Source organism: Amycolatopsis sp. NPDC028719 (assembly GCF_055565395.1).
This window is the reverse complement of record NZ_JBVHUL010000004.1, coordinates 770820-826445: the sequence shown is the minus strand read 5'-3', so window position 1 is coordinate 826445 and position 55626 is coordinate 770820. Positions and strand designations below refer to the sequence as shown.

General features: G+C 71.0%; 54 protein-coding genes and 1 pseudogene (2 of these 55 running past the window's edge). 22 read left to right on the top strand and 33 right to left on the bottom strand.

The window, feature by feature from the left end:
• Positions 1 to 1080, top strand: the final stretch of a protein-coding gene (locus ACZ4TR_RS22530; protein ID WP_465288844.1) for a 3-hydroxyacyl-CoA dehydrogenase NAD-binding domain-containing protein. Its footprint begins 1092 nt before the window's first position; 1080 of the gene's 2172 nt are visible here — the last part of the coding sequence; its start codon lies off the left edge, out of view; its stop codon occupies positions 1078 to 1080.
• A gap of 108 nt (positions 1081 to 1188) precedes the next feature.
• A complete protein-coding gene (locus tag ACZ4TR_RS22525) occupies positions 1189 to 3522 on the top strand; it encodes a GH92 family glycosyl hydrolase (protein ID WP_465288843.1) in 2334 nt (777 codons plus the stop codon).
• Here the strand turns inward: ACZ4TR_RS22525 and ACZ4TR_RS22520 are convergent.
• The 3 genes from ACZ4TR_RS22520 to ACZ4TR_RS22510 all read right to left on the bottom strand — a co-directional run bounded on the left by ACZ4TR_RS22520 (position 3519) and on the right by ACZ4TR_RS22510 (position 7424).
• The gene (locus tag ACZ4TR_RS22520; RefSeq protein ID WP_465288842.1) at positions 3519 to 5570 is read right to left on the bottom strand and encodes an MMPL family transporter; all 2052 of its coding nucleotides are present in this window, start codon (positions 5568 to 5570) and stop codon (positions 3519 to 3521) included. The two genes, ACZ4TR_RS22525 and ACZ4TR_RS22520, sit on opposite strands and share 4 nt — an antisense overlap.
• Positions 5571 to 5683: 113 nt before the next feature.
• The gene (locus ACZ4TR_RS22515; RefSeq protein WP_364519312.1) at positions 5684 to 6352 is read right to left on the bottom strand and encodes a response regulator transcription factor; all 669 of its coding nucleotides are present in this window, start codon (positions 6350 to 6352) and stop codon (positions 5684 to 5686) included.
• Between the two features lie 7 nt (positions 6353 to 6359).
• Positions 6360 to 7424: a sensor histidine kinase gene (locus ACZ4TR_RS22510; protein WP_465288841.1), complete on the bottom strand. Its 1065-nt coding sequence runs from the start codon at positions 7422 to 7424 to the stop codon at positions 6360 to 6362.
• Positions 7425 to 7503: 79 nt separating this feature from the next.
• On the opposite strand from ACZ4TR_RS22510, the gene ACZ4TR_RS22505 reads away from it, so the two are divergent.
• Together ACZ4TR_RS22505 and ACZ4TR_RS22500 are read left to right on the top strand one after the other, a co-directional pair.
• Positions 7504 to 7962, top strand: coding sequence for a DUF3761 domain-containing protein (locus tag ACZ4TR_RS22505; protein ID WP_465288840.1), 459 nt, complete (start codon positions 7504 to 7506; stop codon positions 7960 to 7962).
• A gap of 86 nt (positions 7963 to 8048) precedes the next feature.
• The gene (locus tag ACZ4TR_RS22500) at positions 8049 to 9464 is read left to right on the top strand and encodes an MFS transporter (protein WP_465288839.1); all 1416 of its coding nucleotides are present in this window, start codon (positions 8049 to 8051) and stop codon (positions 9462 to 9464) included.
• On the opposite strand, the gene ACZ4TR_RS22495 is transcribed toward ACZ4TR_RS22500, so the two are convergent.
• From ACZ4TR_RS22495 to ACZ4TR_RS22475, 5 genes are all read right to left on the bottom strand, one after another.
• Entirely contained in the window at positions 9461 to 10267 is an 807-nt protein-coding gene (locus ACZ4TR_RS22495) for an SAM-dependent methyltransferase (RefSeq protein ID WP_465288838.1), read from the bottom strand. The two genes, ACZ4TR_RS22500 and ACZ4TR_RS22495, sit on opposite strands and share 4 nt — an antisense overlap.
• 65 nt (positions 10268 to 10332) lie before the next feature.
• A complete protein-coding gene (locus ACZ4TR_RS22490; RefSeq protein WP_465288837.1) occupies positions 10333 to 11136 on the bottom strand; it encodes an SAM-dependent methyltransferase in 804 nt (267 codons plus the stop codon).
• The gene (locus ACZ4TR_RS22485; protein WP_465288836.1) at positions 11133 to 11930 is read right to left on the bottom strand and encodes an SAM-dependent methyltransferase; all 798 of its coding nucleotides are present in this window, start codon (positions 11928 to 11930) and stop codon (positions 11133 to 11135) included. Before ACZ4TR_RS22485 ends, ACZ4TR_RS22490 begins: the two co-directional genes overlap by 4 nt.
• 43 nt (positions 11931 to 11973) lie before the next feature.
• Positions 11974 to 13536, bottom strand: coding sequence for an acetolactate synthase large subunit (locus tag ACZ4TR_RS22480; protein WP_465288835.1), 1563 nt, complete (start codon positions 13534 to 13536; stop codon positions 11974 to 11976).
• Positions 13533 to 14918, bottom strand: a complete 1386-nt coding sequence (locus ACZ4TR_RS22475) for an FAD-binding oxidoreductase (RefSeq protein ID WP_465288834.1) — start codon at positions 14916 to 14918, stop codon at positions 13533 to 13535. The genes ACZ4TR_RS22480 and ACZ4TR_RS22475 overlap by 4 nt, the downstream gene beginning before the upstream one ends.
• Positions 14919 to 15098: 180 nt before the next feature.
• On the opposite strand from ACZ4TR_RS22475, the gene ACZ4TR_RS22470 reads away from it, so the two are divergent.
• Positions 15099 to 15920 (top strand): aldo/keto reductase, encoded by an 822-nt coding sequence (locus ACZ4TR_RS22470; protein ID WP_465288833.1) that lies wholly within the window; start codon positions 15099 to 15101, stop codon positions 15918 to 15920.
• Between the two features lie 542 nt (positions 15921 to 16462).
• On the opposite strand, the gene ACZ4TR_RS22465 is transcribed toward ACZ4TR_RS22470, so the two are convergent.
• Together ACZ4TR_RS22465 and ACZ4TR_RS22460 are read right to left on the bottom strand one after the other, a co-directional pair.
• Positions 16463 to 16960, bottom strand: a complete 498-nt coding sequence (locus tag ACZ4TR_RS22465; RefSeq protein ID WP_465288832.1) for a DUF3830 family protein — start codon at positions 16958 to 16960, stop codon at positions 16463 to 16465.
• A gap of 2 nt (positions 16961 to 16962) precedes the next feature.
• A complete protein-coding gene (locus tag ACZ4TR_RS22460; RefSeq protein ID WP_465288831.1) occupies positions 16963 to 18219 on the bottom strand; it encodes an aspartate aminotransferase family protein in 1257 nt (418 codons plus the stop codon).
• 92 nt (positions 18220 to 18311) lie between these two features.
• On the opposite strand from ACZ4TR_RS22460, the gene ACZ4TR_RS22455 reads away from it, so the two are divergent.
• Genes ACZ4TR_RS22455 through ACZ4TR_RS22445 form a run of 3 tightly spaced genes read left to right on the top strand, consistent with a single transcriptional unit; the run spans position 18312 to position 21355 of the window.
• Entirely contained in the window at positions 18312 to 19775 is a 1464-nt protein-coding gene (locus ACZ4TR_RS22455; RefSeq protein ID WP_465288830.1) for an NAD-dependent succinate-semialdehyde dehydrogenase, read from the top strand.
• Positions 19772 to 20830 (top strand): tartrate dehydrogenase, encoded by a 1059-nt coding sequence (locus ACZ4TR_RS22450; protein WP_465288829.1) that lies wholly within the window; start codon positions 19772 to 19774, stop codon positions 20828 to 20830. Before ACZ4TR_RS22455 ends, ACZ4TR_RS22450 begins: the two co-directional genes overlap by 4 nt.
• A gap of 60 nt (positions 20831 to 20890) precedes the next feature.
• The gene (locus tag ACZ4TR_RS22445) at positions 20891 to 21355 is read left to right on the top strand and encodes a DUF4262 domain-containing protein (protein WP_465288828.1); all 465 of its coding nucleotides are present in this window, start codon (positions 20891 to 20893) and stop codon (positions 21353 to 21355) included.
• Positions 21356 to 21539: 184 nt separating this feature from the next.
• On the opposite strand, the gene ACZ4TR_RS22440 is transcribed toward ACZ4TR_RS22445, so the two are convergent.
• From ACZ4TR_RS22440 to ACZ4TR_RS22430, 3 genes are read right to left on the bottom strand one after another with little or no spacing between them, the layout of a single operon-like run.
• Entirely contained in the window at positions 21540 to 22259 is a 720-nt protein-coding gene (locus ACZ4TR_RS22440) for a GntR family transcriptional regulator (protein WP_465288982.1), read from the bottom strand.
• A gap of 1 nt (position 22260) precedes the next feature.
• Positions 22261 to 23007, bottom strand: coding sequence for a maleate cis-trans isomerase family protein (locus tag ACZ4TR_RS22435; RefSeq protein WP_465288827.1), 747 nt, complete (start codon positions 23005 to 23007; stop codon positions 22261 to 22263).
• A gap of 60 nt (positions 23008 to 23067) precedes the next feature.
• On the bottom strand, positions 23068 to 23808 hold the full coding sequence (locus ACZ4TR_RS22430) for a maleate cis-trans isomerase family protein (protein ID WP_465288826.1): 741 nt from the start codon (positions 23806 to 23808) through the stop codon (positions 23068 to 23070).
• Between the two features lie 103 nt (positions 23809 to 23911).
• On the opposite strand from ACZ4TR_RS22430, the gene ACZ4TR_RS22425 reads away from it, so the two are divergent.
• Genes ACZ4TR_RS22425 through ACZ4TR_RS22415 form a run of 3 tightly spaced genes read left to right on the top strand, consistent with a single transcriptional unit; the run spans position 23912 to position 26601 of the window.
• Positions 23912 to 24910 (top strand): D-2-hydroxyacid dehydrogenase, encoded by a 999-nt coding sequence (locus tag ACZ4TR_RS22425; protein WP_465288825.1) that lies wholly within the window; start codon positions 23912 to 23914, stop codon positions 24908 to 24910.
• Positions 24907 to 26289 carry an amidase gene (locus ACZ4TR_RS22420; RefSeq protein WP_465288824.1) on the top strand — a complete coding sequence of 461 codons (1383 nt, stop codon included), beginning with the start codon at positions 24907 to 24909 and terminating at the stop codon, positions 26287 to 26289. The genes ACZ4TR_RS22425 and ACZ4TR_RS22420 overlap by 4 nt, the downstream gene beginning before the upstream one ends.
• 54 nt (positions 26290 to 26343) lie before the next feature.
• Entirely contained in the window at positions 26344 to 26601 is a 258-nt protein-coding gene (locus ACZ4TR_RS22415; RefSeq protein WP_465288823.1) for a hypothetical protein, read from the top strand.
• A 35-nt stretch (positions 26602 to 26636) separates the two neighbouring features.
• Here the strand turns inward: ACZ4TR_RS22415 and ACZ4TR_RS22410 are convergent, their stop codons facing one another.
• From ACZ4TR_RS22410 to ACZ4TR_RS22375, 8 genes are all read right to left on the bottom strand, one after another.
• Positions 26637 to 27869, bottom strand: a complete 1233-nt coding sequence (locus ACZ4TR_RS22410) for an MFS transporter (RefSeq protein ID WP_465288822.1) — start codon at positions 27867 to 27869, stop codon at positions 26637 to 26639.
• Positions 27870 to 28148: 279 nt separating this feature from the next.
• On the bottom strand, positions 28149 to 28673 hold the full coding sequence (locus tag ACZ4TR_RS22405) for an ArsR/SmtB family transcription factor (RefSeq protein WP_465288821.1): 525 nt from the start codon (positions 28671 to 28673) through the stop codon (positions 28149 to 28151).
• Positions 28674 to 28736: 63 nt separating this feature from the next.
• Positions 28737 to 29564: a pyrroloquinoline quinone biosynthesis protein PqqB gene (pqqB, locus tag ACZ4TR_RS22400; protein WP_465288820.1), complete on the bottom strand. Its 828-nt coding sequence runs from the start codon at positions 29562 to 29564 to the stop codon at positions 28737 to 28739.
• Positions 29561 to 30625, bottom strand: a complete 1065-nt coding sequence (gene pqqE, locus ACZ4TR_RS22395) for a pyrroloquinoline quinone biosynthesis protein PqqE (protein WP_465288819.1) — start codon at positions 30623 to 30625, stop codon at positions 29561 to 29563. The genes pqqB and pqqE overlap by 4 nt, the downstream gene beginning before the upstream one ends.
• A complete protein-coding gene (gene pqqD / locus ACZ4TR_RS22390; protein ID WP_465288818.1) occupies positions 30616 to 30882 on the bottom strand; it encodes a pyrroloquinoline quinone biosynthesis peptide chaperone PqqD in 267 nt (88 codons plus the stop codon). The genes pqqE and pqqD overlap by 10 nt, the downstream gene beginning before the upstream one ends.
• On the bottom strand, positions 30879 to 31562 hold the full coding sequence (gene pqqC / locus ACZ4TR_RS22385; RefSeq protein ID WP_465288817.1) for a pyrroloquinoline-quinone synthase PqqC: 684 nt from the start codon (positions 31560 to 31562) through the stop codon (positions 30879 to 30881). Before pqqC ends, pqqD begins: the two co-directional genes overlap by 4 nt.
• A gap of 3 nt (positions 31563 to 31565) precedes the next feature.
• Positions 31566 to 31661, bottom strand: coding sequence for a pyrroloquinoline quinone precursor peptide PqqA (gene pqqA, locus ACZ4TR_RS22380; RefSeq protein ID WP_465288816.1), 96 nt, complete (start codon positions 31659 to 31661; stop codon positions 31566 to 31568).
• Positions 31662 to 31776: 115 nt separating this feature from the next.
• The gene (locus ACZ4TR_RS22375) at positions 31777 to 33141 is read right to left on the bottom strand and encodes a WS/DGAT/MGAT family O-acyltransferase (RefSeq protein ID WP_364519365.1); all 1365 of its coding nucleotides are present in this window, start codon (positions 33139 to 33141) and stop codon (positions 31777 to 31779) included.
• A gap of 80 nt (positions 33142 to 33221) precedes the next feature.
• On the opposite strand from ACZ4TR_RS22375, the gene ACZ4TR_RS22370 reads away from it, so the two are divergent.
• From ACZ4TR_RS22370 to ACZ4TR_RS22345, 6 genes are all read left to right on the top strand, one after another.
• Entirely contained in the window at positions 33222 to 34400 is a 1179-nt protein-coding gene (locus ACZ4TR_RS22370; protein ID WP_465288815.1) for an NAD(P)/FAD-dependent oxidoreductase, read from the top strand.
• A 71-nt stretch (positions 34401 to 34471) separates the two neighbouring features.
• Complete coding sequence (locus tag ACZ4TR_RS22365) at positions 34472 to 36067, top strand: thiamine pyrophosphate-binding protein (RefSeq protein WP_465288980.1); 1596 nt, start codon at positions 34472 to 34474, stop codon at positions 36065 to 36067.
• Complete coding sequence (locus ACZ4TR_RS22360) at positions 36064 to 38094, top strand: hydantoinase/oxoprolinase family protein (RefSeq protein WP_465288814.1); 2031 nt, start codon at positions 36064 to 36066, stop codon at positions 38092 to 38094. Before ACZ4TR_RS22365 ends, ACZ4TR_RS22360 begins: the two co-directional genes overlap by 4 nt.
• Positions 38091 to 39830: a hydantoinase B/oxoprolinase family protein gene (locus ACZ4TR_RS22355; RefSeq protein ID WP_465288813.1), complete on the top strand. Its 1740-nt coding sequence runs from the start codon at positions 38091 to 38093 to the stop codon at positions 39828 to 39830. The genes ACZ4TR_RS22360 and ACZ4TR_RS22355 overlap by 4 nt, the downstream gene beginning before the upstream one ends.
• A gap of 2 nt (positions 39831 to 39832) precedes the next feature.
• Positions 39833 to 40618: an SDR family NAD(P)-dependent oxidoreductase gene (locus ACZ4TR_RS22350; RefSeq protein ID WP_364519374.1), complete on the top strand. Its 786-nt coding sequence runs from the start codon at positions 39833 to 39835 to the stop codon at positions 40616 to 40618.
• Between the two features lie 4 nt (positions 40619 to 40622).
• Positions 40623 to 41309: a GntR family transcriptional regulator gene (locus tag ACZ4TR_RS22345; RefSeq protein ID WP_465288812.1), complete on the top strand. Its 687-nt coding sequence runs from the start codon at positions 40623 to 40625 to the stop codon at positions 41307 to 41309.
• Here the strand turns inward: ACZ4TR_RS22345 and ACZ4TR_RS22340 are convergent.
• A complete protein-coding gene (locus tag ACZ4TR_RS22340; protein WP_465288811.1) occupies positions 41255 to 41509 on the bottom strand; it encodes a hypothetical protein in 255 nt (84 codons plus the stop codon). The two genes, ACZ4TR_RS22345 and ACZ4TR_RS22340, sit on opposite strands and share 55 nt — an antisense overlap.
• 86 nt (positions 41510 to 41595) lie before the next feature.
• On the opposite strand from ACZ4TR_RS22340, the gene ACZ4TR_RS22335 reads away from it, so the two are divergent.
• Entirely contained in the window at positions 41596 to 42573 is a 978-nt protein-coding gene (locus tag ACZ4TR_RS22335) for an ArsR/SmtB family transcription factor (RefSeq protein WP_465288810.1), read from the top strand.
• Between the two features lie 90 nt (positions 42574 to 42663).
• Here the strand turns inward: ACZ4TR_RS22335 and ACZ4TR_RS22330 are convergent.
• Positions 42664 to 42783 (bottom strand): annotated as a pseudogene (locus tag ACZ4TR_RS22330) (glycoside hydrolase family 27 protein); the annotation flags it as partial.
• Between the two features lie 85 nt (positions 42784 to 42868).
• The gene (locus ACZ4TR_RS22325; RefSeq protein ID WP_465288809.1) at positions 42869 to 44827 is read right to left on the bottom strand and encodes an NPCBM/NEW2 domain-containing protein; all 1959 of its coding nucleotides are present in this window, start codon (positions 44825 to 44827) and stop codon (positions 42869 to 42871) included.
• Positions 44828 to 44962: 135 nt separating this feature from the next.
• On the opposite strand from ACZ4TR_RS22325, the gene ACZ4TR_RS22320 reads away from it, so the two are divergent.
• The gene (locus ACZ4TR_RS22320; protein ID WP_465288808.1) at positions 44963 to 46159 is read left to right on the top strand and encodes a CaiB/BaiF CoA transferase family protein; all 1197 of its coding nucleotides are present in this window, start codon (positions 44963 to 44965) and stop codon (positions 46157 to 46159) included.
• A 93-nt stretch (positions 46160 to 46252) separates the two neighbouring features.
• The gene (locus ACZ4TR_RS22315) at positions 46253 to 47521 is read left to right on the top strand and encodes an aminotransferase family protein (RefSeq protein ID WP_465288807.1); all 1269 of its coding nucleotides are present in this window, start codon (positions 46253 to 46255) and stop codon (positions 47519 to 47521) included.
• Between the two features lie 75 nt (positions 47522 to 47596).
• On the opposite strand, the gene ACZ4TR_RS22310 is transcribed toward ACZ4TR_RS22315, so the two are convergent.
• From ACZ4TR_RS22310 to ACZ4TR_RS22285, 6 genes are all read right to left on the bottom strand, one after another.
• A complete protein-coding gene (locus ACZ4TR_RS22310; protein ID WP_465288806.1) occupies positions 47597 to 48034 on the bottom strand; it encodes a VOC family protein in 438 nt (145 codons plus the stop codon).
• A complete protein-coding gene (locus ACZ4TR_RS22305) occupies positions 48013 to 48210 on the bottom strand; it encodes a hypothetical protein (RefSeq protein ID WP_004561810.1) in 198 nt (65 codons plus the stop codon). The genes ACZ4TR_RS22310 and ACZ4TR_RS22305 overlap by 22 nt, the downstream gene beginning before the upstream one ends.
• Positions 48211 to 48332: 122 nt before the next feature.
• Positions 48333 to 48836, bottom strand: a complete 504-nt coding sequence (locus ACZ4TR_RS22300; protein WP_465288805.1) for a GNAT family N-acetyltransferase — start codon at positions 48834 to 48836, stop codon at positions 48333 to 48335.
• A gap of 31 nt (positions 48837 to 48867) precedes the next feature.
• Positions 48868 to 49662 carry an IclR family transcriptional regulator gene (locus tag ACZ4TR_RS22295; protein ID WP_465288979.1) on the bottom strand — a complete coding sequence of 265 codons (795 nt, stop codon included), beginning with the start codon at positions 49660 to 49662 and terminating at the stop codon, positions 48868 to 48870.
• 127 nt (positions 49663 to 49789) lie between these two features.
• Positions 49790 to 51343 (bottom strand): PH domain-containing protein, encoded by a 1554-nt coding sequence (locus tag ACZ4TR_RS22290; protein ID WP_465288804.1) that lies wholly within the window; start codon positions 51341 to 51343, stop codon positions 49790 to 49792.
• Complete coding sequence (locus ACZ4TR_RS22285) at positions 51340 to 51852, bottom strand: PH domain-containing protein (RefSeq protein WP_364519396.1); 513 nt, start codon at positions 51850 to 51852, stop codon at positions 51340 to 51342. Before ACZ4TR_RS22285 ends, ACZ4TR_RS22290 begins: the two co-directional genes overlap by 4 nt.
• 185 nt (positions 51853 to 52037) lie before the next feature.
• Here ACZ4TR_RS22285 and ACZ4TR_RS22280 point away from each other — a divergent pair, with 185 nt between their 5' ends.
• Both ACZ4TR_RS22280 and ACZ4TR_RS22275 read left to right on the top strand, forming a co-directional pair.
• Positions 52038 to 52955 (top strand): proteasome assembly chaperone family protein, encoded by a 918-nt coding sequence (locus tag ACZ4TR_RS22280; protein ID WP_364519398.1) that lies wholly within the window; start codon positions 52038 to 52040, stop codon positions 52953 to 52955.
• The gene (locus ACZ4TR_RS22275) at positions 52955 to 53686 is read left to right on the top strand and encodes a class I SAM-dependent methyltransferase (protein WP_465288803.1); all 732 of its coding nucleotides are present in this window, start codon (positions 52955 to 52957) and stop codon (positions 53684 to 53686) included. The genes ACZ4TR_RS22280 and ACZ4TR_RS22275 overlap by 1 nt, the downstream gene beginning before the upstream one ends.
• An 18-nt stretch (positions 53687 to 53704) precedes the next feature.
• On the opposite strand, the gene ACZ4TR_RS22270 is transcribed toward ACZ4TR_RS22275, so the two are convergent.
• The 3 genes from ACZ4TR_RS22270 to ACZ4TR_RS22260 all read right to left on the bottom strand — a co-directional run.
• Positions 53705 to 54055, bottom strand: a complete 351-nt coding sequence (locus tag ACZ4TR_RS22270; RefSeq protein WP_465288802.1) for a YciI family protein — start codon at positions 54053 to 54055, stop codon at positions 53705 to 53707.
• A 22-nt stretch (positions 54056 to 54077) separates the two neighbouring features.
• Entirely contained in the window at positions 54078 to 55064 is a 987-nt protein-coding gene (locus tag ACZ4TR_RS22265; RefSeq protein ID WP_465288801.1) for an MCE family protein, read from the bottom strand.
• A 69-nt stretch (positions 55065 to 55133) separates the two neighbouring features.
• A protein-coding gene (locus tag ACZ4TR_RS22260) for an FAD-dependent monooxygenase (RefSeq protein ID WP_465288800.1) crosses the window boundary here: on the bottom strand, positions 55134 to 55626 show its final stretch. 698 nt of this gene lie beyond the right edge of the window; 493 of the gene's 1191 nt are visible here — the last part of the coding sequence; the start codon falls outside the window, past its right edge; the stop codon is at positions 55134 to 55136.

Here is a 55626-nt window from a genome sequence, read left to right as displayed (position 1 = left end):
GCCAAGATCGAGCAGAAGGCCCTCTCGCGCGGCAAGACCACGCAGGAGAAGTCGGACGCGCTGCTGGCGAAGATCAAGCCGACCGCCGACCCGGCCGACTTCGCGGGTGTCGACTTCGTGATCGAGGCCGTGTTCGAGAGCGTCGAGCTTAAGCACAAGGTGTTCGGCGAGATCGAGAACGTCGTCAACGCCGACGCGGTGCTGGGCTCCAACACCTCGACCCTGCCGATCACCACCCTCGCCGAGGGCGTGCAGCGGACCGAGGACTTCATCGGGATCCACTTCTTCTCGCCGGTGGACAAGATGCCGCTGGTCGAGATCATCTGCGGCGAGAAGACGTCGCCGGCGACGCTGGCGAAGGTCTTCGACTACACGCTGCAGATCAAGAAGACCCCGATCGTCGTCAACGACAGCCGCGGCTTCTTCACCTCGCGCGTCATCGGCACGTTCATCAACGAGGCCGTCGCCGCGCTGGGCGAGGGTGTCGAGCCGGCGTCGATCGAGCAGGCCGGCGCGCAGGCGGGCTATCCCGCGCCGCCGCTGCAGCTGATGGACGAGCTGACGCTGACGCTGCCGCGCAAGATCCGCAAGGAGACCCGCGAGGCCGTCGAGGCCGCGGGTGGCACGTGGAAGTCGCACGCGTCCGAGGCCGTGATCGACCGGATGGTCGAGGAGTTCGACCGCAAGGGCCGTTCCACCGGTGCGGGCTTCTACGAGTACGACTCGGAGGGCAAGCGAGCCGGGCTGTGGCCGGGCCTGCGTGACGCGTTCAAGTCCGGCTCGGCCGAGGTCCCGTTCGAGGACCTCAAGGAGCGGATGCTGTTCGCCGAGGCGCTCGAGACGGTGAAGTGCTTCGACGAAGGCGTGCTGACGTCGGTGGCGGACGCCAACATCGGCTCGATCTTCGGCATCGGCTTCCCGGCGTGGACCGGCGGTGTCATCCAGTACATCAACCAGTACGAGGGTGGCCTGCAGGGCTTCGTCGACCGGTCGCGCGAGCTCGCCGCCCGGTACGGCGACCACTTCGAGCCGCCGGCTTCGCTCGTGGAAAAGGCCGCCAAGGGCGAGATCTACGAATAAGGGCTTGAACGTCGGAGGCCGTCACTTCGGTGGCGGCCTTCGTCGTGTCCGCCTGTTTGTCCGCTGCCGTTCGCCCAAAAGCCACCGGACGCGGGTTAATCTCCGCCCATGCGCCGTCCCGTCACGGTGGCTCTGGCCGCCGCCCTGCTCGCCTCGACGCTGACAACGATGTCGGCCGCTGCTGACCTGAGCCCCGCCGACTTCGTCGATCCGCTGATCGGTTCCGCCGGGGACGGCAACACCTACCCGGGGGCGACCGCACCGTTCGGGATGCTCTCCTGGAGCCCGACCAGCACGCGCGGCGACCAGACGTCGACCGGCGCCGCCAACGGGTACCAGTACGACGCCACCCGCCTCCGCGGCTTCGCGTTAACGCACGTTAACGGCGCCGGCTGCAACCCCGGTGCCGCGGGGGACGTGCCGATCCTGCCGTTCGCCGGTGACGTCACCTCCTCGCCGACCGCCGACACCGCCGACGCGGTCTACGCGAGCAACTTCAGCCACGCCGACGAAGCGGCAACGCCGGGACGGTACCGGCTCGGCCTGCAGAACGGCGTCACCACCGACGTCGCCGCCACCGAACGGACCGCGATCGGCACCCTCGCCTACCCCGCGGGCAAGCCCGCCAGCCTGCTCTTCCGCACGTCGAACTCCCTCAACGGCAGCGAGGACGCCGAGACCCACCTCGACGCGGCGAACCGCACGGTCACCGGGTCCGTGCTCACCGGCGCCTTCTGCGGCCGCCGCGCGAACGGCGGCGTCAACAACCGCAAGTCCTACTACCGCCTGTACTTCACGGCGCAGTTCGACCAGCCCGTCACCGGGACCGGGACGTGGAAGGACGCGACGCTGCAGCCCGGCGGCACCGACCAGACCGGCGGCGAGGGCTACGCGACGGGCAAGGACCGCGCCGGACGCGGTTCCGGCGGCTACGTCACCTTCGCGCCCGGCAGCAAAGTGACCATGCGGATCGCGATCTCCTACGTCTCGCTCGAAGGCGCGGAACGCAACCTCCGGGCCGAACTGCCCAAGAAGTCCACCGTGGACAGCATCGCGCAACGCACCAAGCAATCCTGGAACGCCGAGCTGAGCCGCATCGACGTCCAGGGCGGCACCGCCAACCAGCGCGTCGTCTTCACCACCGCGCTCTACCACGGCCTGCAGCAGCCCAACCTCGTCAGCGACGTCGACGGCCAGTACCCGGGCATGGACGGGAAGCCCCACCGCGTCGAACGAGGACAGGACGCGCAGTACTCCAACTTCTCCGGCTGGGACCAGTACCGCGCGCAGATCCAGCTGCTGGCCCTGCTCGAGCCGCGCGTCGCCGGGAACTTCGCGCAGTCGCTCTACAACTACGCGAAGCAGAACGACGGCGTCTGGGACCGCTGGGTGCACGTCAACGGCGCGACGCACGTCATGACCGGCGACCCGTCGGCGGCGACGCTCGCGACCTTCTACGCCATGGGCGTCCGCAACTTCGACTACCGCGGCGCGTTCGACTCGCTGTACCGGCAGGCGACGGTCCCGCGGCCCGAAGGCCTGCAGGACGGCGGCTGCCCCGGCCAGTGCGTCGGCCAGCGGCCCAACCTCGCGCAGTACCTGACGTCCCACTACGCGCCCAACGACGTCTGCCACTGCTGGGGCGGCGCCGCCGAGACGCTGGAAGACGCGGTCGCCGACTCGGCAATCGGACATTTCGCAGAACAACTCGGCCGCACTCGCGAAGCTGCGGAGCTGCGCGCCCGGGGGGCTTACTGGCTGAACGTATTCAACCCGGAGACCGGATACATGCAGGCCCGCAACGTCGACGGCAGCTGGGTGACGCCGTTCGACCCGGCGAGCGACCGCGGCTTCGCGCAGGGCAGCGCGGCCGCCTACACCTGGATGGTCCCGCAGGACGTCTCCGGCCTCGCCGGCGCGCTGGGCGGCAAAGCCACCGCCATCACCCGGCTCGACGGCTTCTTCCACGACGCCGCCGGCAACTGGCAGCTCAAGGGCGGCGGCCCGCTCAAGTACGACCCGACCAACGAGCCCGGCATCCACGCGCCGTGGCTGTACAACGAGCTCGGGCAGCCGTGGAAGACGCAGGAAACCGTCCGGCAGCTGGTGAACTCCGTCTACACGACCGGGCCGTCCGGCCTGCCCGGCAACGACGACCTCGGCACGATGTCCGCCTGGTACGTCTTCGCGGCGCTCGGCGTCTACCCGCGGACGCCGGGCTCGGGAGAGCTGCTGCTGTCGAGCCCGCTGTTCCCTCGCGTGGTGATCCGGCCGGCGGGCGGCGCGCCGATCCGGATCACGACGTCGGGGAGCGGGAAGTACGTGGCCGACGTCCGCCGCGGAACCAAGCCGCAGCGCGACTGGAAGGTCGACGCCTCGTTCCTGCACGGCGGAAGCCTGGACGTCCGGCTGTCCGAGACGCCGACCGGCTGGGGGACTTAGGGCTCCAGCGCGACGTGCGGCAGCTTGCGGTCCAGCCACCGCGGCAGCCACCACGCGCGTTCCCCGAGCAGCCGCATGATCGCCGGGACGAGCAGGCAGCGGATCACCAGCGCGTCCAGCAGCACCGCGACCGCCAGGCCGAGGCCGAACTGCGCGAGCATCCGCGACGGGTCGAGCAGGAACGCGCCGAACACCAGCACCATGATCGCGCCGGCCGCGGTGATCACACCGCCGGTCGAGGCGAGGCCCTCGCGCACCGCGAGCCGCGCGTCGCCGGTGCGCCGCCACTCCTCGTGCATGCGCGACACCAGGAATACCTCGTAGTCCATCGACAGGCCGAACACGATCGCGAAGATCATCACCGGCACGAACGCCTCGATCGGCCCGGGCTGCGCGCCGAACCAGCCGTCGCCGAACACCAGCGTCATGACACCCAGCGAGGCGCCGATGCTCAGCAGGTTCAGCAGCGCCGCCTTGAGCGGGATGAGGATCGACCGGAAGACGACCATCAGCAGCAGCGCGGACAGCCCGACGACGACCAGCACGAACAGCGGCAGCCGGTCGGCGACGGCGTCGGCGAAGTCCGTCGTGGCCGCGACCGAACCGCCGACCAGGTAGTGCCCGGGCAGCGCCGGCAGGACGTCGGTCCGCAGGCGTGTCACCAGCTCGGCCGTCGCCGCGTCCTGGGGTGACGTCGTCGGGAACACGAGGACAGTCTGGTTAACCGGCGTTAACGCGCGCGCGATTCCGGGTGTCGCGGCGAGCGTCTGCTGCAGCGCGACGGGGTCGCCGTCTTCCGTGACAATCGCGAGCGGACCGCTGAAGCCCGGCCCGAAGCCCTCGGCCAGCAGGTCGTACGCCTGCCGCGTCGTCGAGCCCGGCGGGTCGGTGCTCGCGTCGGCGAACCCGAGCCGCATCCCCGCGGCCGGGATGGACAGCCCGATGAGGACGGCCAGGCCGATCGCGAGCGGCGCCACCGGACGTCGCTGGACGCCGTCGGCGAGCCGTCGCCACGCCTTGCCGTGGTCACGCCGTGCGGCGTGCCGGCGGATGCCGCGTTCGAGGCGCTTGCCGAACAGCGACAGCAGCGCGGGCAGCAGCGTCACCGACGCGAGCATGGTCATCAGCACGGTGAGCGCGACGGCCAGCGCCACTCCGCGCAGCCCGCCGAGCCCGAGTGCGAGCAGGCCGAGCAGCGCGATGATCACCGTCGTCCCGGCGAACAGCACCGAGCGCCCGGCCGTGTCGAGCGCCCGGCGCGCGGCCGCGTCGCGGTCGTAGCCGGCGAGGATCTCGCCGCGGTAGCGCGAGAAGATCAGCAACGCGTAGTCGACGCCGACGCCGAACCCGACGAGCATCATCAACGGTGCGGTGTAGCTCGCGATGTCGACGAAGTGCGAGACGACCGTGATCAAGCCCAGGGTGCTGCCGACGGCGAACACCGCGGTGAGCACCGGCAGGCCGGCCGCGAGCAGCGAGCGGAACAGGAACACGAGGATGACCAGCGCGGCGAGCAGGCCGACGCCTTCCGCGGGACCACCGCCTTCCGAGATGCGCTCGATCGGGTCGCCGGCCAAAGCCACTTCGACCGGGCCGGCCTGTCTCGCGGTGTCGGCGAACTTCACGATGTCGTCGTAGGGGAGGTCGGCCGACGTCGCGTCGAAGGTGACGGTCGCGTAGCCGATCCGCCCGTCGGGCGACAGCGTCTCGAACGGCCCGGTCACCGACCGCACGTGCGGTTGCAATCGGACATTTCCCAGAGTGTTTTCGACCGCGGCACGCTCGGTCGCGAGGCCGTCGTCGGCCTTGAACACGATCTGCGCGCTCGCGCCGGACTGTGCGGTGTTCTTCAGGAGGTCGACGACCTGCTGGGACTCGGTGCCGGGCAGCGAGTTGTCGTCGTGGAACGCGCTGCCGGTGAGGCGGGAGGTGAACGTGACGCCGATGAGAACCAGCGCCCAGAGTGCGACGGCGAGCCACCGGTGGTGCTGCGCCCAGCCGGCCAGCCGGGCCAGCCGTCCCCCGGTGGGGCGAGTGATGGTGTCCATGGGGGACAAGGATTCGCCGGGAGGGCACTACTGCGCGTCGCGCAGCGGAGGACACTTGACGTGCTCCCGCCGGTGTCCCTTAGGGCGCTTCCCGTACTCCCGGGGGAGTACGGCTAAGGGGTGAGCCAGCGCGGCGTCACCGCGCCGGACTCGTACGCGAGGACGACGAGCTGCGCGCGGTCGCGCATGCCGGTCTTCGTCATGATGCGGCTGACGTGTGTCTTCGCCGTCGCCGGGCTGAGCGTGAGCTCGCGCGCGATCTCGTCGTTCGACAAGCCCGCCGCGACCAGGGAAAGCACTTCGCGTTCGCGGTCGGTGAGCCGGTCGAGCGCAGGAGCCGCCGACGGGCGCGTGACGCGCGCGGCGAACTCCGAGATCAGCCGCCGGGTGATCGACGGCGCCAGCAGCGCGTCGCCGCGGGCGACCACGCGCACGGCGTGGATCAGCTCTTCGGGCTCGGTGTCCTTGACCAGGAACCCGCTCGCACCCGCGCGCAGGGCGCCGTAGACGTCTTCGTCGAGGTCGAATGTCGTGAGGATGACGACCTTCGTGCCGTTCAGCGAAGGGTCTTCGAGGAGGTGCCGGGTCGCGGCGAGGCCGTCGAGCACCGGCATCCGGATGTCCATCAGCACGACGTCCGGGCGGTGGTCGTGCGCGGCCTGCAGGGCTTCGCGGCCGTCGGCGGCTTCGGCGACGACGTCGATGTCGTCCTCGCCGTCCAAAATGGACCGGAAGCCGGCGCGCACCAGCCGCTGGTCGTCGACGAGCAGGACCCGGATCATCGGCTCATCATCGCACCGGCAGCCGCGCGCGTACCCGGTAGCCGCCGCCCTCGCGCGGTGCCGCGGTCAGCTCGCCGCCGAGCGCCCGTGCGCGTTCGGCCATGCCGCGGATGCCGGTGCCCGGCGGGGCGTCGCCACCGCGCCCGTCGTCGTCGACCTGCACGGACAGCGCGTCGGCGCCGTAGCCGAGCCGGACGACGACGGTCTTCGCGCCGGCGTGCTTCGCGACGTTCGTCAGTGCTTCCTGCACCACGCGGAACGCGGCGTGCTCGACGTCCGGCGGCAGGTCGCGGGCGACGCCGTCGATCTCGGTGCGCACGGTCAGCCCGGACGCGCCGACGGACTCGGCCAGTTCCGCGACCCGCGAGAGCGAGGGCTCGGTCTGGCGGAGCATGCCGAGCGTCGCGCGCAACTCCTGGAGCGCGGTCTTGCTGGCGTCCTTGATGGTGCCGAGGGCCTCTTCGGCCTGGCCGGGATCACGGCGGTGCAGCGCGGCGCCGGCCTGGACGTTGATCAGCGCGAGGTGGTGGCCCAGGACGTCGTGCAGCTCGCGGGCGATGCGCAGCCGTTCGTCGGTGGCGCGTGCCCGGGCCTCGGCCTCCTTGGTGCGCTCGGCCTCGGCGCGGTAGTGCGTGACGGCACCCCCGGCGACGAGCGCGACGAACCAGCCGGTCATCAGGAAGAAGGCGAAGTTGTCGACGTGCCGGCCGCTCCGTGAGCTGACCTCCCCGGCGGCGACGCCCGCCATCGCGGCCACCACGAGCAGCGCGGCTCCACGGATCCGTCCGGCCGCGGCGGCGTTGTAGAGGGTGTAGGCGAAGGCCAGCAGGATCAGGCCGTCGGGATCGGTGAGCGGGTAGTAGACGGCGCAGCAAACGAGCGTTAACCCGGCGACACTCAGCGGGTACTTCCGGCGGAAGAAGACCGCGGCGCAGCCGAGCACGGTGAGGACCCAGCCGAGTGCGGCGTGATGGGCGGGCTCGACGCCGTCGTTCAGGACGGTGAACAGCGAACCGGCGAGCACCGCGGTGGTGACCGCGAGTTCGGGTGCCCATCGCCGCAACCAGGACATGCGCCGAGTCTAGGCGGCGTAACAAACGCTCCGGGGCGAGCGACTTCGCGGCATTGGTTGGCATTGCTGAGGAGTCGTCGTGAGAAAAAACCTGGGGTGGATCCTGGCCGCGGGCCTGCTGGTCGCGGGCTGTGGTGCCGGCGCTGTGCCGCCGAAGGACACCGGGAGCGTCGGGGTTCTCGACACTCCGACGTCGACCTATTCGACCCCCGCGTATTCCGTTCCGGTCACGACCGGAACACCCTCTCCGACGTCCGAAGCGCCGGTGGTCACGACCGCGCCGACCCAGGCGCAGGCCGTCGCACCGAAGACGGCCGCCGCCAAGCCCAAGGCGGCGCCGAAAACCACCGCGCAGGCCGCGCCGAAGCCGGCCGAGTGCGGTGCCGACTACTACGTGAACTCTTCCGGCAACTGCGTCCACCGGCCCAGTGACAACCCGTCCGGAGCGACCGCCCTCTGCAAGGACGGCTCCTACAGTTACAGCCAGCACCGTTCCGGCACGTGCTCCGGCCACGGAGGCGTGCGCACCTGGCTGTGACGAGAGCACCAATCGAGCGGAAATCGCCCGGCGCGTAGGTACAGTGCATGAAGTTGCATGATGTGTACTAACTACACACCGGGGGTGTGCTGGTGTCCCGACCCGGAGGGTCCGGCCGCGCGATCGTCGTGGTGCTCGCCTCGTGCGGACTGGTCGCGTCGTTCATGCAGACGCTGGTCGTGCCGCTCATCCCGGTGTTCCCGCGGCTGCTGAACGCCTCGGCGGCCGACGCGTCCTGGGTCGTCACCGTGACGCTGCTGGCCGCGGCCGTCATCACGCCGGTCAGCGGCCGGCTCGGCGACCTCTACGGCAAGCGGCGGATGATCCTCGTCAGCCTCGCGCTGCTCATCGCCGGTTCGATCGTCTCCGCCACGACGAGCGAACTCGCGTTCCACATCATCGGCCGCGGGCTGCAGGGCTGCGCGATGGGCGTCATCCCGCTCGGCATCAGCATCATGCGCGACGAGCTCCCGCCGGAACGCGTCGGCGGCGCGATCTCCCTGATGAGCGCGACGCTCGGGGTGGGCGGCGCGATCGGGCTGCCGGTCGCGGCCATCGTCGCCGAGAACGCCGACTGGCACGCGCTCTTCTGGATGTCCGCCGGGCTCGGGCTGCTCTTCGCGCTGCTGATCGTCAGGTTCGTGCCGGAGTCTCCGGTGCGGACCCCCGCGCCGTTCGACTACTTCGGCGCGCTCGGGCTGGCCGCCGGCCTGGTCTGCCTGCTGCTGCCGGTGGTCAAGGGAGCCACGTGGGGCTGGACCAGCGTGCCGACGCTGGGGTTCGCCGCGGCGGCCGTCGTCGTCCTGACCGGCTGGGGTGCTTACCAGCTGCGGCGCCGCGACCCGCTGGTCGACCTGCGTGTATCCGCCCGCCGACCGGTGCTGTTCACGAACCTGGCGTCGATCATGGTCGGGTTCTCGATGTACGCCATGGCGCTGTCGTTCCCGCAGTTGCTGCAGGCGTCGGCGTCGACCGGGTACGGGCTGGGCCAGACAATGGTGGAGTCCGGGCTGTCCCTGGCGCCGAACGGTCTCGTGATGATGCTGCTCTCGCCGGTTTCGGCGCGGCTCATCACCCGGTTCGGCCCGCGCCCGACGCTGATGACCGGCGCGCTGGTGATCGCCGCCGGGTACCTGTTCGCGATCGTGCTGATGGACAACGCCGCCGAGCTGATCACGGCGTCGGTGATCATCGGCGCGGGCGTCGGGATCGCGTACGCGGCGATGCCGGCGTCGATTATGGGCTCGGTCCCGGTCACCGAAACGGCGTCCGCGAACGGCCTGAACTCCCTGATGCGGTCGGTCGGCACGGCGGTTTCGAGCGCGGTGATGGCGGCGATGCTGGCCCAGCTGACGATCACCGTCGGCGGCCTGTCCGTGCCGTCGCTGTTCGGCTTCCGCGCGACGTTCGCCGTGGCTGCGTTCGCCGCGCTGGCGGGCGTGCTGCTGGCTGGGCTGGTGCCGAAGAAGCCGGTGGCGCCGGAGCTGGTCGGCGTCCGTTAGTCCTTGCGCGCCACCAGGGCCAGCCCGCCGCACTCGGCCGGGTTCGCCGGCACGTCGGCCGGGTCGTCCGGCCGCCACTGCGGGATGAAGACGATGCCCGGGTCGAGGATCTCGAAGCCGTCCACGAGGGCGCGCAGCTCGTCGGCCGTGCGAGGTGTCACCGGGTTCGCGCTCTTCTGGTACATCGCGACGGCACGAGCGGTGCCGTCGCTCTGCTGCTCCGGCGTCGCCGACGACAGCGCCAGGTAGCTGCCGGGCGCGAGCGCGTCGCGGTAGGCGGCGACCAGCCGGGCCGGGTCGCGCTCGTCCGGGATGAAGTGCACGAACAGCGCCATCACGACCATCACCGGCTGGTCGAGGTCGAGCATCATCTCGGTGGTCTCGTGCTCGAGGACGTCGTCCGGGAACTCGGCGTCGGCGTGCACCATCACCGCGTTCTCGTTGTCCTCCAGCACGATCTCGCTGTGCGCCACGGCGACGGGCTCGTTGTCGACGTAGACGACGCGCGCGGTCGGGTCGATCGCGTGCGCGACTTCGTGGACGTGCCCGACGGTCGGCATGCCCGAGCCGATGTCGAGGAACTGCCGGATGCCCTGGTCCATCCCGAACCGGATGGCCCGGCGCAGCCACTGCCGGTTCAGCTGCGCGCGCTCCCGCGCGTTCGGCTGGGCGGCCAGCACCTGGTCGGCGAACATCCGGTCGACCGCGTAGTTGAGCCGGCCACCGAGGATGTAGTCGTACACGCGCGCGGGGTTCGGCTTGTCGAGGTCGATACCGCGCCGCGCGTACTCGTCTTCACTCATGGCCGCTCCAAGATCCGTGTGACGCGAGAATAGCCGGACACGCTGCGCAGCCGGGGCCTCACCGGCTAGTCCTTGCGCGCCACCAGGGCGAGCTGGCTCGCCAGCTCCGGGTGCTCGCCCACGTCGGCGGGGTCGTCCGGCCGCCACTCCGGCGTGAACACGATCCCCGGCGGCAGGATCTCGAAGCCGTCCAGCAGCGCGCGCAGTTCGTCGCGCGAGCGCGCCACGACGTTCGTGCCGCTCTTCTGGTACATCTCCGCCGCGCGGCGGACCTCTTCGCCCTGGCCTTCGAACGTGCCCGACGACAGCGCCAGGTAGCTGCCCGGCGCGAGCGCGTCGCGGTAGGCCGCGATCAGCCCCGCCGGGTCGCGCTCGTCCGGGATGAAGTGCACGAACGCGGCCATGATCAGCATGACCGGCTGGTCGAAGTCCAGCAGCATCTCGGTGGTCTCGTGCTCGAGGACGTCCGCCGGGATTTCGGCGTCGGCCTGCACCATCTCGGCGTTCTCGTTGTCCTTGAGAACGATCTCGCTGTGCGCGACGGCGACCGGCTCGTTGTCCACGTACACCACGCGCGACGCGGGGTCGATCGCCTGGACGACCTCGTGCACGTGCCCGACGGTCGGCATGCCCGAGCCGATGTCCAGGAACTGGCGGATGCCCTGCTCGGCGCCGAAGCGGACGGCCCGGCGCAGCCAGCGCCGGTTCATCAGGGCCAGCTCCTTGGACTCCGGCCGCACCGCCAGGAGCTGCTCGGCGAACATCCGGTCGATGGCGTAGTTGAGCTTGCCGCCGATCAGGTAGTCGTACACGCGCGCCGCGTTCGGCTTGTCGAAGTCGATCTCGCGCTTCGCGTGTTCGTCGGTCATCGCCGTGCCACGAGTGCCAGTCCGCCCGCCTGCTCCGGCGGGTCCTCGAGCGGCCCGTCCGGACGCCACTCGGGCGTGAACACCACGCCCGGCGGCAGGATCTCGAAGCCCTTGACCAGCGCCCGCAGCTCGTCGGGCGAACGCAGCGTCAGGGGCGTGCCGCTCTTCTCGTACAGCGAAACCGAGCGCTGGGACTCCTCGCCCTGCCCCTCCCACGTGCCCGACGACAGCGCGAGGTAGCTGCCCGGCGCGAGAACGTCGCGGTAGGTGGCGATCAGACCGGCCGGGTCGCGCTCGTCCGGGATGAAGTGGACGAAGGCCGCCATGATCACCATCACCGGCTCGCTGAAGTCGAGCATCGCTTCGACGGTCGAGTGCTCCAGCACCTCGTCCGGGTTCTCCGCGTCGGCCTGGACCATCGCGGCGTTGTCGTTGCCCTCCAGCACGATCTCGCTGTGCGCGACCGCGATCGGCTCGTTGTCGACGTACACGACCTGCGACGTGGGGTCGATCGCCTGGACAACCTCGTGCACGTGCCCGACCGTCGGCATCCCCGAGCCGATGTCGAGGAACTGCCGGACACCCTGCTCCGCCGCGAACCGCGCCGCGCGGCGCAGCCACGCCCGGTTGACCTGCGCCATGTGCCGCGCGTTCGGCAGCACGCTCAGGATCCGGTCGGCGAACATCCGGTCGACGGCGTAGTTCAGCTGGCCGCCGATCATGTAGTCGTACACGCGCGCCGCGTTCGGTCTTTCGAGGTCGATGCCCCGCCTCGCGTGTTCGTCTTCGCTCATCCGCCGCTCCCGGGGCTCAGGTGTGACGGCGAGGATAGCCGGGTCAGAGCAGCGGCGGCACCGCCGCGTCGATGAGGTGCGGACCCGGTTCCGCGAAGGCGCGCTGCAGCTGCTCGGCGAGCTCTTCGGCGGTCGTCGCCCGCGTCGCCGGCACGCCCATGCCCTCCGCGATCTTCACGAAGTCCATGTCCGGCCGCGACAGGTCGAGCAGGTCGTTCGCCTTCGGGCCGCCCGACGCGGCGCCGACGCGCTGCAGTTCCATCCGCAGGATCGCGTACGCGCGGTTGTTGAGCAGCACCGTCGTGACGTTGAGGTTCTCCCGCGCCTGCGTCCACAACGCCGAGATCGTGTACAGCGCGCTGCCGTCCGATTGCAGGTTCAGGACGGGGCGGTCGCGTCCCGCCACGGCCGCGCCGGTGGCCACCGGCATGCCGTAGCCGATCGCGCCGCCGGTCAGCGTCAGCACGTCGTGCCGCGGCGCGCCGGCTGTCGCCGTCGGGAGCAGCAGGCCGGACGTGTTGGCTTCGTCGGCGATGATCGCGTTCTCCGGCAGCAGCGCGCCGATGACGTCGACCCAGTTCTGCGGGGTCAGCGGCCCGCTCGGGAGCGCGGGCCGGGACGGCTGCTGCAGCACCGGCTCGGTGTCCGCGGCGACGAGGTCCGCGACCTCGTTCAACGCGCGCGTGACGTCCTGGCCGACGGACGCGAGCGTGTGCACCTGCGCGCCTTCGGGCACCAGGTCGCTCGGCTTGCCGGGGTAGGCGAAGAACGAAACCGGCGCCTTCGTACCCGCGACGACGAGGTGCTTGACCCCGTCGAGCTGGTAGGTGACCTGCTCGGCGAGGTACCCGAGCCGCTCGATCGTCGGCAGGCCCGCGCCGCGCTCGAGACGGGACGGGAACGTCTCGACGAAAACCTTCGCGCCGGTCGCGGCGCCGATCCGGCTCGCCGCGCGCAGGCCTTCCTCGCGGCACGCGGCCCCGCCGATGAGCAGCGCCACCGTTTCGCCGGTGCCGAACACCGCGGCGACGTCCTTGACGGTGGTCGCGTCGACAGCCTGCGGAACGCGCGGCGGAACCGGCGCGCACGTTTCGCCGCCGTCACCCCACGAAGCGTCGGCGGGCAGGATCAGCGTCGCGACGCGACCGGGCGCGTCCTGCGCGGCGGCGACCGCGGCGGCGGCGTCCGCCCCGACGTCTTTGGTGTGCTCCGAACGCCGCACCCAACCTTCCAGCGAGCCCGCGACGGCTTCGATGTCCGATTCCAGCGGCGCGTCGTACTGCTTGTGGTAGGTCGCGTGGTCGCCGACGACGTTGACGATCGGCGTGTGCGCGCGCCGCGCGTTGTGCAGGTTCGCGAGGCCGTTGCCCAGGCCGGGGCCGAGGTGCAGCAGCGTCGCGGCGGGCTTGTCCGCGATGCGCGCGTACCCGTCGGCGGCACCGGTGACGACACCCTCGAACAGCGCGAGCACGCCCCGCATCTCGGGCACGGTGTCGAGCGCGGCGACGAAGTGCATCTCCGACGTGCCGGGGTTCGCGAAGCACACCTCGACACCGGCGTCGACCAGCGTGCGGATCAGGGACTGGGCGCCGTTCAGCTCACTCATGCGGTTCCTTCGGGGAAGAGAACGCCGGGGTTGAGGATCCCGGCGGGGTCGAAGCTCTGCTTGATCCGGCGCATCAGCTCGATCTTCGCCGGGTCTTCGAGTTCCTGGTGGTAGTGCGCCTTGGTGCGGCCGAGGCCGTGCTCGCCGGAGATCGCGCCACCGAGTTCCATGGCGTACGCGAAGATGTCGGTTAACAGTCGTTTACGCTTGTCGGCGTCCTTGCAGAAGATCCCGAAGTGGACGTTGCCGTCGCCGGCGTGGCCGCAGCCGAGCGCGCCGCCGCCCGCGGCCATCGCGAGCTCGCGCGACTTGGCAATGAACTCCGGCATCGCGGTCCGCGGCACGACAACGTCGATGATGTCGTCGGCGCCGGCCGCCTTCGCGGTCCAAAAGGCCTTCTCGCGCGCTTCGATCAGCTTGCGCGCGGCGGGGCCTTCGAGGACGTAGACGTCGGTGGCGCCGAGTTCCCCGAGCAGCTCGCCGACCGTCTCGACGTCCTCGTGCAGCCGCCCGCTCTCGCGGTTCTCCAGCGCGACGACGAGGTAGGCCTCGCTGGTCTCGCGGATCTTGTCCGGGACGCCGAGCTCTAGCTTCTCGTTGTAGACGATGGCGGCCATCGTCAGGTTGTCGATGTACTCGAGGATGTGCGGCGCGAGCCCGCTGGAGAGGATCGCCGGCACGGCGGCCATCACCTGGGCGAGGTCGCCGAACGGGGCAAGCACCGTGGCGCCGTGGGACAGCCGCGGGTGCAGCTTGACGGTGATCTCGGTGGCCAGCGCGAGGGTGCCTTCGGAGCCGATGATCAGCTGCGTGAGGTCGTAGCCGGTGGAGATCTTCGACGTCTTGCCGCCGGTGCGGAGGATCTCGCCGGTCGGCAGGACGGCCTGCAGGCCGAGAACGTTGTGGCGGGTGACGCCGTACTTGACGGCGCGCATGCCGCCGGCGTTCGTCCCGACGTTCCCGCCGACGCTCGCACTCAGCTCGCCGGGGTAGACGGTGTAGCTGAGCCCGGCTTCGGCGGTCTTGACGTCGAGCTCGGCGAGCGTGACACCGGGCTGCACGACGGCGACGTGGTTCCCGGTGTCGACCTCGAGGACCTGGTTCATCCGCTCGAAGGAGAGCACGAGCCCGCCTTCGCGCGGCCGCGCGGCACCGGAGAGTCCGCTGCCGGAGCCTCGCGCGGTGACGGGGACGTTGTGTTCTGTCGCGGCCTTCAGCAGCTCCGCGACTTCTTCCGCGGTTGCCGGCTTCGCGACGTACGCGGGCTTCTGCGGCTCCGCGGTCAGCGCTTCGTCGTGCGCGTAGTCCTCGGAGATCTCCTCGCCGGTCAGCAGATTCTTGTCCCCGACGATCTCGGCCAGCCGTGCCGCCACGTCGCCCATCGACAGTCTCTCCTCGCGCCGTTGCTGTGGTTACCGCAGCGTAGTACGTACCGCCGGTACGCCGCTATGAAGGTTTTTCACGTTAGCGTGCCGACGGCTGTGATCGACTGGTTACAAAGCAGGATTTAGCTCAAGCTAAATCTCTGGTGGGTGACTGCGCGCCGGGCAAAGCTTCCCGGCATGACATCGACGTACACCTTCGAAGACGGCGTTACCGTGCGGCGGCTCGGTTTCGGGGCGATGCGGCTCACCGAGTGGGACCACGTCCGCGACGGCGCCGCCGCGGTCGCGCGCCGGGCGGCCGAGCTCGGCGTGACGTTCTTCGACACCGCCGACGCCTACGACCTGGGGCTGAACGAGGAACTGCTCGCCGACGCGCTGCACCCGTACGACGGGCTGTTCATCGCGACGAAGTGCGGCCACGCGCGCCCGAGCCGGGGCGAGTGGGTGCCGCTCGGGCGCCCCGAATACCTGCGGCAGCAGGCGGAACTCTCCTTGCGGCGCCTGCGCGTCGAGCGCCTCGACCTGCTGCAGCTGCACCGGCTCGACCCGCAGGTGCCGCTCGCCGACCAGATCGGCGCGCTCGCGCGGCTGCGGGACGAAGGCAAAATCGCGCGGATCGGGTTGTCCGAGGTCAGCGTCGCGCAGCTGGCCGAAGCGCGGGCCATCGCGCCGATCGCGAGCGTCCAGAACCGGTACAACCTGACCGATCGTGCGTCCGATGACGTCCTCGGCTACTGCGAGCGCGAAGGAATCGCGTTCGTGCCCTGGCTGCCGATCGCACGCGGTGACCACGCGAGGGCGGGCGGAGTGCTCGGAAAGGTGGCGGCCGGCCTCGGCGCGACACCCGCTCAGGTGTCGCTCGCCTGGTTGCTGCGCCGGTCGCCGGTGGTGATCCCGATTCCCGGCACGTCGTCGGTCACGCACCTCGAAGAAAACTGCGGCGCGACCGGAATCACCTTTTCCGACGACGATTTCGCGCGGCTGGACGTACTGGGGTGAAACGGCCTGGCCGCGGTCTCCCGCGGCCAGGCTCCGGTGTTCCGCCTGGGTCAGACGAGCCAGCCGAGAACGTGCGCCAGGTGCGCCAGCGCGCCGGTGAGGATGTCGTGGCAGTAGTGGGCGTGCTGGGCGAACATCTGCATCGAATGACTCCTTGATGAATAACTCAGTGACTTCCCTGGAGTGCTCCCGGTGGGGAGCGAAAGCAGGTTTTCACCGCGTCGGCGAGCTGTCAAAAAGCCATTTCCGGAAGACTGCGACGCCGTGGAATCTTCCCATGCTAAACACGTAATCCCTTCGTGTTTGATGCCGGGGTGCCCCTTTCGGCGGTCAGCCACTCTGGGTAACAGTCGGCGGCAATCTCACTGTCGGTAATTCCGGCCTTGATCCGGCATCCCGGGCAGCCGGGTAGCTCGATCCGGTGATCACCGGCCACGAAAGGTGAGCTCGTGATGATCACTCTTTCGAGTGGCCGGACGCAGTGAAAAGGGGACGCCGGGTGCGGTGACCGCACTCGGCGTCCCCCTTGTCGGGTAAGGGATTCAGGCTCGCGCGAACGAAAGCGTCTCGCCTTCGACCCCCCGCAACCAGAGGTCCTGTGCGGCCGCCGCCATCTCGGCGAGGCCCTCCTCGATCGTGGCGAACACGTTGCCGGGCACCCAGCCCGCGTCGCCGTTGATCAGCAGGTTGTTGCGTCCGTAGAAGATCGCGAGGTCGGTCGCGCCCTGGTCGCCGTGCGCCTCGCTGTCCTCTTCGTAGCCGTACGCGGGGTTGCCGATCTCCCAGGCTTCGAACCCGAAGTACACGACGTCGCCGGGAATCGGCGTGATCGTCGGGTTCTCCCGCCCGGGCTTCGGCTCCGCGAAGGGCGGCACGAGCGTGTAGACCTCGTTGCGCGCGTACTTCGCGTGGTAAGCCGAACCGCTCTGCGGCAGCGCGTCCCACACCGCCCTGCACGTCCGCGGTGCCTCGTCGTCGAGCAACCGCGCCCGGCAGGAGATCCCGCGCTTGTCGAGGGTGATCGTGATGTACCGGGCCATGCTCAGCTCCCCGTGACGGACGCGACGACCTCGCCCCAGATGCGCAGCGCGTCGTCGACCTGCTCGGCGTTGACGACCAGCGGCGGCACCATGCGGACGACGTTCATGTACGGCCCGCACGTGAGCAGCAGCAGGCCGTTCTTGGCGGCCGCCTGCTGCGCCGCTGCCGCGGTGGCGGCGTCGGGCTCGCCGTCGGCGGTGGTGAACTCCGAGCCGACCAGCAGCCCGAGTCCGCGCACTTCGCCGATCGCCGGCGTCTTGTCCGCGATCACCCGCGCGCCTTCGAGCAGCTGGCGCCCGCGCTCGGCGGCGTTCTCGACCAGGTTCTCCCGCTGGATGACCTCGAGCGTCGCGATCGCGGCGGCGCACGAGACGGCGTTGCCGCCGTACGTGCCACCCTGCGAACCCGGGAGCGCCTTCGCCATCAGCTCCTGCGAAGCGGCGATGCCCGACAACGGGAAGCCGCTGGCCAGGCCCTTCGCGATGAGCACGATGTCGGGGGAGACGTCGAAGTGGTCGTGTCCCCAGAACTTGCCGGTGCGGCCGAAGCCGGTCTGGATCTCGTCGAGGACGAGCAGGATGCCGTGCCGGTCCGCGCGCTCGCGCAGGCCCGCCATGAACTCCGTGTTCGCCGGGACGTAGCCGCCCTCGCCGAGCACGGGCTCGACGAAGATCGCGGCGGTCTCGTTCGGGGCGCTGACCGTCTGGAACAGGTAGTCCAGCTCGCGCAGCGCGAACTTCGTCGCGGTCTGCTCGTCCCAGCCGTAGTGGTAGGCGTAGGGGAACGGCGCGACGTGCACCCCCGCCATCAGCGGGCCGATGCCGGCGCTGAACCGCGTCCCGGATGTCGTCATGCTCGCCGCGGCGACGGTCCGGCCGTGGAAGCCGCCCTGCATGACGATGACGTTCGGGCGCTTCGTCGCCTGCCGCGCGAGCCGCAAGGCCGCTTCGACGGCTTCGCTGCCCGAGTTCGCGTAGAAGAGCGAGTCGAGCCCCCTGGGCAGAACCTCGCCCAGGCGCTTGGTCAGCTCGAGCAGGGGCCGGTGCATCACCGTCGTGTACTGCCCGTGGACGAGCTTGCCGATCTGCTCCTGCGCCGCGCGCACGACGTGCGGGTGGCAGTGCCCGGTGCTCGTGACGCCGATGCCGGCGGTGAAGTCGAGGTGCCGTTTGCCGTCGACGTCGTAGAGGTAAACCCCTTCACCGTGGTCGACCACGACGGGCGTTGCCTGCTTGAGCAGCGGAGATAGCTGGGCCATGGCAGCGTGCTCCTTGGTCGGTTGAGCGGGTTGTCGATTGTTGACAATATCCATAGCATGGCTCTCGGGACAACACGTGAGGAGCAGTCGGGATGAGCGCGAGCACCGAGTCCGGCGTCGTCGAGGCGGTCGGCAAGGAACTGTTCATCGGCGGCAAGTGGGTCGCCGCCGAGTCGGGGAAGACGTTCCCGGTGGTGGACCCGGCCACCGGCAAGGAGCTGTGCCAGGTCGCCGACGCCTCGCCGGCGGACGGCGTCGCCGCACTGGACGCCGCCGTCGCCGCGCAGGCGGACTTCGCGAAGATGGCGCCGCGCGAACGCGGCGAGATCCTGCGCCGGGCCTACGAGCTGCTGATGAAGCGCCAGGACGAGCTCGCCCTGCTCATGACCCTGGAGATGGGCAAGCCACTCGCCGAGTCGAAGGGTGAGATCGCCTACGCCGCCGAGTTCTTCCGCTGGTTCGCCGAGGAGGCCGTCCGGATCGACGGCGGCTTCGCGACCGCACCGAACGGCGCGGGCCGGTTCCTCATCACCAAGCAGCCGGTCGGCCCGACGCTGCTGATCACGCCGTGGAACTTCCCCATGGCGATGGGCACGCGCAAGATCGGCCCGGCCATCGCCGCGGGCTGCACGTCGGTGATCAAGCCGGCCGCGCAGACGCCGCTGTCGATGCTCGCGCTGGCCGGCATCCTCGCCGAGGCCGGGCTGCCCGAAGGCGTGCTCAACGTCATCACGACCAGCGACTCCGGCGGCGTGATGGAGCCGCTGATCCGCGACGGCCGGGCCCGCAAGCTCTCCTTCACCGGTTCCACCGGCGTCGGCCGGAAGCTGCTGGAGCAGTGCGCCGACAAGATCCTCCGCACGTCGATGGAGCTGGGCGGCAACGCGCCGTTCCTGGTGTTCGACGACGCCGACATGGACGCGGCGATCGAAGGCGCGATGCAGGCGAAGATGCGCAACATCGGCGAAGCGTGCACCGCGGCGAACCGGTTCTACGTGCAGCGCGGTGTCGTCGAGGAGTTCTCGCGGCGGCTGACCGAGCGGATGCAGGCGCTGCCGATGGGCCGCGGCACAGAGAAGGACGTCGTGGTCGGCCCGTTGATCGACGACAAGGCCGTCGACAAGGTGACGGAGCTGGTCAAGGACGCCACCGATCGCGGCGCCCGGGTGCTCACCGGCGGCTCCGGCGTCGACGGGCCGGGCCACTTCTACCAGGCCACCGTGCTCACCGACGTCCCGCAGGAGGCGCGCCTGACGCACGAGGAGATCTTCGGGCCGGTCGCCCCGATCACGCCGTTCGACACCGAAGAAGAAGCGGTCGCGAGGGCCAACGACACGGAGTTCGGCCTCGTTTCCTACGTCTTCACCAGCGACCTCAAGCGGGCACTGCGCGTCTCCGAAGCTCTGGAAGCCGGGATGATCGGGCTCAACCAGGGCATCGTGTCGAACCCGGCGGCGCCGTTCGGCGGGATCAAGCAGTCCGGCCTCGGTCGCGAGGGCGGTTCCGTCGGCATCGACGAGTTCCTCGAGACCAAGTACATCGCGGTGGCCCTGTGACGGCCTACTGCATCGCGAGCATCCCCGGCGACGGGATCGGCGTGGACGTCACGGTCGAGGCCCGCAAGGTCCTCGACCGGGCTTCTTCGCGGTTCGGCTTCTCGCTGGAGTGGACGGAGTTCGACTGGAGCTGCGAGCGCTACGCGAAGGCCGGGGCGATGATGCCGGACGACGGCGTCGCGCAGCTCTCGGCGTTCGACGGGATCCTGCTCGGTGCGGTCGGCTTCCCCGGCGTCCCGGACCACGTTTCGTTGTGGGGCTTGCTGATCCCGCTGCGGCGCGCGTTCCAGCAGTACGTCAACCTGCGCCCGGTGCGGCTCCTGCCGGGCACGACGTCCGTGCTGGCCGGGCGGAAGGCCGAGGAGCTGGAGCTGGTCATCGTCCGGGAGAACTCCGAAGGCGAATATTCCGCGATCGGCGGCCGGCACAACGCCGGGCGGCCGGACGAGTTCGTGCTGCAGGAGTCGGTCTTCACCCGCGTCGGCGTTTCGCGGATCATCCGGTACGCGTTCGAGCTGGCGCGGACGCGGTCTTCGCGCGTGTGCTCGGCGACGAAGTCCAACGGGCTGATCCACTCGATGCCCTTCTGGGACGAGATCTTCGCCGAGATCGCCGCCGAGTACCCCGACGTCCACAGTGAACAGATGCACGTGGACGCGTTGGCGGCGCGCATGGTCCAGGCACCGGACCGCCTCGACGTCATCGTGGGGTCGAACCTCTTCGGCGACATCCTGAGCGACCTCGCGGCCGCGATCACCGGCGGTCTCGGCATGGCACCGTCCGGCAACATCAACCCATCGGGTGAACATCCGTCGATGTTCGAGGCGGTTCACGGGAGCGCTCCGGACATCGCCGGGCAGGGGATCGCGAACCCCGTAGCGCAGATCCTGGCGGCCGCGATGCTGGTCGAACACCTGGGTGAAACCGTTGCCGCGCAAGCGATCCGCGCCGCGGTGGACCGCGTGCTCGACGAGGGCCGGGTGCGAACTCCGGACCTCGGCGGCACGGATACCACAGAACGGCTCGGCACGGCGGTGGCCGAAGTGCTGGGCTGAGTTTTTGTCGGTGCCCTCCGGCACGGTGGTCACAAGTCCACCGAGGGGGAGGAGTCACCGATGTGCTTCGAATGTGAGAACCCGGACAGATCCGGTTACCTGGAACGGCTTCGCGAAGGCGTGGCCGACCGGGGCTGGCTCGTACAGGGAGTCGAGGGCAGCGGGTCGTACCCGCCGTGGGCCTACACGGTGGGCCTGAGCGGGTACGGCCTGCCCGAGCTGGTCGTGACGGGCCTGCCGCTGCTGGAGGCCGCGGAGCTGCTGAACGACCTGGCCGCACACTCGCTGCACGGGTCGCCACCCACACCGGGCGAGCGCGTCCCCTTGCGGGGCGGCCCGGTGATCGAAGCGGTCCGGCTGGCGGAGCCGTCGGTGCACCTGTTGTTCGCGGTGGCGTTGTACGGCCCGGAAATCCGTGCGCTGCAACTGGTCCACGCGGACTCGCAGGGCCGCTTCCCGTGGTCGCCGGACTACCGGGACGGCCGTGGCGGCCAGCCGGTGCTGGGGGTGCGTGATGGCGCTTAACTGCGGGTGCTCACCGCCGGCCAACTGCTTCCCGGTCCCCGTGCGGGCCGTCCATGTGCGCCTGCCGGATCCCCCGGAACCCGAGCCGGTCGTCCGGGTGCACGCTCCGCCCCGGAGGAAGGTACACGCGCCGGTTTACCGATCGCGCGCGTCGGGCTTCAGGCCCCGGCTGCCGGCGTTCCGCTCACGCGTTGCCCGGCACCGGCGGGGCGTGCCCGTCGATGAGGCTCGTCCCCGGCGCGAGGCGCTGCACCGCGTCCTCCATGTGCGAGTCGAGCAGGGCCAGCGCCGTCTCCTCGTCGCCGTCGCGAAGGGCCTGAATGAGTTTCGTGTGCTCCTCGACGCGTTCCTCGACCCGTTGATAGGTGCTTTGCAGCGCGGTCAGGCACATCCGCGTCTCGATGAGCAGGGTCCGGGCCATCCGGACGAGCCGTTTGCTGCCGGAGGCGTTGATGAGGGCCTCGTGGAACCTGAGGTCCGCGGTGGAGAGCGCGCTCGGGTCGTCTTCGCTCGCGGCCGTCGCCATTTCCGCGACGGTCTGCGCGAGCACGTCGGCGATCCGCTCGCGTTCCCCGCCGCGCACGGCGCGGATCATCGCGGCGCGTTCGATCGCCGAGCGAGCTGCGTAGATGTCGTAGACGTCGCCGGGCTCGAGATCGATCACGAACAGCCCGCGGTGCCGTTCGCTGCGCAGGAGCCCTTCGGAGACCAGATGCTGCATGGCTTCCCGGAGCGGCCCCCGTGACACCTGGAACCGTGAGGCCAGCTCCGTCTCGCCGAGCTGGGTGCCCGGCGGGAGGGCGCCGGTCATGATCGCGTCACGCAGCTGACGCGCGATCACCGCGGCCGTCGACTCGCGGCTGACCGGTTCGATCTCGGGCAGCATGCCCGGCGGCAGGGCCATGTCAGGCATCCCCCTCCGGCAGTTGCCGGAACAGCGCGCCGAGGGAGCGGACGAGCCGGTGCCGCCCGGTCAGGCGCAGGCCTTCCCAGACGGTCACCTGGTTGGCGGTCAGCACGGGCTTCTTCAGCGCGGCTTCGACGATATTGATCTCCTGGAGCGTCCGCATCGCGGTGTCCGGCACCAGCACCGCGTCGGCGTCCGGGTGGTCGTGGCGCACGGCGAGCTCGACGACGGCTTCCGACGTCATCGCGCCGACCTCGGCGGCCGTGACGATGTCGGCGCTGGCCATCGCGACCACCTCGATGCCGCCGGCCTTGAGGAAGTCCACGAACAGCTGGGCGATGTCGTCCGGGTAGCTGGCGGCGACGGCGACCCGCTTGACGCCCAGGGCACGCGCGGCGTGCACGAACGCGAAGGAGGTGCTGGAGGCCGGGACCCCGGCGACGGCGGCGAGGCGGTCGGCCTGGTCGCGGGCACCGTCCCAGCCGTAGACGAAGCTGCCGCTGGTGCACGCCCAGATGACCGCGTCCGGCTCGTGCTTCCGGAGCAGGGTGGCGCCGTCGGCGAGGCGGGTCTCGCTGCCGAGGTCCAGCAGTTCGGCGACCGCGTGCTTGTCGGTGCCGTAGATGTGCTCGACCGCGAGGCGGATGTCGCCCTCGTCGGCGGCCGCGCCACCGAGCAGCTGCTCGGCCAGCGGGTAGTCGTCTTCGGCCGCGTGGTCGGGGTAGATGAAGCCGATGGTAGTCACGAAACCTCCGGGGGGACGCAAATTGTCGACAATCCTAGAGGGCTGGTCAAGGAATACCTTTCACGACACGTCATGAAGCCACTTCCCGGGGCCGACGATGGGCAGGTTCATCCGGCGCAGGCACGCCCACATGGTCAGCTGGTTGGCGGTGAGCACCGGCTTGCCGAGCGCGGCTTCCAGGGGCTCGATCAGGTCGTAGGTGGGGAGGTTCGTGCAGCTGACGAAGATCGCTTCGGCTTCACCGTGGTCGGCGGCGAGGATGCGTTCGGCGATGGTGCGGTAGCTGACCTTCCAGATGCCGCCGCCCAGCCCGAGGTGGTCGCTGGCGACAGTCTCGACGTTCAGTTCGCCGAGGAAGTCGTGCAGGGCGCCGGTGAGGTCGGCGTCGTAGGGCGTCAGCACCGCGACGCGGTGCAGGTCGAGCTGGTGCAGCACTTCGGCGAGCGCGCCCGAGGTGGTGACGGCGTCCGGTGCGCCAGCGTCGCAGATCGCCTTGGTCAGCGAGCGTTCGTAGTCGACGCCGTTGACGAAGCTGCCCGAGGTGCAGAGGTAGGCGACGACCTCGGGCTCGACGTGCAGCACGTCACGGGTCGCGCTGGCCAGGTGGTGGCTGTCGCTGACGAGGCGGGCCATCTCCATGCTGACCGGCACCGGCTCGTACGGCGTCCGGGCGAGGTGGAGGGACACCTCCATGGGCACCCAGCGCCAGAGCTCGCGCTCCAGCGCGAGGTCGAACGGCGCGATGACGCCGATGCCGCGTTGCGCCAGCGGGCCGTCGAACGCCAGGAAGTCGAAATCCAAGGCTCAGCCTCCGGAATACGTCTGAACTCGATGACAGTCCGGTGCTCCGGGGGTCGTTCCTCGGATTGTTGACAATCATACGAGCGACTTTTACCGTGTCAACGTGATCGCCTCGGAAACCCAGGAAGCCCCGGTCCTGGCGGTGCTCTGTGGCGAGTCCCGCCCACCGGACATGCGTGCTGTCGAATCCGGGGCCGTTGTGCGTTACACGGACGCGGCGGGCCTGTCCGATGCGCTGTCCGGAGCCGATGCGCTCTTCGTCTATGACTTCCTCTCCACTGCGGTGCCAGGAGCCTGGCACGCCGCGGATCGCCTGCGCTGGCTGCACATCGCGAGCGCGGGTGTCGACCCGGTGCTGTTCCCGGGGCTGGTGGAGAGCGACGTCGTCCTGACCAACTCGCGGGGTGTCTTCGACGACGCCATCGCGGAGTACGTGCTCGGCGTCGTCCTCGCTTTCGCGAAGGACTTCGCGCGGTCGCACGACCTGCAGCGCGAGGGCCGCTGGCTGCACCGCGAGAGCGAGCGGATCGCCGGGCGCGAGGTGGTGGTCGTCGGCACCGGGCCGATCGGCCGGGCCATCGCGCGGCTGCTGCGCGCGGCTGGGATGCGGGTGAGCGGTGCCGGCCGCCGGGAGCGCACGGGCGACCCGGACTTCGGGGTCGTGCACCAGTCTTCGCAGCTCGACGCGTTCCTGCCGCACGCCGACTACGTCGTCGCCGTCGCGCCGTTGACCGAGCACACCAAGGGGATGTTCGACGCGCGCGCGTTCGCCGCGATGAAGCCGTCGGCGCGGTTCGTCAACGTCGGCCGGGGTGAGCTGGTGGTCACCTCCGACCTGGTCGCCGCGCTGGAGGACAAAACCATCGCCGGCGCCGCACTCGACGTGTTCGACACCGAGCCGCTACCGCCCGACAGCTCGCTCTGGACGATGCCGGACGTGCTGGTCTCGCCGCACATGTCCGGGGACTTCATCGGCTGGCGGAACACGCTCGTCGAGGTGTTCACCGAGAACTTCCGCCGCTGGCAGGCTGGGGAGCCGCTGCGCAATGTCGTCGACAAGACGCTCGGCTACGTGCCGTCGGGGAACCAGGGAGCCGGATGAACGACAGGATGCTGACCGCCAGCGAGCTCGTCGCCGCCTACGCGACCGGTGAGCTCTCACCGGTCGAGGCGACGCAGAACGCGCTGCAGGCCATCGAAGACCGCGACGGCGAGTGCAACGCGTACTGCCTCGTCGACGCCGTCGGGGCGCTGGAACAGGCCAAGGCGTCGGAGGTCCGGTGGCGGGACGGCAACCCGATCGGGTGGCTCGACGGCGTGCCGTCCTCGATCAAGGACATGTTCCTGACGCAGGGCTGGCCGACCGTGCGGGGCTCGAAGAGCATCGACCCGGACCAGCCGTGGGACGTCGACAGCCCGGTCGCCGCGCGGATGCGCGAGGCCGGCCTGGTGGTGCTGGGCAAGACCACCACGCCCGAGATCGCGTGGAAGGGCGTCACCGACAGCCCGCTGCAGGGCATCACGCGCAACCCGGCCGACCCGTCCAAGACGGCGGGCGGGTCGAGCGGCGGCAGCGCCGCGGCCGTCGCGGCGGGGATGGGCGAACTGTCCGTCGGCACCGACGGCGGCGGCTCGGTGCGGATCCCGGCGTCGTTCTGCGGGATCGTCGGGCTCAAGCCGACCCACGGCCGGATCCCGCTCTACCCGGCGAGCCCGTTCGGCCCGCTGTCGCACGCCGGCCCGATGGCGCGGTCGGTGGACGACACCGCGCTGCTGCTGGACGTCCTGTCGCTGCCCGACCACCGCGACCCGGCCGCGCTCGCGCCGCCGGTGGCGTCGTTCCGCGAGGCCGTCCGCCGGGACGTCCGCGGCCTGATCGCCGCGTACTCGCCGACGCTCGGGTACGTCGACGTCGACCCGGAGATCGCCGCGATCGTCGCGGCGGCGGTGCGCGCGCTCGGCGACGCGGGGCTGCACATCGAGGAGACCGACCCGGGGTTCGCCGATCCGAAGCAGGCGTTCGACATCCTGTGGTCGTCGGGGGCGGCGAAGCTGCTCGACTCGTTCCCGCCGGGTTCGGCGGACCGGACCGACCCGGGCCTGCGCAAGGTCTGGGAGCTCGGCAAGACGTGGTCGGCGAGCGACTACCTCGACGCGACCGCCGAGCGGGCCGCGCTCGGCATCCTCATGGGCGAGTTCCACACGCGCTACGACGTGCTGATCACCCCGACCGTCCCGATCGCCGCGTTCGAAGCCGGACACGATGTGCCGCCGGGCAGCGGGCTCAGCGAGTGGCCGGAGTGGACGCCGTTCACCTACCCGTTCAACATGACGCAGCAGCCGGCGATCAGTGTCCCGGCCGGCCGGACGTCGGCGGGGCTGCCGGTGGGCCTGCAGATCGTCGGGCCGCGGCACTCGGACGATCTCGTGCTGGCGGTGGCGAAGCTCTTGGAGGAAGTGCGGCCCTGGGCGCCGGCCTGACACGTGAGGGTGAACCCCGGGCCGCGCGGGAAAAGCTGTGCCACTGTCGGCCGGGTGAACGCTGAACGCTGGCGGTACGAGCGCGCCATTCCGACCGTGGACGTCGCCGGAGTGCCGACCCAGGTGGTGGTGGGCCTGGTCGAGCGGGGTGACCGCCTGACCGCGGCACTCCGGGTGGACGGCGGGAAGGCGGTCCTGGTGCCCCTGGAAACGGGCGGCGAGCTGCTGAAGGCGTTGCGGGAGACTCTGGAGAGCTGGTGGCGCCTCGACGGGCACCGCGACCTGACTCCGGAACCGAGAGCCGGCCGCTGACCGGAGCAAGGGGATCCGCCCGAGCCTGCTGAACCTCATCCCGGCGTGCCCGGGCTGACCGGCGCGCGGCGGACCAGCCCGCGCACCTGCGGATTGAGGAGCACGACCGCCGTCGCGCCGACGACGAGGGCGGCGCCGCCCAAGAGCGTCGCCGAACGGCCGGCGTGCTCGGCCAGCGGCCCGGCGGCGATCTGGCCGAGCGGCATCGCGACGAACGAGCCGAGCATGTCGTAGGAGTAGACGCGGGCGAGCTTCTCGGGCGGCACGTTCTCCTGCAGCGAGACGTCCCACGCGACCCCGAACTGCTCGATCGCGAAGCCCGAGAGGAACATCGCGAACAGCAGCGGCAGCAGATAGGGCGTCTCGCCGAGCGCCAGCATCGGCAGGGCGTCGACGGTCACGAGCGCGACGCCGAACAGCAGCATCCGCCGTGGCTGCCATCGCGCGGCGAAGACGCCGCCGAGCAGCGCGCCGGCGGTCTGCACCGCGAGCGCGAGCCCCCAGCCGGTGCGGCCGAAGGTGTCGTCGGCGACCAACGGGCCGATCACCAGCAGCGCGCCCGCGTTCACCGCGTTGACGATCATGAACTGCAGCACCACCAGCCACACCCACGAGCGGGCGCGGAACTCGCGCCAGCCTTCCGCGAGCTCGCTGAGAGGACGGCTGCCCGGGATTCGCTCACCGCGCGGAAGGCGGATCCGGCGGTAGGACAGCGCGGCGGCGAGGAACAGGACGGCGTTCCCGGCGAGCGCCCACCCGGAGCCGGCGAACGCGACGAGCACCCCGGCGATTCCGGCGCCGGCGATGCGGCCGACGTTGGACAGCAGCCGGACCAGGGCGTTCGCCTGGGCGAGCAGCGGCGCAGGCACCGTCAACGGCGTGAGTGACGCGGCCGCGGGCAGCGAGATGGCCGAGACGGCGCCGTTGACCAGGCTGAGCCCCACCAGCAGCGGGACGGAGGCGAATCCGCAGAGCACGCTCGCGGCGATGGCGGCCTGGGTGAGCGCGGCGGCGGTCTCGGTGCCCTGCAGGATCACCGACCGCGGCAGCCGGTCGGCCAGCATCCCGCCGAAGAGCACGAGCAGCACGTTGGCGATCGACCGCGCCCCGACGACGATCCCGAGGTCCACGGCCGACCCGGTCAGGTCAACGACGGCGAAGGCCAGCGCGAAGGGCGCGACGGCGTTGCCGAAGTCGGCGAAGGTCCGCCCGGTGACAAGGGCGCGAAAGCGACGCTCGCGAAGCGGGGCGAGCGGCGGGGAGGTCATGGGAGCGACTCCGGCTAGGTAGGTGCGTTGGGACGCGGATTCAGGGGCGTGGCGACCGTGGCCGGCTGCGGTGGTCGGCTCGGGCTGGACCGGCGCGACCGAGGTGGGTTGCTGTGGGCGGCTCAGACTGCGCTGGTGCGACCGTGGCCGGCTGCGGTGAGCGGCTCCGGTTGGACCGGCGCGACCGAGGTGGGCTGCTGTGGGCGGCTCAGACTGCACCGGTGCGACCGAGGCCGGCCGCTGTGAACGGCTCAGGCTGGACCGGCGCGACCAAGACGCTCACGGAGATGCGGTCCGGCTGTCTTCCGCGAGCTCGAACAGCGCCACACTCGCGCTGACCCGGACCGTCCCCGGCGACCGCGGTGGCTGGGCCGCGGCGTGGAGTTCCTGGCTCAGCTCCGATGCCCGCTCGAGCAGGCGCGCCCAGATCGCGGGGTCCACCCACAGCTCCGCGTCCGTCAACGACGCTCGCCGGCCGGGGGCCCGGGACCCGGCCCGCCGCAGCAACTCGCCCGCGACCGCCTTCGCCAGCAACTGCTCCTCCGCCGGGTCGCGCGTCGTCAAGCGGCGGCCCGACTCCGGGTCGTGGCGATACCGCTTCGCGCGGCCGCCGCGGATGGTGATCTCCTCCGCCACGTCCAGCAGGCCCGCCTCGTGCAGGCGGCGCAGGTGGTAGCTGATGTTCGCCTGCGTTCCGCCCAGCTCGCGCGCCGCCTCGGCCGCGCTCATCGCCGCTCCCGTCAGGAGCGACAGGATCCGCATGCGGAGCGGGTGCGCCAGTACACGCAGGTTGTCGTGGGGCATGGCGCCAGCCTGCCACGACCGTCAAAGAGTTATTTGGGGGTCTCAGTGGCGCGGAGGAAACGCCTAGAGCGAGAACGTGGCGCCATCCGCTGGGAGCAGTGCGCCGGCGGACCGCACGGCCGCGTGCTCTTCCGAGGCCGGGTCCAGGACCGGGTTCGTGTTGTTAACGTGCGTGAACGCCCAGCGTCCGGGCCTCCCGGCGATCCGGGCCAGGCTCGCGGTGATCGGCAGGTGCCCCATCGCGAGCTGGTCCGGGCCGCCGACGCCGGCCATCTCGTCCGGTGCGTAGAAGGTGCCGTCCAGCAGGACCAGCGAAGCGCCCTCCACGAACGAGTCGAATCCGTCGGGCCAGCTCTTCAGGCACGGTGCGTACACCAGCACGCCGCCGGTCAGCAGGTCCGAGATGCGGTAGGCGACGACCCGCGGACCCGCCCCGCCGGAGGAGACGTACTTCGGTTTCTTGTCGCTCACCGGCAGCACGTCGACCCGCAGTCCGGGCAGGTCCACGAGAGACGTCCAGCCGCCGTAGCCGTCGATGATCGCGCGCACCGGCGACAGCGCGTCCAGCACCGCGTCCGGCGCGAACACCGGGAGCCCGCCGGCCTCACGCAGCATCAGCAGGCCCAGCGTGTGGTCGAGTTCGGCGTCGGTCAGCAGCACTCCGCGCAACGGGATCTCACGCGGGCCCGGCCCCGCTCGCAGGGCCGGCGTCGAAAGGATCTGGGCCCGGATGTCCGGCGAACAGTTGAGCAGGTACCAGCCGGCGCCGTCCGAGCTGATCGCGACGCAGTCCTGGGTGCGCGGAGGCAGCCCGGCCGTGCACAGGCGGCACGCGCAGTTCCACTGTGGACATCCGCCGCCGGCCGCGGTGCCGAGCAGGATCACCTTCACCGGCGCATGACCAGGTCGGATTCCGGCGGCCGGGTCAAGACGAGATCCACGACCTCTCGCTGTGGCGACCGCGAGCACACCGGATCGGTCGCCGCGGCGTCGCCGGTGAGCAGGAACGCCTGGCAGCGGCAGCCGCCGAAGTCGACACCGCGACGGTCGCACGTCCGGCACGGCTCGCTCATCCAGTCCTCGCCGCGGTAGGCGTTGAACGACGAGGACTGGTACCAGATCTCGGCGAGCGGTGTGTCGCGGACGTTGGACAGCGAAAGCGTCGAAATCGCCGACGCCGCCGGACACGGCAGCACGGTTCCGTCCGGTGCCACGGTCAGCTGCCGCGCGCCCCACCCGTACATGCACGGCTTCGGATACGGCTCGTGGTAGTCGGCGACGACGTAGACGATTTCCATCGTGTCGCGCAATCGCGAGACGGCCGCGCGCACCACCGGCTCGGCGGCGGCGAGCTGCGAAGGAGTCGGCATCAGAGCTTCGCGGTTGCGCAGCGCCCAGCCGTAGTACTGGGTGTTCGCCAGCTCCAGCCGGTCCGCGCCCATCCGCTCGGCCAGCTCGATGATGCCGGCCAGCTGGTCGTGGTTGCGCCGGTGCAGCACCACGTTCAAGGACAGCGGCAGCCCGGACGCCTTCACCAGCGCGGCCGCGGCGAGCTTGTGGTCGAACGCCCGCGCACCGGCCAGTAGATCGGACCGCTCCCGTGTCGCGCCCTGCGCCGACAGCTGGACGTGCGCGAGTCCGCGCGACACCAGATCGTCGAGCCGCGCGGACGTCAGGCCGAGTCCGGACGTGACGAGGTTGACGTAGCACCCGAGCGAACTCGCGTGCGCGACCAAGACCGGCAAGTCGGCCCGGGCCAGCGGTTCGCCACCGGACAGGTGCACCTGCAGCACGCCCAGCTCACGCGCTTGCGAGAGCACCGAAACCCAGTCCGCAGTGGACAGTTCGGCGTCGCGCGAGACGAGTGAAACCGGGTTCGAGCAATAAGGACAGTGCAGTGGGCAGCGGTGGGTCAGCTCCGCCAGCAGGCCGAGCGGCGGGGTCACGTCCATGCGACGACCCGCCGTTCGCCGAGCCGCGCCAGCACGTCGAGGACGTCCTGCTCCCGGACGCCGGTGAAGCGCCGTCCGAGCATCGCGGTGATGGCGGTGACGGTCCGCGCGCCGTCGCAGAGTTCGAGCACCGCGGCCGCGGTGGCGTTCGGCACCAGCACGCCTTCGGGGAACAGCAGGACGTGCGTCTCCCGGACGTGGTCGAAGGACAGCCGTACGCCGCGGCGCAACGCGGGAACGGAGCCGGCGGCGATCATGCGCGCTCGATCGCGTCGAGCATGGACCGCAGGACGTCGCACTTGAACGACAGTGCGGCGATCGCGCGGTCCTGCTGCTCGCGCGTGACGCAGTGGCGGACCACGATGTCGAGCGTGTCCTTGCCCTCGCCGGAGACCTGGTCGATGCGGTGGGTGAAGTAATCGAGGTCCGCGCGCGCGATCCACGGGTAGTGCGCGAGCATGTCGGCGACGCGCTGCTGCATCAGGTGCCCGGCGAACATCTCGGTGAGCCCGGAAGCGACGGCTTCCCACCACGGCTTCGTCCGCGCGAAGGTCACGTAGGCGTCTACGGCGAACCGGACGCCGGGAGCGACGTGCCGCTCGTCGAGCACTTCCTCCCGCTCCAGCCCGACCGCCTCGCAAAGCCGCAGCCACCGTTCGATTCCGCCGGTGCCGGCGTGCGGGCCGTCGTGGTAGACGATCCGGTCGAGCCACTGGCGCCGGATCTCCGGCAGCGGGCAGTTGCTGATGATCGCCGCGTCCTTCTGCGGCAACTGACCCTGGTAGTACCAGCGGTTGGCCGCCCAGATCCGCAGCTCCCGCTCGTCGAGCTCGCCCGCGTGCAGCCGGCGGTGGAACGGGTGCGTGCCCCAGTAGCGGTCCGAAAGACCGCGCAGGGCCCCGATGAACGCGCTTTCCGCGAGCGGCTCGACGGGCACCGGTCAGTCCGCCAGGCGGGCCGCGTAGGCGGTCACCTCCATGGGAGTTTCGTACTCGACGAAGTCGGGAGTCGTCCACACCTCAACGGATTCGGCCATTTCCTGCTCCTCTCCGGGAACTGATCGCCGCCACCCTAAGAGCGGGCGAAGGCGGCTGACCAGCCAGTTCGGAAAGATTCCTTCCGACGGGGGAGCGGGCGTGCCGGTGAGCGGGTTACTTTACCGCAGCTTCGAGTTCCACCAAGGCTGTGTCGAGGTGTGTCAGGATCCGCTGCAGGTGCGGCACGCTGCGGCGGCAGCCGGTGATGCCGAAGTCGAGGTGGTCACCGTTGCTCGTCAGCGTGATGTTCACGGCCTGACCGTCGAGCAGGACCGACGCCGGGTAGATGCCGTCGAGCTGCGCGCCGTTCCAGTACATCTGCTTGCGCGGCCCCGGCACGTTGGAGATGACGAGGTTGAACGGCGGCCGCGTGTTGTTGACGACGCCCGGGATCGGCGAGACGCCGAGCTGCGCGACGTTAACGGCCGATAACAGCAACGTCTGCAACGGCGTCAGCTCCGAGAACAGCCGCTTGCCGTTGCGCATCGACTGGTGGATCGTGACGAGCCGCTTGCCCGCGTCCGGCAGGTCGGTGGCGAGGTTGCACAGCAGCGCGCCGATGTTGTTGCCCGCGGCCTCGCCCGGATCGTTCTGGCGGCGCAGCGACACGGGCACCATCGCGACCAGCGGCGCGTCCGGCAGCGCGCGCTGTTCGATGAGGTAGTCCCGCAACGCGCCCGAGCACATCGCGAGCACGACGTCGTTGCGCGACACCCCGGCGGCCGTCGCCACCTGACGCACGCGGTCGAGCGACCACGACTGCGCCGCGAACCGCCGCGCGCCCCCGATCGGCACGTTGAACATCGTCCGCGGCGCCTGCCCTGGCAGGGTCACCGTGTGCTCGCCGAACGCTTCGCGCGCCACCTTCATCGCGGCCGGCGCCAGCCCGGCGAGCTGGTTGACGGTCTTGCCCGCGCTCTGCAGGAACGATCGCTGGGTCTTGACGCGGCCTTCGCCCGGTTTGCGCCGGCTGCCCCACCACGGCGGGCAATCGAGGTCCGCCGGATCGTCCGACAGCGTGCCCTGCAGCTGCCGCAGCGCCGAGACGCCGTCCATCAGCGCGTGGTGGACCTTGGTGTAGACGGCGAACCGGCCGTCGGCCAGCCCCTCGACGAGGTGCGTCTCCCACAGCGGCCGGTGCCGGTCGAGCAGGGTGCTGTGCCAGCGGGACGTCAGCTCCAGCAGCTCGCGGATGCGGCCCGGCTGCGGCAACGCCGAGTGCCGGAAGTGGTAGTCGAGCTCGAGATCGGTCTCGGCCTTCCACGCCACGTGGCCCATCGTGTTGACCGGCCGGGCCGGGCGGCGCTGGAACACCGACCGCATGTTGTCCGACTCGAGCAGCGAACGGCGGATGTCCCGCAGATAGTCCGGCCCGGCGCCGTCGGGCTTCTTGAACAGCTGCAGACCGCCCACGTGCATCGGATGCTCGCGCGTTTCGACCAGGAGGAACATCGAGTCGGTCACGGGCATCATCGCCATGGGACATCACCTTCCGCGCTCGGCACGCCGACTCTACGCGCTCGGTGGCCGGCGGTGGATCACGTTCTACATTGGCGAGTATGACCGTCCGCGGCGCCGGGGAAACGTCCTTGCCACCGATGGCCGAGTGCGTCGTGATCGGCGGCGGGGTGATCGGGGTGAGCTGCGCGTTCCGCTTGGCGGAAGCCGGTGTCGACGTCCTGCTGCTGGAGCGCGGCGGGCTCGGCGAGGGCTCGACGGCGAAGGCCGCGGGCGGCATCCGGTCGTCGTTCACCAGCCGCGTGAACGTCGAGCTGGGACTGCGCGGGCTCGCGGCGTACAGCGCCTTCGCGCGCGACTTCGGAGCCGAGATCGACTTCCGTCGCGACGGCTACCTCTACCTGCTCGCCGACCCGGCGGACGTGGCTGCAATCGGACATTGCTCGGAGCTGCAGCGCGAGTACGGCATCCGCAGTCACCTGCTGGATCCGGTGGAGGCGAAGGGTGTCCTCCCGCTGCTCGAGACGGACGGGATCATCGCCGCGCTCTGGTCGCCGGACGACGCGAAGGCGACGCCGGCCGCGGTAGTCCAGGGCTACGCGAAGGCGGCCCGCGTACACGGCGCGAAGCTGCGCACCGGCGTCGAGGTCACCGGGATCGAGCGTGACGGCGACACGTTAACCGGCGTTAACACGACCGCGGGGTTCGTGCGGACCGGCGCGGTGGTGTGCGCGGCGGGCGCGTGGTCGGGGCGGATCGGCGAGCTGGCCGGCCTCGACCTCCCGGTACGGCCGTTCCGGCGCCAGGTCGTGTTCACCGGGCCGGTGCCCGGGCTGCCGGACGCGGTGCCGCTGACCATCGAGCTGCCGTCGGCGTTCTACTTCCACCGCGAGGGTCCGGGTTTGGCCATGTCGTTCAGCGAGGACGACGGCTTCCCGGGCTTCGGCACCCGGTACGAACCGGGCGAGTGGCTGCCGCGCCTGGCCGAGCTGGCGGGCCGCCGGATCCCGGCCGTGCTCGACGCCGGGATCCGCGCGGCCTGGGCCGGGCTGTACGAAGTGACGCCCGACCGCAACCAGATCGTGGGGGAAAGCGTCCTGCTGTCGCGGTTCTTCTACGCGACCGGCTTCTCCGGGCACGGGTTCCAGATGGGTCCGGCGACCGGCGAGCTGGTCCGGGACCTCTACCTGGGCCGGCCGACGGCCGTGGACATCGCGGAGCTCGACGTCCGGCGGTTCGAAAACGCCGATACCGCACCGGCCGAGCACAACATCGTCTAGGGGTTGATTGCCAGATCGTTCAACGATCTGGCAGTATCCGCGCCGTGGCTGTGAGTGGTGCTCGGGAGCTGGTGGACGCGCTCGAAGGGCTGGGGACGGAGATCGTTTTCGGCCTCCCGGGGGTGCACAACCTGCCGTTGTGGGAGGCGCTCGCCGAGACCCGCATCAAGCTCGTCGGGGTCCGCCACGAACAGACCGCCGGGTACGCGGCCGACGGCTACGCGCGCGCGACCGGCAAGCTCGGCGTTGCCCTCGTCACCACCGGGCCGGGTGCGGCCAACACGCTCGGCGCGGTCGGCGAAGCGATGGCCTCCGCGGCTCCGGTGCTGGTCATCGCCACCGACATCCCCTCGACCCTGCGCCGCCCCGGTGTCGTCCGCGGCGTGCTGCACGAGACGTCCGACCAGCAGGCGATGTTCGCGCCGGTGACCAAGGGCGGCTTCACGGTGCGGGCCGCCGACCAGATCGGCACCACCGTGCACCGCGCGGCCCGGCTCGCGCTGCAGCCGCAGAGCGGACCCGTCTACCTCGGTGTGCCCACCGACTACCTGCGCGAGACCGTGCCGCACCGGCGTCCGCCCGCGCCGCACCGCAAGCCCGACGGCGACGTCCCCGACCTCGCGCGCGCCGAGGCGATGCTGTCCGATGCGGAGCGCCCGCTGATCTGGGCCGGCGGTGGCGCGCTGCGCTCCGGAGCGGGGGACGCCGTCGGCGCGCTCGCCGAGAAGATCGCCGCGCCGGTCATCACCACGTTCGGCGCCCGCGGCCTGCTCCCGCTCGACCACCCGTGCCTCGCCCCGAACCCGGTGCACACGCCGGAGGTCGGCGAGCTGTGGGACGAGGCCGACGTCGTGCTCGCCATCGGCACCGACTTCGACGGCCTGATGACGCAGAACTGGCGGATGCCGAAGCCGCGCAAGCTGGTCGCGATCAACGTCGACGCCGACGACGCCGCCAAGAACTACCCGCCGGACCTGACGCTGGTCGGCGACGCGCGCGCGATCGTCGAGCGGCTGCTGCCGAAGGAACGCCCGGGCCTGAACGACATCACGCTGCGGCTGGCCGGTATCGGGCGCCGGGTGCGCCAGCGCATCCGCGACGAAGAGCCGCAGGCCTACGACTTCCTGTCCACTTTGGACGAGGTGCTGCCGTCGGACGCGGTGATCGTGTCCGACATGTGCGTCGCCGGCTACTGGGTCGGCGGCTTCCACCGGGTGCGGGCGCCGCGCAAGCTCGCCTACCCGATGGGCTGGGGCACCCTCGGCTACGGCTTCCCGGCGTCGCTCGGCGCCGCCGCGGCGGGCGTCGGGCGAGCCATCTGCATCACCGGCGACGGCGGTTTCCTTTACGCCTGCGGTGATCTCGCGACGCTCGCGCAGGAACAGCTGCCGGTCACGGTCGTCCTCGTCGACGACGGCGGCTACGGGATGCTGCGCTACGACCAGGAACGCGAAGGTCTCCCGCGCCGCGGAGTCGACTGGGACAGCCCGGACTTCGTCGGCCTCGCGCGCTCCTTCGGGGTGCACGCGGACCGCGTCTCCGGGTTCGGGCGGGCGTTCCGGCGGCTGCTCGGCGAGTTCGTCAAGTCGGACGAGCCGAACGTCCTGGTCGTGAAGGCCAAGCTGAAGCCGCCGCTGAACACTTCGCCGCGGTGGTACCGCACATGAGGATCGGCGTCGACATCGGTGGCACGTTCACCGACCTCTGCGCGGTGGACGAGACCGGGATCGTCGCGGTCGGCAAGGTCCTGACCACGCACGACGAGCCGGCGCGCGCGGTCGAGGAGGGCCTGGCCGAGCTGCTCGCGGACGCGGGCATCGCGGCGACGGACGTCGAACAGGTCGTGCACGGGACGACGCTGGTGACGAACGCGCTGATCGAGCGCAAGGGTTCGCGCACGGCTTTGCTGGCTACCGCGGGCTTCCGGGACGTCCTGGAGATGCGCCGCGAGCACCGCTACGAGCTGTACGACCTGCACCTCGAGCTGCCCGAGCCCCTGGTCCCGCGGCACCTGCGCTTCGACGTCCCGGAACGGATCCTCGCCGACGGCTCCGTCGACATCGGACTCGACGAGGAGTACGTCGCGCGGCTCGGGCGGGAGCTGGCTTCGCGCGGCATCGAGGCGGTCGCCGTCTGCTTCCTGCACGCGTTCACCAACCCCGCGCACGAGCGGCGCGCGGCCGGGATCCTGGCCGAGGTCGCGCCCTCACTGAGGGTCGCGCTGTCCTCGGACGTCGTCCCCGAGATCCGCGAGTTCGAACGGACGTCGACCACGGTCGCGAACGTCTACGTCCAGGACCTCACCGAGCGCTACCTGCGCGACCTCGAACACCGGCTGCGCCGGCTCGGGATCCCCGGGGCGCCGCACATCATGCTCTCCAACGGCGGACTGGCCACTGTGGACACCGCGGCCCGGCACCCCATCCGGATCCTCGAGTCCGGCCCGGCCGGGGGAGCGAGAGCCGCTGTATCACTGGGCCCCGCGGACCTGCTGGCGTTCGACATGGGCGGCACGACGGCGAAGCTGTGCCTGATCGCCGGCGGCGCGCCGCTCGTCACGCACCAGTTCGAAGTGGACCGCAAGTACCGGCTGCTGCCCGGGTCCGGGCTGCCGGTGCAGGTGCCGGTCACCGACATGATCGAGATCGGCGTCGGCGGCGGGTCGATCGCCCGGATCGACGCGCTCGGCCTGCTGACCGTCGGCCCCGACTCGGCCGGTTCCGAACCCGGCCCTGCTTGCTACGGCCGCGGCGGCACCGAGCCCACGGTGACCGACGCCGACCTGGTCCTCGGCTACCTCGACCCGGCGTACTTCCTCGGCGGTGGCATGGAACTTGACGCCGCGGCGGCGCGTGAAGCGATCAGCCGCATCGCCGGACCGCTCGGCGTGAGCGTCGAAGAGGCCGCGTGGGGTATCCACACGAGCGTCAACGAGGACATGGCGAACGCCGCGCGCGTGCACGCCGTCGAGCGTGGCCAGGATCCGGCCAAGCTGCCGATGTACACGTTCGGCGGGGCGGGCCCGGTGCACGGCGTGGGTGTCGCCCGCGCGCTCGGGGCGCCGTCGGTCGTCGCGCCGCCCGCCGCCGGAGTGCTCAGCGCGGCCGGGTTCCTCACCGCGCCGCTGGCGTTCGACTTCGTCCGGTCGGCGCGCGCGGCCGTGCACGATCTGGCGTGGGAGCAGGTCGACGCGCTGTTCGCCGAGATGGAAGCCGAGGGCACGGCGCTGCTCGCGAAGTCCGGAGTGGACGAAGTGACGCACCGGCGCGTTGCCGAGATGCGCTACGCCGGGCAGGGCTACGAAATCCGCGTCCCGGTCCGCGGGGGCAGCTGGCCGGACGCCCTGATCGACGAGTTCACCGCCACCTACCGCGCGCTGTACCGGCGCACCGGGCCCGCGGTCGGCGTCGAGGTGCTGAACTGGCGGGTCGTCTCGAGCGGTCCCGTGCCGGACCTCACCCTGCGACCGGCTGCCCCAGCGTCGCCGGGAGACGCGCGGAAGGGTACGCGTCAGGCCTACTTCCCGGCGGCGGGGGGATTTGTCGACACGGCGGTGTTCGACCGGTACCTCCTGACGCCGGGTGAGCGCGTCGGCGGACCGGCCATCGTGGAGGAACGCGAGTCCACTGTGGTCGTCCCGCCCGGTGCCCACTGCGTCGTCCGAGGTGACGCGGCGCTGGAAGTGACGGCGTGAGCCCCGCCGACGCATTCCCTCCCGCGGAGGCGGCATCGGGCTCTGACCCCATCCTCGTCGGACTGTTCGGCAACCGGCTGCACTCCATTCTCGCCGAGCAGCAGAACGCGCTGGTCAACACGGCCTTCTCCGCCGTGGTCCGGGAATCGCTCGACCTCGCCTGCGCGGTGTTCGACTCGCGCGGCGAGATGATCGGCCAGTCCGTCGGCGGCACGCCCGGGCACATCAACGCGATGGCCACCGGCATGCACCACTTCGTCGCGGCCTACCCGCCGGAGACCCTGGAACCCGGGGATGTACTGCTGACCAACGACCCGTGGCAGACCGCCGGGCAGATCAACGACATCACCGTCGCGACGCCGGTGTTCCTGCGTGGCCGGCTCGTCGCGTGGTTCGCGTCCTGCTGCCACGCGCCGGACATCGGTGGCCGGCTCGTCTCCGCCGAAGCCCACGAGGTCTTCGAAGAGGGCTTACGCCTGCCGATCCTGAAGTTCCTGCGCGCGGGCGAGGTCAACGCCGATCTCGAGCGGCTGATCCGCGCCAACGTCCGGACCCCGGAAGAGACCATCGGCGACCTGTACGCGCAGGTCACGGGCAACGAGGTCGGCGCGGCGAGCCTGCTGCGGCTGCTGGACGAGTTCGGGCTCGACAGCCTCGACGACGTCGCCGCCGAGATCATGAACCGCTCCGAGAAGGCCCTGCGCGACGCGCTGCGGAAGCTGCCGGACGGCGTCTACACCAACGAAATCGCCACCGACGGCTTCGACGACGAAGAGATCGTCCTGCGTGTGACGGCCACTGTGGACGGTGACGAGATCCACCTCGACTTCGCGGGGTCGTCGCCGCAGAGCCGTCGCGGGATCAACGTCGTGCTCAACTACACGCGGGCGTACGCGTCGTTCGCGGTCAAGGCGGCGATCTCGCCGGAGGTGCCGCACAACGCCGGGTCGTTCCGGCCGGTGCACGTCACCGCGCCGGAAGGGTCGGTGCTGAACTGCGTGCCGCCCGCCCCGGTCGCGTCCCGCCACCTGATCGGGCACTTCCTGCCGTCACTGCTGATCGGCGCCCTGCCCGGCGCCGCGATCGCGCCGAGCGCGGACGCGCTGTGGATGACGATCTGGCGCGGTCCCGGGTTCATGCTCAACGTCTTCCAGACCGGCGGCATGGGTGCGCGCGTCGACAAGGACGGCCTGAACACGACCGGCTTCCCCAGCGGACTGCGCTCGACGCCGACCGAGGTCATCGAGACGATGGCGCCGCTCGTCCAGCGTTCGCGCGAGTTGCGGGTGGACTCCGGCGGTGCCGGGCGGTGGCGCGGCGGCCTCGGCCAGGTGACGACGATGGCCGCGCGCGACCAGGAGTCCTGGAGCGTCAACGGTAACGTCGACCGTGTGCGCGCCGCGGCGTCCGGTGTGGACGGCGGAAAGCCTGGCGCGGCCGGTCGCTTCGGGCTCCACGCCGGGAAGGATCTCTCCGCGAAGAGCCGCGTGACGCTGGCGCGCGAATCCGTTGTGGACGTCACGCTACCCGGCGGTGGTGGCTACGGGCCGCCGTTCGAGCGGCCGGTGGCGGCGGTGCTCGACGACGTCGTCGAGGGGTACGTCTCGGTGGACGCGGCGCGCGAGTTGTACGGCGTCGAGGTGCGGTTCCTCGGTGACCCGGAGACACTCGTCCGGCTGCCCGCGGACTACGCGGTGGACGAAGAGCAGACAGCACGACTGAGAGCGGGGAAGTGACCATGGGTCGGTTGGCCGGCAAGGTGGCGGTCGTCTTCGGCGGCGCGCGGGGCATCGGCCTCGCCACGGTGAAGGAGTTCCTCGCCGAGGGCGCGACAGTGTTCGCGTCCGACATCCGGGAGCCCGCGGAACAGCTCGACGGATACCGCCATGCCCTGGTGGACGCGACCGACGAGGACGCCGTGGCGGCGTTCGTCGACGGCGTGCTCGCCGAAGCGGGCCGCGTCGACGTACTGTTCAACAACGTCGGCATCCACCTCGGCAAGCCGCTCGCGGACACGACCTTGGCCGAGTTCGACAACATCTTCGCGCTCAACGTGCGGGCGGCGTTCCTCGGCACCCGCGCCGTGCTGCCGCACATGATCGAGCGCAAGGCGGGCAGCATCATCACGACGTCGTCGAACGGCGGCGTCATGGGCCGTCCCGGCGACCCGGTCTACAACGCCACCAAGCACGCGCTGGTCGGGCTGACGAAGTCGATCGCCGTCGCCCACGCGCACCAGGGCATCCGCGCGAACACGGTGAACCCCGGCGCGATCGACACCGACATGCTGCGCAGCACGCTCAACTCGCCGGAGGAGTTCGAGACCAAGCAGCACCAACTCGTCGCGAGCACTCCCGCGGCGCGCGTCGGCGAGGCGTGGGAAGTCGCGAAAGCCGTCGTGTTCCTGGCCAGCGACGAGTCGCGGTTCATCAACGGCGTCGTGCTGCCGATCGACGGCGCGAAGGCCGCGGGCGCGATGCCGGGCAACCGCTACAGCCTCGACTTCGAACTCGGCGTCAGGTAGCGCCGTGTCCGTCGATCCCTCGGGGCTGGCGAGCGAGCGGCACCTGCTCGAGCGCAGCGGCACGGCCGAACGGGTTGCCACGATCCTGCGCCAGTACATCACCGACGGCGTCTTCGCCCCCGGTGAACGGCTGTCCGAGCCGGTGATCAGCTCGGCGCTCGGCGTCTCGCGCAACACGCTGCGCGAGTCGTTCCAGCTGCTCGCCCACGAACGGCTGGCGGTGCACGAGCTGAACCGCGGCGTGTTCGTGCGCGAACTGACCACGGAGGACATCGAAGACCTCTACGTCGTCCGCCGCGCCACCGAGTGCGGTGCCCTGCGGCGGGCGGCCGAGCTGTCCACTGTGGACTTGGTGCCGGTCGAGCAGGCCATGCGCGACGGCCGTACGGCGGCCGCGGCCGAGGATTGGCCGGCGGTCGGCACCGCCAGCATCCACTTCCACCAGGCGCTGGCCGACCTGGCCGGCAGCGAGCGCATCTCCGCGACGATGCGCCAGGTGCTCGCCGAGACGCGGTTGTTCTTCGTCCTCAGCGAGAACACGCGCGAGTTCTACGAGCCGTTCCTGGACTGCCACGAGCGGATCCTGCGCGAGCTGCGGTGCGGCCGGTTCGACCTCGCCGAGGCCACCTTGGACCGCTACCTCCGCGACGCCGAAGCGTTGCTGCTGGCGCTCAGCGAACCGGCGACATAGGGCACCTCGAAGACGTACGGCCGGAGGTAGACGGTGGCCCGGTACGTCCCGTCGGGACCGGCCGACCAGCCGATCCAGGTGATGGTGCGGACGACGGACAACCGGGCGTACGCGGGAGCGGACTGGGCCGCCGCGGCCGGCGCCGAAGCGAGGAACACGGCGGCCACAGCGGCCAGGGTTCTCGCACGTCCGGGGAGCACGGCCTCAGTCAACCGGGCGGGAGCCGCCGGCCGGAAAGGATTCGAGCCGGTTCAAATCCACCGCGGCGGCTGTTACCGTCGAGCGGATGTTCATGCTGCGCGTCGACGCGGAGACGGTCGCCAGGACCCGGTTTTCGCCGTCGCTCGCGGCGGAGTCCCTGGCCTGGCTGAAACTCGCCGCCGGCTCGGCGCGCCACCCCGTGTTCGGGGACCCGGGTCCGCTCGCCCGGGCGGCCCTCACGCATCCGGACGTCGCCCTGCTCCTGGACCTGCTCCCGCGCACCGGCGAGGTCTACACGCCCGACCTGCTCACCCCGCAGCCCGGCACGGCGGTCCGGCACCGCGACCTGCTCGACGAGCAGATCGCGCGGATCGAGGCGACCCCGCAGGACGATCTCGAGGAGCAGGTGCTCTCCCACACGCAGGCCCACTGGCGCCGGCCGGTGCCGGTCAAGGCCCGCCGGGCCGCGGAGTCGGGGACGATGCCGCGGCGCCTGGCGAACGGGCTCGCGCGGTTCTGGCGCGACGCGCTGGCCGAGGACTGGGACGGCCTGCAGGAGGTCCTCGACCGGGACATCACCCACCGCGCGCGGACCATCGCGAGCCGCGGCTTCGGGGCGGTGCTGGGGACGTTGCACCCCGCCGTCGGCTGGGCGGGCGACGCGATCACCCTCGTCAAGGCGTTCGACGGCGAGGTCGACGCCGGCGGCCGGGAGCTGGTCCTCGCCCCCGGCGTGCTCAGCTGGCCCGGCACCACCATCCAGGTCGACGTGCCCGGCCAGGTCGTGCTCTGCTACCCCGCGCACGGGATCGGCACCGGCGGGGCGCCCGAGCCGGGCCGGATCGCGCCGGTGGTCGGAGCCGCCCGGGCGGCGCTGCTGAGCGACCTCGAAACCGCGCGGTCGACGGCGGAGCTCGCCACCCGGACCGGGTACGCGGCGGGCACCGTGTCCTACCACCTCACCGCCCTGCACCGCGCGGGCCTCGTCAGCAAGATCCGGGACGGCCGTTATGTGCTGTACCGGCGGACCCCGCAGGCCGTCGTCCTCCTGGAAGGCGCGTGAGTGCTCAGCAGGTGAGGTTCGGCGCGATTCAGTCGGCGAACTCGCCCGCCGCGCCGTCACCGCCGCTGTCGACCGCGATCGCGAGCTGCTGGGGTCCTTGGCGATGTCCGATTGCAGTGCCTCGTCGGCGGCCCGTGTCTTCGCTGCCCAGCAGCTGCTGATGTTGACGTAGGTGTAGCCCGCCTCCCGCAGTTCGCTGCTCACGAGCATGTCGACGGCCGCGCGGACCGGCAGAAGGAAAACGCCGCCCCCGGACTGTGGCCGGGGACGGCGCGAGGGGGTGATTTGCGCGCTCTCAGCAGGTGATCGTGGCGTCCGCCCAGTCGGCGTGGTCGGAGTCGGTGGTGTCCCCGCCGTCGGTGACGACGAGGTCGAGCACCTGGACGCCGGCGAGGTTCGCGGCGAGCTGCTGCGCGGGCAGGCCCGCCGTCATGACGCCGGTCGCGGCGAGCTCCTTGCCGTCGCCGAGGACCTGGAACGCGACGCTGCCCTTGGCCTTTTCGTCGTCGTGACCGACCGACGCGCCGAACGCCGTGCAGCCGCCGCCGAGGTAGAACCGGACGCGCGACGGCGCGTGGACGCCGAGGCCGTCGTCGTAGGGCACGCCGCCGATGGTGATCCGGTGGCCGTCACCGGCCTGGGACTCGCCGTTGCTCGTGCCGCGTTCGACCGGGCCGTAGCCGTTCTCGGCGGAAAGCCACGCCGCCTTCGAAAGGGGCGTCACGCCTGATGCCGGCGGGACCACGATCGGCGCGCCCCCGTCCGCCGTTAACGAGCGTTCACCCCAGGCGGTCCAGTAGTTCGCCGTCGCGGTCAGGGTCACGCGGTCGCCGGCGGGTGAGTGTGGCCGGACCGTCCAGGACCGCTGCCAGGACCGGCCCGGTGGCACCGCCGGGACGAGCGTGTCACCGCGGCCGTCGAGCTGCCAGCCGGCCGGGGCGGTCAGCTTCACCTGCGCGGCGACGAGCGGGGTGCTGCCGTCGTTGGTCAGCTCGAGCGTCGCGGTGAGCGGCTTGGCGGCGTCGGCGAAGTCCGGCGTCCGCACGGTGAGCGTCGCCAGCGGGGCCGCGTTCGGGAACTTCGCGGGCCAAACGCGGAACACGGCGGCGCCGTGGCTCGGCACCGACGCCCGGAGCGTGCCGGTGGACTCGGTTTCGGCGCCGGTCCACAGGTCGCGGACGCGGTAGTCGCGAGCCTTCGCGAGGCCGAGTTCGGCGGCGGTGGCGGACATCGGCGCGGCGGTCAGGCCGCGGTTGAAGAGCACGACCGCCGCCGAGCCGTCGGACATCGGCTTGGTCCAGACCTCGGTGTCGCCGTCGTCGCGGAGCCGGTAGCCCTGCTTGCCCGCCCAGTCCTGGTCGAGCGCGATGATGTCCTTGTTCTCCAGGATCTTCTTCGTCGTGTCGGACATCGAGCGCAGGTCGTTGCCGGCGAGCAGCGGGGCGTTCATCAGCGCCCACAACGCGAAGTGCGCCTGGTACTCGGTGGTCGTCATCTTGCCGTTGCCGACCTCGAGCATGTCCGGGTCGTTCCAGCCGCCCGGGCCGGAGTAACCGGCCAGCGGGACCTGCTTGTCGAGGATCCCGGTCATGCTGCTCCAGCTGTCGCTGATGTCGCCGGTCGTGCGCCACACCTGCGCGCCGGCGTCCTTGCCCCACAGCCACGGCTGGTTCTCGCCCCACTCGCAGAGCGCGTAGAGGATCGGGCGGCCGGTCTTCTTGATCGCCTCGCCCATCTTCGTGTAGCGCTCGACGGCCGGACGGCCCTGGTTGTTGCAGTTGTCGTACTTGAGGTAGTCGACGCCCCAGTCGGCGAAGGTCTGCGCGTCGACGTCCTCGTGGTCGAGGCCGCCGGGCATGGTCTTCTGGCAGGTGAGCGTGCCGGCGCTGGTGTAGATGCCGAGCTTGAGCCCGCGGTCGTGGACGTAGTCGGCCAGCGCCTTGATGCCGCCGGGGAAACGGCTGTGGCTGGCCTCGAGCTTGCCGTCGGCGGTGCGGTTCTGTTCGGCCCAGCAGTCGTCGATGTTGACGTACTGGTAGCCGGCCGCCTTCAGGCCGGAGCTCACCATCGCGTCCGCCGTCTCGCGGATGAGCTCTTCGGTGATGTCGCAGTGGAACTTGTTCCAGCTGTTCCAGCCCATCGGCGGACGTTGGCCGAGCTGGGACGCATCGGCCGGCTCGGCGGCTCGAGCGGGTGGGGGAGAAGCGATCGCGGCGGCCACGACGGCGGCCGCGAGCCCGACAAGAAGACGCATGTTCCCTCCAGGAGTGCGCAACTCTGCACAAACTCACTCAACAACAAACACCATGAAGAGGTCGGACGTCTACGGCCGTTAGGAGGAACACCTTGCGTAATTTCGGGCCGTGGGAGAGAAAGGGCCGTGACTTCGATGCCTGCTGACCGCGCCGGTTTCCGCCCGCTGGACGGGATCAAGGTCGTCGACCTGTCCCGCATCCTCGCCGGGCCGTACTGCACGCAGTACCTCGGCGAGATGGGTGCGGACGTGGTGAAGGTCGAGCCACCCGGCCACGGCGACGACACCCGCGGCTGGGGGCCGCCGTTCGTCGGCGAAAGCGGTGAAGCCGTGTACTACCTCGCGGCGAACCGGAACAAGCGCGGGATCGTGCTCGACCTCAAGAGCGACCGCGGCCGCGAAGCCCTCCGACGTCTGGTGGCCGACGCGGACGTGCTCGTCGAGAACTTCCGCCCGGGGACGCTGGAGAAGTGGGGGCTCGGGTACGCGGCTCTGTCGGAGCTGAACCCGCGGCTGATCCACGTGTCGATCACCGGGTTCGGGCAGACGGGCCCGTACCGCGACCGCGCGGGCTACGACCTGGTGGCCCAGGCCCTCGGCGGCGTGATGTCGCTGACCGGCGAGCCCGGCGGCGCGCCGGCGAAGGTCGGGCTGCCGGTGGCGGACCTCAACGCGGGGACGTGGGCGATCATCGCGGTGCTGATGGCGCTGCAGGCCCGGCACACCACGGGCCGCGGCCAGTACCTCGACGTGTCCCTTTTGGACAGTCAGCTGGTCTGGCACGTCTATGCGGCGGGAGCTGTGTTCTACGACGCGCCGCGCCCGCGCCGGATGGGTTCGGCGCACCCGAGCATCGTCCCGTACCAGGCGTACTCCGTCTCGGACGGCTGGCTGATCATCGCGGTGGGCAGCGAAAAGCTGTGGCACGCGTTCTGCGGGGTGCTCGAGCTGGACATCGCTTCGGACGCGCGGTTCTCGTCGAACGCTCTCCGAGCTGCACACCGCGACGAGCTGAACGCGGTGCTGGAACCGGTGCTGCGGACGCGAACGGCGGCGGACTGGCTGAAATCCTTCGACGCGGCGGGCATCCCGGCGGCCCCGATCAACGAGATCGACGACGTGTACGCGGATCCGTGGACCGCCGCGCGCGACCAGGTGGTCCGGCTCCCGCACCCGACGGTGGGAACGTATGTGGGGACGGGGTTCCCGGTAAAGGCTTCGGACACTCCGGCGCGTCCGACGTCAGCGCCGCCGACTTTGGGGCAGCACACCGCGGAGGTGCTGGCGGAGCTGGGGTACTCGGCGGAGGAGATCGGGGAGTTCCTGGACTGAATGGTGCACCCAGTGTCGCGAAATGTGCACTATGGCGTGTTCGCGCTCCCCGCTTCGCCCTGGTAGGGATGGGGGAAGGACTGAGGAGGACCGATGTCAGCACAGCACGCCCTTTGGCACCCGTTCGCCGACATGGGCGCGGTCGACGGCGACCGGATGGTCATCACCCGCGGGGAGGGCTCCTACGTCTGGGACGACGCCGGCCGCCGGTACTTCGATGCCACCGCGTCGCTCTGGTACGCGAACTTCGGGCACGGACGGCCCGAGATCACCGAGGCCGTCACCAAGCAGCTGCGGACCCTCGACTCGTACAACCTGTTCGGCTACAACGCCAACGAGCCCGCGATCGAGCTGGCCGACCGTGTCGCCGCGCTGGCGCCGACGCCGGGGTCGAAGGTCTTCTTCGGCTCGGGTGGCGGGGACGTCATCGACACCGCCGTGAAGCTCGCGCGGGCGTACTTCGCGCAGACCGGGCGGCCGGAGAAGACGCACGTCATCGGCCGCGCGCAGGGTTACCACGGCACGCACGGCTTCGGCACGGCCGTCGGCGGCATCCCGGCCAACGCGGCCGGCGTCGGGCCGCAGCCGCCGGAGTTCTCACACGTGCCGTTCGACAGCGCTCCGGCGCTGGAAGCCGAGATCGAGCGAGTGGGCGCTTCGCGCGTCGCGGCCTTCTTCTGCGAGCCGGTGATCGGTGCGGGCGGTGTGCTGCTCCCGCCGGACGGCTACCTCGAGGAGGTGGCCGCGATCTGCCGCCGCCACGACGTGCTGTTCGTCGCGGACTGCGTGATCGCGGCGTGGGGCCGGCTCGGGACGTGGTTCGGCATCGATCGCTGGGCGGTCGAGCCGGACCTGATCACGACGGCGAAGGGCATCACCGGCGGCACGATCCCGTTGGGTGCGTTGGTGGTGGCCCCGCGGGTGGCCGAGCCGTTCTTCACGGGCCGGCCGGGCGCCCCGATCTTCCGCCACGGCGCGACGTACGCGGGCCACCCGGTCGCGTGTGCGGCCGGCCTGGCGACCCTGGACATCTACGAGCGCGACGGCCTGATCCCCCGCGGCCGCGAGCTGGAGAAGCCCCTGGCCGACGCGGTGTCCGGGCTCGTCGACCATGCTCTGGTGGCGGAGGTCCGGGCGGGGCTCGGGTTCCTGGCCGCGGTCGAGCTGACGGCGGAGGTCATGGACGCCGACCCGGGCGCCCCGGTGAAGCTGCAGCGCGCGTGCCGCGACGAGGGCGTCATCGTGCGGAACCTCGGGCGCGGTATCGCGGTGTCGCCCCCGCTGATCGCGGGAGAGCCGGAGCTGGATCTGCTGGCTTCGGCGCTCCCGAAGGCATTGGACCGCCTGGCGGCGCAGAGCTGACGCGGTGAACGACTCTTTCCTGTCCTCCGACGGCAGGAAAGAGCCGTTCGTGCCCGGAGTACCCGGCCGCGCCGCTCACGAAATGCAGAACTCGTTGCCCTCCGGGTCCGCCATCGTCACCCAGCTGTGGGGCCCCTGCCGCCCCCGGTGCAGGAACTTCGCCCCGCGTGACGTCAGCTTTTCCAGCGTGGCCTCGACGTTGTCCGCGCCGACCCACACGTCGATGTGGAGGCGGTTCTTCACCGTCTTCGGCTCCGGAACCTCCTGGAAGAGAATCCGCCGGGGTGGACCCTCGGGTGGCGAGTCCGGGTGGCGGATCGCCGCCCCCGTTCGCCACACCAGCGCTCCGTTGTACGTCCGGGTTTCCTCTTCCTTCGCGTACCCCTTCGCGATCATCTCGCGGATGAAGTCCTCGTCCGTCGGTTCCACCGGCCAGCCGAGCGTCTCGGCCCACCAGCCGGCGAGCACGTGCGGGTCGGCCGTATCCACCACTACCTGGAAGTCATGCGCCATACCGGCACGTTAACGACCGAGTCCGACATTTTCCGGAGCATCGGGTCCTCGGGCACGACCGTGAAGCGCCACTTGTCGACGCCGCCGCCCATGATCTCGGCGTAGCGGCGGGCGCCGTCGGCGTTGGCGAAACGCACCTGCTGGCCGTTCGTCAGGTGGGTGATCTTGACCGCCACAACAACCTCCCGAAGTCTGTGGGCCGGCCCAGGAGCTTCCCCCTCCGAGGCCGGCGAGCACAGTAGAACACATGTTCGACCGGGTGCGCCAGTGGATCCCCCGCGCAGGTGAGAAGCCCAGGTCAGAGTGGTCGGATCATCGCCACGCGCGGCCAGGCGTCCAGGCCGCGGGCGGCCTCCGCGCGGCGGATCGCCCGCAGTCCGTCGCCGATTTCCGCGTCCGCCAGCACCCGGAACCGCAGCCGCTCGTAGTAGGGCGCGTTCCACGGCACGGCCGCGAACGTCGTGAGCGTCAGCGCCGGCAACCCGCGCGCGGCCGCCCACTCGGCGAGCGTCTCGATCAGCGCGCTGCCGAGCCCGCGCCGCGCGTGCGAGGGCCGCACCGAGACCTGCTCGACGTGCGCGTGGCCGTCGACGACTTCGGCGACGAGGTACGCCACCGGCCGGTCGGCGTCGTCCACGCTCACCCAGGCGCGCCCGTCGGCCTGGTACCCCGCCAGCTCCTCGACCGAACCCGGGTCGTCGTCGGCGATCGCGGCCATGTCGAGGGCACGGAAGAGTTCACCCGCCTCGCGTTCGACGTCGATCAACGCGGGTAGGTCGTCGATGCGCGCGAGCCGGATCACGAACGCATTCGTACGCGCCCGGCCGGGATTTTCACAGCGAATAAGACGAAATCGTGCGCTGGATGCGGTTCGCGTACCCCTGCAGGGCGGTGATCGCGGCGTACCGCGCCTCGTCGGTGATCCGCGCGGCCGGGCCGGCCAGGCTCAGCACGGTCGGCCGCCGCCCGTAGGTGGGCACCGGCACCGAACACGCCCAGACGCCTTCGTCGATTTCCCCGGAACTGACCGAAAACCGGTTCTCCAGCGCGTGCTTGAGCTCGTCACGCACGTACGTGCCCCGCTGCTCGACGATCGGCGCCAGCCGCCGGTCGCGCTCCATTTCCGGCAGCAGCGCGAGCAGCATCTTCCCCGACGCGCCGACGCCGAGCGGCACGGAATGCCCCGGCTCGAACGTGAACCGCATGGCGCGGTCGCACTCCACGCGATCCGCGCACACGGCGGCGTCGCCGAACTGCTGGAAGAGCATCACCGTCTCGCCGAGCTCGCGCGCGGCTTCCTCCATCGACGGCTTCGCCAGCCGCACGAGGTCGTTCGCCAGCTGCGCGGCGCGCGCGAGCGGCATCACCTGGCTGGTGAGGTGGTAGTGCCCGGCCCGGCCTTCTTCGAGCAGCTGCAGCTCCTTGAGCAGGGCGACGTAGCGGTAGGTCGTCGCGACCGGGGTGCCGATCGTCGCGGCGAGCTCGGCGACGCTGGCCTCCCAGCGACGTTCGGAAAAGGCGAGGAGCAGCTGGAGGACCTTCCGGGAACTGCTGGCGCCGGGGGTGCGGCGGGGAGCGGTGGTGGCGGGACCGTCAACGGCACTGGCGGCACTGACGGCAGGCGTCATCATGACCTCTCGGTGAGACAAAAACGACCTTCGCTATCACACGGGGTGAATAAATTAGCACGTTGTGTTAAACGAAGGCCAGCATTCCCGCCGGGGATCAATTTCCACTCGAAATGCGCTGATTCACTTATTCTTGTAGTACTTCGGAGCGCTCAGCCCGCTCCAGAAACGGTGTCAGCAGGCCGGGGACGGCCCGGTCGGCCAGCGCGAGCCCGTCGGCCTCGCCGACGTCGAGCACGCGGTAGTGCCCCTTGCCCGCGGCGACCGGCGCGATGATCGTGACCAGCCCGGCCCGGCGCTGGAAGTACGAGCGTTCGACGACGACGCCGGTCATGCCGTCGCAGCGGACCGCCGCGGTGCCGCGGTCGAGCGACCCCGAGCGCGTCACGAGGTAGCGGCCGGTGAGGGCGTGCCCGAGCCCGCGGTAGCGGTCCCAGCCGACCAGCGCGGCGAACGGCACGAGGACGAGCGCGGCCTGCCACGGCCAGTCCGGCAGGGCCCCGAGCCACGCCAGGCCGTACAGCGCCGCGGCGAGCACCAGCACCCCGATGACGGCCCGGGAGAGCCGCCGGTACAGCGCCCGGCGCGGGTGGCGCACCAGCGGCGTCGCGGCCGGGTCCTCACCGAGCACCTTCGCGACGACCTCGTGGGCTTTCGCGAGCGGCGCGGGCGGGAGCAGCAGCCCGCCGCTCTTGTCCGCGCCCTTGCCCTCGCGCAGGCCGCCGGCGATGGCGACGCAGCGGGCGCCGCCGGCCAGCCGCAGCGGCAGCGGCTCGCGGATTTCCACGCCCCGCAGGCGGTCCTCCTCGATCGACACCGAGCGCGTCGTGATCAGGCCGCGCCGGATGTGCAGCGTGCCGGCGGGTTCGCGGGTGAGCCGGAAGTTCCAGAACGACAGCACGTAGCCGCCGATCGACAGCAGCGAGACGAGCACCAGCAGCCCCGCGGCGGCCAGCACCAGGCTCACCCACGTCGGGGTGTCGGCGAAGTGCCCGACGACTGTCCGGACCAGCGAAAACTGGATCGGGTCGAAGTGCAGTTCGTGCGCGAAGTGGTAGACGGTGCCGACGGCGGCGCCGACCACCGCCAGCCCGGACAGCGTGAACGGCGCGTACCGCAGCCACTTCTTGTCGACCACGGCGACGACCTGCTCGGGCGGCGCGGGAGCGGCTTCGGTCTCCGTCTCCACGGCCTTGCGGTGCAGCAGGAGCGTCCGCAGCCGCTGCGCTTCGGCGATCGTGACGGCGTCGAGGACGAGCTCGTCCTTGCCCGGCCCCTTGCCACCCGAGTGCCGCCCGGTGCCGATGCGCGCGGCCGCCAGCTTGAACAGCCGGTGCTTCGGCTCGGAGGTGACGTCGACCGTGCGGATCCGGTCGCGGGGGATGGCCCGCTGCTTGCGCAGCAGCAGCCCGGTGTGCCACTCGATCTGGGTTCCGGTGATCCGGTAGCGCGAAGTCAGCACGTGCGAGACACCGGTGAACACGGCGATCGCGGTGAAGATCAGACCGATCCACTGCCACGGCTCGCCCTGCCCGACGAGCAGCGCGCCCAGCAGCACCGGCAGCGACCGCACCAGGTCCAGCACCGGCCGGATGAGCAGCATGCGCCGGTCCAGGCGGTGCCACGGCGCGTCCTGCGTCCCCTCGGCGGGAGGCGTCACGAGGGCTTCGGTACTGCTCATGTCGCGTCGCCCCGGACGGCTTGCGTGGTCTTCGTGAGCTCGTCGGCCAGCTCGAGCGCGCGGTCGTGCCGCAGGCCCGCGATGCGCAGCGGGCCCGCCGCGGACGCCGTCGTCACGGTGATCTTCGCCAGCCCGAAGAGCTGCTCGAAGGGGTCGCGCTCGATGTCGACGGTCTGGATCCGCGACACCGGCGCGATCCGCCACTCCTGCTTCAGCCAGCCGGCCTGCGTGTAGACGGCCTCGCCGGTGACCTCCCAGCGGTGCACGCGGTAGCGCCACTGTGGCATCACGACGAGGTGCAGCGGAGCGAGCACGCACGAGATGATCAGCGTGACGTCGAGGAACGACGGTGGATCGTCGCTGGTCACGACGATGACCGTCTGCACCCCGATCAGCACGATCCACAGGAGCGCGGCGGTCACCGTCCAGTAGCCGATGGCCCGCCGGCTGACCCGGTGCGCGGGCGGCCGCAGCCGCAACGCCGCTGTGTTCGTACTGTGTTCGGTCACAGGTCAAGCGTGCCCGATCGGCGCCTTGCGTGCCCACGACATGTGTCATCGAAGTTTCATCGAGGCCGATCCGGTCCGGCCTCCATCGCATGCCGTTACGATCGGCCACACCGTCGGAGGAATGGATTCGCCGTCGGGGTGTGTTGTGCTTGAAGGATTGACTTGTCAGCGAGCAGGAGGACCCGGTGGGACCCGATCCCGACGACCTGTACGAGGTGGACTCGGACGTCCCCGACCTGACCGGGGCGGTGCTGATGCACCACTTCGAAGGGTTCATGGACGCCGGTTCGGCGGGCCGTCTGCTGGCCGAGCACCTGCTCGCCGGCGAGCACCGGGTGGTCGCGCGCTTCGACGTCGACCGGCTCATCGACTACCGCTCGCGCCGGCCGACGATGACCTACGCCGTGGACCACTGGGAGGACTACGACGCGCCGGAACTGGTCGTCCACCTGCTGCACGACGGCGACGGGACGCCCTTCCTCCTGCTGTCCGGCCCGGAGCCCGACCACGACTGGGAGCGGTTCTGCCGCGCGGTCCGGAACCTGATCGAGCGCTGGGGCGTCCGGCTCACCGCCGGTTTCCACGGCATCCCGATGGGCGCGCCGCACACCCGCCCGCTCGGCGTCACGGTGCACGCGACGCGCCAGGACCTGGTCGGCGAGCACCAGCCGCTGCCGAACCGGCTGCAGGTGCCGGGCAGCCTGGCCGCGCTGCTGGAGTACCGGCTCGGCGAGTGGGGCCACGACGCGATCGGGTTCGCCGCGCACGTGCCGCACTACCTGGCGCAGTCGACGTACCCGGCCTCGTCGCTGGTCGTGCTCGACGCCCTGAGCCGCTCGACCGGCCTGAGCCTGGCCGAAGGTGAACTGCGCACGGCGGCGGAGCTCGCCGACGCCGAGATCAACCGCCAGGTCGCGGAGTCCGACGAGGTCGCCGACGTCGTCCGCGCGCTCGAGCGGCAGTACGACACGTTCATCGAGGCTTCCGAGCGGGGTTCGCTGCTCGCCGAATCGGTCGAGCACATGCCGACCGCGGAGGAGCTCGGGTCCCAGTTCGAGCGGTTCCTGGCCGAGCAGAACGGCGGCGACGGCCCGGAGCGATGATGACGCGCTACGACGAGATCGGCGTCGGCTACGCGCGGGGAAGGCGAACCGACCCGCGGTGGCTGACGCCGGTGCTCGACGCGCTGGGCCCGGCCGCGTCCGTGCTCGACGTCGGTTCCGGGACCGGGTCGTACGAGCCGCCCGCGCGGCGCGTCGTCGCGGTGGAGCCGTCGGCGGAGATGATCCGGCAACGGCGTCCTGACGCCGCGCCGGTGGTGCGGGCGGTCGCCGAGGCGTTGCCGTTCGCCGACGGTGCCTTCGATGCGGCTCTGGCGGTGCTGACCGTGCACCACTGGCGGGACTGGCGCGGCGGTCTCGACGAGCTTCGCCGGGTCGCTTCCCGGCAGGTCGTCCTCGCCTACGACACCGCGCTGCACAACGACTTCTGGCTCGTGCGGGAGTACGTGCCGGAGGTGGCTCTGCTCGAACGGTCGCGTCCCTCGGCACCGGAGATCGCGGACTTCCTGGGCGCGGCTTCGGTCGTCGAGCTGCCGGTGCCCTGGGATTTCACGGACGGCGTGTTCCCGGCCCACTGGCGCCGTCCGGAGGCCTACCTCGATCCGGCGGTCCGGCGGTCGTGCTCGGCGCTCGCGCAGACGTCGCCCGAGGCGGTGCTCCGGGGAATGGCCCGATTGCGGGCCGATCTGGAGTCCGGGCGGTGGCACGAGGAGCACGCGGAGCTGCTGGCCCGGACGGAGTGGGACGCGGGGTTCCGGCTCATCGTGCGGTGAGCCGAGTGACGGTGAAGATCACGAGGCCGTAGGCGGCCCGTCGAGGATTTCGCGCAGCTCCAGCGTGCCGGCCTCGGCCCACGGATGCCGCGCCGCGACCTCGAGGGCCGTCGACCGGTCCGCGCATTCGAGGATGGTGTAGCCGCCCACCTGCTCCTTGGTTTCGGCGAACGGGCCGTCGGTCAGCAGCACTTCGCCGTCGCGCACCCGGATCGTCTTTGCCTCGGCCGGCGGACGCAGGCCCGTGCCGGCCTGCCGGACACCGCGCCGTTCGGCCTCGGCGGCCCATTCGTGGCAGCGCCGCGCCATCTCCGGGCCGGCCGCCGCCGCGGCGCTTTCGTCACCGCACAGCAGGAGCAGGTATCGCACGGCGCCAGCATGCCACGCGGGCTCAGCCGTGGCAGCCTGCTTCGTTCAGCGGGCCGAACGACGGCAGGACGAGCCCGCACAGGTAGCCGTCGACCCACCGGCCGTTCCCGGAGAGGTTGGTCCCGAGCCGGACCAGCGGCGCGAACGCCCGGATGCCGGCGGCGAGCGCGTCCAGGTTGCGTTGCAGCATCGACGTCAGCTGGTCGAGCTGGGTGAGCAGCGGGCCCAGCCGCGTGTCGTTGTCGCTGATCAGCCCGGACAGCTCGGTGGCGAGCCGGTGCGAGCCGTCGAGCAGGGAGCTGATCGCCTGTTCGCGGTCGCCGACCTCGGCGAGCAGCTGGTTCCCGTCGTCGAGGAGCTGCCGCACGGCGGCGTCGCGGTCGACGAGCGTCTGCGAAACCACCCGCGTGTTGCCCAGCAGGGTGGCGAGCTGCTGGTCGCGCGTGGCGAGCGTGTCCGACAGCCGCGAGAGTCCGGTGAGCGCCGCGCGGACGCTCTGCGGGGTGTTCGCCAATGTCGCCGACAGCGTGTCGAAACTCTTCGCCAGCCGGGTGGTGTCGATCCTGTCCACAGTGGACGACAGCTCCCCGAACGCCGCGAGGATGTCGTAGGGAACGCTGGTGCGCGACCGCGGGATCGGCTTGCCGGGGTCGAGCGTCCCGTCGCCCTGCGGGTCCAGCGCGAGGTACTTCTGGCCGAGCACGGTCTTCAGCCGGATCGCCGCGCCTGTCGTGTCACCCAGCCACGCGCCCTTGACCCGGAAGGAAATCAGCACGTGGTCGCCGCGCAGCGCGACGTCCGAGACGCGGCCGACCTCGACCCCGGCGATGCGGACGTCGTTGCCCTCGGACACGCCGGCCGCCTCGGTGAACTCGGCGGCGTAGGTGGTGCCGTCACCGATCACGGGCAGGGAACGCGCGTTGAGCGCCGTGAGCACGCCCAGGGCCAGCACGGTCAGGCCGGCGAGCGCCGTCCGGACCGGGGCGTCGGCGGCCCGACGTAGTGGCATGGCGGCAAGAGTGACGCAGGCCACGCCGGGTCGCCAGCCGAGTCCCCCGATGAGACGAAGATCGTCGCCTCACGCCGAGGTGAGCGCGGGGTACTCGCGATATTCCAGCGCGTTGGCCGCGCGATCGGTCATCCAGGTGAACACCCTGCCGAACAGCCGCGTGCTCAGCATCCGGTAGGCGCGGTTGCGGCTGCGGATCTTCGCGGCGGTGCGCGGGGCGAGGAAGTTGCCCGAGCCCTTGCCGTTCTTCTGCCCGACCGTGGCCGGCTTGCGGAGGCGCTCCTCGTACTTCGCGAACGCCGTCACGTGGTCGCCGCCGGCCACCGCGAGCTCGCCGGCGAGCACCTGGGCGCCCATCATCGCGAGTCCGGTGCCGGACCCGCCGGGGCCGGCGCACCAGGCGGCGTCGCCGAGCAGCACGACCCGGCCCTTCGACCAGCGGCCGAGGTGGATCTGGCTGATCGAATCGACGTACAGGTCGTCCGCGTCCGGCAGCGCCTCGAGGAGTTTCGGCGTTTCCCAACCGGTGTCCGCGAAGAGCCGCGCGACCAAGGCACGCTGC

Excerpts from the sequence above, each read along its gene's own strand:
- ACZ4TR_RS22525 (WP_465288843.1), top strand. The coding sequence starts at position 1,189 with ATGCGCCGTCCCGTCACGGTGGCTCTGGCCGCCGCCCTGCTCGCCTCG.
- ACZ4TR_RS22520 (WP_465288842.1), bottom strand. The coding sequence starts at position 5,570 with ATGGACACCATCACTCGCCCCACCGGGGGACGGCTGGCCCGGCTGGCC.
- ACZ4TR_RS22515 (WP_364519312.1), bottom strand. The coding sequence starts at position 6,352 with ATGATCCGGGTCCTGCTCGTCGACGACCAGCGGCTGGTGCGCGCCGGC.
- ACZ4TR_RS22510 (WP_465288841.1), bottom strand. The coding sequence starts at position 7,424 with ATGTCCTGGTTGCGGCGATGGGCACCCGAACTCGCGGTCACCACCGCG.
- ACZ4TR_RS22495 (WP_465288838.1), bottom strand. The coding sequence starts at position 10,267 with ATGAGTGAAGACGAGTACGCGCGGCGCGGTATCGACCTCGACAAGCCG.
- ACZ4TR_RS22490 (WP_465288837.1), bottom strand. The coding sequence starts at position 11,136 with ATGACCGACGAACACGCGAAGCGCGAGATCGACTTCGACAAGCCGAAC.
- ACZ4TR_RS22485 (WP_465288836.1), bottom strand. The coding sequence starts at position 11,930 with ATGAGCGAAGACGAACACGCGAGGCGGGGCATCGACCTCGAAAGACCG.
- ACZ4TR_RS22480 (WP_465288835.1), bottom strand. The coding sequence starts at position 13,536 with ATGAGTGAGCTGAACGGCGCCCAGTCCCTGATCCGCACGCTGGTCGAC.
- ACZ4TR_RS22475 (WP_465288834.1), bottom strand. The coding sequence starts at position 14,918 with ATGGGCGACGTGGCGGCACGGCTGGCCGAGATCGTCGGGGACAAGAAT.
- ACZ4TR_RS22470 (WP_465288833.1), top strand. The coding sequence starts at position 15,099 with ATGACATCGACGTACACCTTCGAAGACGGCGTTACCGTGCGGCGGCTC.
- ACZ4TR_RS22465 (WP_465288832.1), bottom strand. The coding sequence starts at position 16,960 with ATGGCCCGGTACATCACGATCACCCTCGACAAGCGCGGGATCTCCTGC.
- ACZ4TR_RS22460 (WP_465288831.1), bottom strand. The coding sequence starts at position 18,219 with ATGGCCCAGCTATCTCCGCTGCTCAAGCAGGCAACGCCCGTCGTGGTC.
- ACZ4TR_RS22455 (WP_465288830.1), top strand. The coding sequence starts at position 18,312 with ATGAGCGCGAGCACCGAGTCCGGCGTCGTCGAGGCGGTCGGCAAGGAA.
- ACZ4TR_RS22445 (WP_465288828.1), top strand. The coding sequence starts at position 20,891 with ATGTGCTTCGAATGTGAGAACCCGGACAGATCCGGTTACCTGGAACGG.
- ACZ4TR_RS22440 (WP_465288982.1), bottom strand. The coding sequence starts at position 22,259 with ATGGCCCTGCCGCCGGGCATGCTGCCCGAGATCGAACCGGTCAGCCGC.
- ACZ4TR_RS22420 (WP_465288824.1), top strand. The coding sequence starts at position 24,907 with ATGAACGACAGGATGCTGACCGCCAGCGAGCTCGTCGCCGCCTACGCG.
- ACZ4TR_RS22410 (WP_465288822.1), bottom strand. The coding sequence starts at position 27,869 with ATGACCTCCCCGCCGCTCGCCCCGCTTCGCGAGCGTCGCTTTCGCGCC.
- ACZ4TR_RS22405 (WP_465288821.1), bottom strand. The coding sequence starts at position 28,673 with ATGCCCCACGACAACCTGCGTGTACTGGCGCACCCGCTCCGCATGCGG.
- pqqE (WP_465288819.1), bottom strand. The coding sequence starts at position 30,625 with ATGGACGTGACCCCGCCGCTCGGCCTGCTGGCGGAGCTGACCCACCGC.
- pqqD (WP_465288818.1), bottom strand. The coding sequence starts at position 30,882 with ATGATCGCCGCCGGCTCCGTTCCCGCGTTGCGCCGCGGCGTACGGCTG.
- pqqA (WP_465288816.1), bottom strand. The coding sequence starts at position 31,661 with ATGGCCGAATCCGTTGAGGTGTGGACGACTCCCGACTTCGTCGAGTAC.
- ACZ4TR_RS22375 (WP_364519365.1), bottom strand. The coding sequence starts at position 33,141 with ATGGCGATGATGCCCGTGACCGACTCGATGTTCCTCCTGGTCGAAACG.
- ACZ4TR_RS22370 (WP_465288815.1), top strand. The coding sequence starts at position 33,222 with ATGACCGTCCGCGGCGCCGGGGAAACGTCCTTGCCACCGATGGCCGAG.
- ACZ4TR_RS22360 (WP_465288814.1), top strand. The coding sequence starts at position 36,064 with ATGAGGATCGGCGTCGACATCGGTGGCACGTTCACCGACCTCTGCGCG.
- ACZ4TR_RS22350 (WP_364519374.1), top strand. The coding sequence starts at position 39,833 with ATGGGTCGGTTGGCCGGCAAGGTGGCGGTCGTCTTCGGCGGCGCGCGG.
- ACZ4TR_RS22335 (WP_465288810.1), top strand. The coding sequence starts at position 41,596 with ATGTTCATGCTGCGCGTCGACGCGGAGACGGTCGCCAGGACCCGGTTT.
- ACZ4TR_RS22325 (WP_465288809.1), bottom strand. The coding sequence starts at position 44,827 with ATGCGTCTTCTTGTCGGGCTCGCGGCCGCCGTCGTGGCCGCCGCGATC.
- ACZ4TR_RS22320 (WP_465288808.1), top strand. The coding sequence starts at position 44,963 with ATGCCTGCTGACCGCGCCGGTTTCCGCCCGCTGGACGGGATCAAGGTC.
- ACZ4TR_RS22315 (WP_465288807.1), top strand. The coding sequence starts at position 46,253 with ATGTCAGCACAGCACGCCCTTTGGCACCCGTTCGCCGACATGGGCGCG.
- ACZ4TR_RS22310 (WP_465288806.1), bottom strand. The coding sequence starts at position 48,034 with ATGGCGCATGACTTCCAGGTAGTGGTGGATACGGCCGACCCGCACGTG.
- ACZ4TR_RS22295 (WP_465288979.1), bottom strand. The coding sequence starts at position 49,662 with ATGACGCCTGCCGTCAGTGCCGCCAGTGCCGTTGACGGTCCCGCCACC.
- ACZ4TR_RS22290 (WP_465288804.1), bottom strand. The coding sequence starts at position 51,343 with ATGAGCAGTACCGAAGCCCTCGTGACGCCTCCCGCCGAGGGGACGCAG.
- ACZ4TR_RS22275 (WP_465288803.1), top strand. The coding sequence starts at position 52,955 with ATGACGCGCTACGACGAGATCGGCGTCGGCTACGCGCGGGGAAGGCGA.
- ACZ4TR_RS22265 (WP_465288801.1), bottom strand. The coding sequence starts at position 55,064 with ATGCCACTACGTCGGGCCGCCGACGCCCCGGTCCGGACGGCGCTCGCC.